This is a genomic window from Tenacibaculum aiptasiae, from assembly GCF_008806755.1.
In the GTDB taxonomy this organism is placed as follows: Bacteria; Bacteroidota; Bacteroidia; order Flavobacteriales; family Flavobacteriaceae; genus Polaribacter; species Polaribacter aiptasiae.
Genome location: NZ_WAAU01000024.1, coordinates 266,743 through 324,413, shown reverse-complemented (window position 1 = coordinate 324,413; position 57,671 = coordinate 266,743). Strand labels below are relative to the sequence as shown.

Genomic DNA, 57,671 nt, shown 5'->3' with positions numbered 1-57,671 from the left:
ATTTTTGAGTTTCGGAAAGCAGCATCCTTCCTAATTGACCGCCACCAAGAACGCCCAATTTAAAACCTGAAGAAAAATAATTTTTCAAGATAAATATTTTATTGTGTTGTTGTTAACGCAAAAATAAGAATCTTAATAATAGTACAAATAGAATTAACGAGATATTCTTAACTGTGTGCTGTTAATTTGTGTAACAAAATACATTAAAGCATTACAACCAGAGTTATCTATTGGGGCTCCACCCGCTAAGTAATTATATTTTTTATTATCACAAGGGCATTTAATATGAATACCATCAAATGTCATTAAAGAATTACAAGTAGCTTCTGGACATTGTCTGTCAAAAGCTCTATAACCAGTATTACCTGTTCTAAAAATATAAATATTTCTACCTTGTATTATGTTTTGTGAGCTTCCACTAGGAACTAATAGACCTTGAAATTCAGGTAGTGTTAAATCGATTATAGTATTTACAGTTACTCCATTAAAACAATTGTTTACAGGTGTATTATCACTACAGCCTAAGCTAATTAAAAGAATAAATAGATAAAATAATTTTTTCATTGTTTTTTAAATAGAGTTGTTTATGTAACGCTACGAATTTACAAATATTTTGTACATTTGTTATACAATCTCATTCCTATCGGTGTGAGATTTTTAAATTTATAAGTTATGAGTGGAGTATCATATTATACTGAAGAAGGATTAAAAAAATTAAAAGAAGAGCTAGCTCATTTAGAGCAAGTTGAAAGACCACGTGTGTCTCAAGAAATTGCAGATGCTCGTGATAAAGGTGATTTAAGTGAGAATGCAGAGTACCATGCAGCTAAGGAAGAACAATCTTTGTTAGAATTTAAGATAGCTAAATTAAAAAATGTAGTAGCAAGTGCACGTGTTATTGATGAGAGCCAATTAGATACCTCTAAAATATTGATACACTCTGTTGTTAAAATCAAAAATACAGCTAACGGTATGGAGTTCTCTTATACTTTAGTTGCCGATTCTGAAACTGACGTAAGAAACGGTAAGTTATCTGTAAATTCACCAATTGGTAAAGGATTATTAGGTAAAAAAGTAGGTGAAATAGCAGAGATTAAAGTACCTAATGGAATTATGAACTTTGAAATTATGGAGATTTCTCGTTAATCTTTTTAAAAATATTATTATCAATTAAAGTGTTGCTATTGCAGCACTTTTTTTATTTTTACAAGCATACAAAATATAAAATTATGGCTAGTATTTTTACAAAGATAGTATCAGGAGAAATTCCATCATATAAAATAGCAGAGGATGAAAATTATTTTGCTTTTTTAGATATCAATCCAAATGCTAAAGGACATACTTTAGTAATTCCTAAAAGAGAAGAAAATAAGTTGTTCGATTTATCTAAAGAAGAGTATGATGGATTGATGTCTTTTTCTTATCGAGTAGCAAAAGCGATTGAAAAAACAATACCATGTAAACGTGTTGGAATGAGTGTAATTGGTTTAGAAGTACCTCATGTACATGTGCATCTAATCCCATTAAATACGATGAGCGATATTCAGTTTATTGAAAAAGTAAAATTATCTAACGAAGAGTTTGTAGAGTTAGCAGCAGGTATTTCAAATAATTTTGAATAATTATAAAAGCTCATGAAAAAGTGAGTAAAAACTGATTTAATTTGGGGAGGAATAATGTTTATAATGATAAGCTTTATTTTTCCTTTTTTTACTAAAGAGTCAATAACAATAAAAAAGGTTTTAATATCATTACCTATATGGATACTAGTTGGAATTTTATATGGGTTATCTTAAAAGAAAAGAATAAATTACATTTTATTTAATTGAATTTCAAAAGTAGTACCTTTTCCTATTTCTGATTTTAGAACCGATATTTTCCCGTTATGGTAATCTTCTATAATTCGTTTAGAAAGAGATAACCCTAATCCCCAACCACGTTTTTTAGTTGTAAAACCTGGCTTGAATATTTGTTTAAATTGTGATTTTTGGATCCCTTTTCCCGAATCTGATACTATAATTTTCACAAATTTATTGGTGTCTTTTATTTCTAATGAAATACTACCTTTTCCTTGCATTGCATCGATAGCATTTTTTACTAAATTTTCTATAACCCAACCATACAATTCAGCATTTAACTGTGTTATAAGCTCATTTTTATTTGAAGAAAAAGTGAAATTAATTTGTTTAGAACTTCTTGAGCGTAAATAATTAAAAGCAGTTTCAGTTATTGAAATAATATTATGTGCTGTTAATTTTGGTAAAGAACCAATTTTAGAAAATCGATTAGCAATAGTACTTAAACGATCAACATCTTTTTCTATTTCTATAATATAATCTTCATCAACATTTTCTGTACGTAAAATAGCAATCCAACCTAATAAAGAAGATAAAGGCGTACCAATTTGATGAGCAGTTTCTTTGGCCATACCTGTCCAAAGTTTATTTTGTTCGGCTACCTTACTCGACTTATAAACCATGTAAATAATAGTTAAGAAAAGCCCTAAAATAAGAAGTAAAGCTAATGGATAGTATTTAAGCTTGTATAATAAATCTGAGTTTCTATAATAAAGATATTGTGTAAAGCCAAAGTATTCAATAACTATTGGGGCGTTTTGACTTTTCATTATAGTTAATTGCTTTTGTAAATACTTAGGGTTTTTAGATTTTATAGAATCTAAATTTCTATATAAATTGATGCTTCCATCTTTATTAACTAGAATAGTTGGGATGTCTTCAATAGTTTCGTAAACTTTGTTTATCAGATTTGTATTGTCATTCAAATCAGGATTAGAGGCAAGTTCTTTAATAGCAGTTGCATAAATTTCAATTTTACCTCGCTCTTCTTCTTTAAATTTTTGAAAGAAAATATAAGTGTTCCACAAAATAAATGAAACGATTAAAAGGGATATGACAATGGCAATCCGTTTAACCCAATAAGTATTCTTAAAAAAAGTCATTAGTCAAATATAAACTATTCTGTATAATAACTTAATTTGTAAAACCGTAGTATATTTACATTAAAAATAAAAAACAGCATGTTATCATTAGATCCTAAAGATTTACCTACAGGAAAATTACATAGTTATTTACTTGGCGCTATTGCCCCAAGACCAATTGCTTTTGCAAGTACAATTGATAAAGACGGAAATCCTAATTTATCACCATTTAGTTTTTTTAATGTTTTTGGAGCTAATCCACCTATGATGATTTTCTCTCCAGCTAGAAGTGTAAGAGGAAATAAAACAAAGCATACTTTAGATAATGTAGAAGAAACAAGAGAAGTGGTTATTAACGTAGTTAATTACGACATGGTACAACAAATGTCATTGAGTAGTACAATGTATCCAAAAGGAGTTAATGAGTTTGAAAAGGCAGGACTAACCATGTTAGCCTCTGATAAGGTAAAACCATTTCGTGTAGCAGAATCACCAGTACAGTTTGAATGCAAAGTAACCGATATTATTTATACAGGAACAGAAGGAGGAGCCGGAAATTTAATTGTTTGTGAAGTGGTTAAACTTCATGTAAATGAAAATGTAATAGCTGAAGATGGAAGTATAGATCAACATAAAATAGATTTAGTAGCAAGAGCAGGAGGTAGTTACTATTCAAGAGCAAGAGATGGTTTTTTTGAAATTCCTAAACCTATTTCAACATTAGGAATTGGGGTTGATCAAATTCCAGAAAAAATAAGAAATAGTACTGTTTTAACGGGGAATAATTTAGGGATGCTAGGGAATGTAGAGCAGTTACCAAACGAAGAAGCTGTTAATAACTTTGGTAAAGAACATCCAGAATATATTTCGCTTTCAATTGAAAAAAGACATACATTTGCACAAGATTATTTACAAAAAAATGATGTAGAAAGTGCGTGGAAGGTACTTTTAATTAAATAGATAAGAATATGGAAGTTATAGGGAAGATTAAATTAATTAACGAAACTCAAACATTTGGGGCTAGTGGGTTTAGAAAGAGAGAAATGGTTGTTACTACAGATGAGCAGTATCCACAAATGCTTTTAATTGAATTTGTACAGGATAAATGTGATGTTTTAAATAACTTTTCAGTTGGTCAAGATGTTAAAGTATCTATTAATTTAAGAGGTAGAGAGTGGATTAATCCAGAAGGAGTTGCTAAATATTTCAATTCTATTCAAGGATGGAGAATCGAAAACTTAGCACAATCTGCGCCTCAAGGTACACCTCCTGCAGGACAATTTGAACCAGCTCCAGATTTATCAGCTAACGAACCAGACGATTTACCTTTTTAATATAAAAAAGTTAAATAAGGTGTTATATACAAAAACCTATGAATGAAAATTCATAGGTTTTTTGTTTTATAAAATTAATTGTTTAATAATACTATAGATCTCGTTTTTCGAATAATTTTTTCATTGTTTTCTAAGTTTTTTAAACCTCTTGAAATTGCTTCTCTTGAAAAATTTAAATCTTCAGATATTTCTAAAAGAGGTATTTTAATCTCTACGCTTTTATATAACCTAGATTTTGTTTTTATATAGCTTAACAAGAGTTCTTCCAATGTTTGATTACTAATTTCTTGAGTTTTATTTATAATGTTCATGTAATGAAATTGGAAAGAAGTAATCATAAAATCTCTAAGCTCAATATAGGTGCTTGTCAGTTCTAAAAATAAATCATTTGGAATGTTTAAAATAGTGGTATCTTTTATAACAGTACTGCAAATTACATCTGAAGATATATTTGGAGTATTCGTATAATTCATAATTATAGGTTTACTACAATCTAAGTGATATAAAAGTATTTTTTTATCATTGTGTTTAACAGACATTTTAACGATTCCAGAAATTAAAATACAAACCCCTTGATCAAAACGATTACAGTCTTGTAATAAATACCCTTTTTCGTAGTGTAATATTGTTCCATAGTTTTTCAATAGGTCGATTACCTCTTTAGACAGTGGTAAATTTTTTAGCATAAATTTAGTTTGTTGATTGTCTAACCTAGGTAGTATCCTAGATTAATAGTTAGTTAGCATTTATTTGAAATAATTAAGGGGTAGTAGACTTTTAGAGGCTTGCAATTAAAACATACAAACCTCTGTTAAATAGTAATTTATTTTAAATGTAGGTTTATACAACTAATTGTATAGACCTAGGTTTTCCAATTATTTTATGTTGATTTTCTAAACGTTTTATAGCTCTAGAAATTGAAGCTTTCGGAGTTTTTAAGTCTGAAGAAATTTCAGCTCTAGATATACGAATGTCTTTTTGTTCGTAGATATTAGACTTATTTTTTAAGTAATAAAATAGCCTGTTTTCCAATGAATGTGTTAATAGGTTTTGAAGCCTGTAAACCATAGTACTAATGTTATGTTCACTAGAGTTAATAATAGCTTTTTTAAAAGATAAGCAATTACTTTCCCATTCTGAAACTTTATCATTTGGTACCCATAACAGAGTGCTATCTTCTATTGCAGTTATAGAAATAGGAGAAGCTTGATTTTCTGTCATATTCATTAACACTATAAGTGGATTGTTTTTTGGTGAAATGTGATATAATAGTAATGAGCTATCATCTTGATCTAAATGTGCTTTTAAAACACCTTTAATTATAATAGCACTATGATTGATAGGTACATCTTTTAATAAGATAGGATCGCCTGTGATATATTTCTTTTTTATAGCAGTAGATTGAATTAATCTAACTGTTGATTCTTTACAATTGATGAGGGACTTTAAAATCATTATAAATTATTTTACAATTAATTATTGCTTAAATCTATAAGCGGTTATTTAGTAGTAAATTATATTGTGTTCTTACAATATATTTTAAACAGTACGTAAAAAGAAAACCCTATATTCTCTTCATACTAAATACTTATAAGGCATAAGTATTACTTATAGTTTAGGAATAGAAAGGGCTTAGCAATAGTTTGCTTGTTTTATTTTGAAAAAAAGAAAGTAATTTTTTATTCATAAGTATTAATTTTTAGGGGATTAATATTCTAATAAAGACGAATTTAGTATAAAATGTTAAATAAATGTTAATTTTATATTAAAAAAACACTACCTGAATTGTTTAAGATTGAATTTGGTAACTCTTTTAGTTGAAATTACTAGTGAATATCTTATAAACAGATGCTTAATGTGATGTAAATCAATTTTTGATACAAGTCAAATCGTGACTTCTGTTAAATCAAATGGTTTTTGTTATCTCAATTTTGTGGACTTGAAATTAACTAAGTGTTAGTTAAAATTAATAACCATAAATAAAGATTAATGAAAAAAACAATTTTTTTGCTAGGTGCATTATTACTAGCTAGCTTCAATTTGAAAGCGCAAGGAAGTACACACATTATTTATTTCGATAAAGATGGAAGTCATCAAGGATCCGAAGGATTATTTATTAATGGAGGAGTAGGAGGTGGAACAATAACCACCTTTAGGTCGTTTACAACAGGTAATATTTCTGAGGTAAACTTTAAAGCTAATAGAGAGTTAAGAGCCAAAGGACGTTTTTATGCAGATGGCGATGCTTTTTTTGCAAGAGCAGCAAACTTTAATAGTGGTTTAAGTGCTTCAGGAAATAGTACGTTTTCAAGAATAGGTATTGGTGTTACTCCACAACAAGCAATACATGTAAAAAACCAAAACGTTAGAGTTGATAATGGTGAATATCAAAGTTGGGGAGCGTTAATATTCCACCCAGATGTAGATAATACAGGAGATGATATTATTTCTTTTAGAAATAGTGCCAACGGTGAGATGGCTAAGATTCATGATGGTGTCCTAACAACTAATAGAGGAGTTTTTAATAATAGTATTTCTGCTACAGAAGGTAATTTAGGTAGTGTTTCCTATACACAAAGTACAGGTAGACTTAGTTTGGGGCATGGTATTAATGGAAAAATAACATTCCTAAATGGAAGTAATAACGAAATGGCATTTCTACAAAATGGAGTTTTAACTTTAGATAGAGTAGTGTTAAATGTAGGTTCGTTTCCAGATTATGTTTTCTCAAAAAATTATGAGTTAATGCCTTTAAAGGAAGTTGCTGCTTATATTCAAGAAAACAAACATTTACCTAATATGCCATCGGAAGCTGAAGTAATAGCTAAAGGAATGGATATAAAACAAATTAATACTGTTTTAGTAGAAAAAGTAGAAGAGCTTACGTTGCATACAATTTCACAAGAAGAAAAAATAGATACACTTTTAAATGAATTGAAAGTAGTTGAAAAGAAATCAAAAGAGACTGAAAAAAAGATGCAAGCTCTTTTAGAAAGATTATCAAAAATTGAGCAACAATATAACTCAACCAAAAATTAGTTTCAGAATGATTAAAAAAATTACGCTAACAGGTTTGTTATTGTTTGGAATTAGTATTGCACAAGCTCAGCATGTAATTGGAACTGTTCGTGGAATAGATATAAAAGCAGATACTGACGCAGATCCAACATATTATGAAGGAATACGATTTTATGCAGCAAACAAAAAAATGGCTGCATTCTACCCAGGATATAATAGGTTTTATGTGCCTACTCATTTTTCTGATAGAGTAAACTTTAATGAGTCAGCAGTTTTTTACAAAAAGACTAATATTTATTCTGATTTTGAGGTGTCTGGCAATGGTAAATTTTCAAAAATAGGTATAGGTATAACTCCAACAGAAGGAATTCACATAAAAAATAAAAATGTGAGAGTAGATGGTGGAGAGTATCAGAGCTGGGGACCAATAATACTACATCCAGATGTAGATAATAATGGAGATGATATTATTTCTTTTAGAAACAGTGCTAATAGTGAAATGGCAAAGATTCACGATGGTGTTTTAACAATTAATACAGGAGTGTTTAATCAAAGAATTACATCTGATAATGTCCAGTTTCAACAAGGTACATTAGGAAGTGTTTCTTATAACCAAACTACAGGTCGACTTAATTTAGGGCATGGTACCAATGAAAAGATAAGTTTTATTAATGGTAGTAATAATGAAATGGCATCTTTAGAAAATGGAGTTTTAACTTTAGATAGAGTGGTATTAAATGTAGGATCGTTTCCAGATTATGTTTTTTCTAAAGATTATAAGTTAATGCCTTTGAAAGAAGTTGCTACTTATATAAAAGAAAATAAGCATTTACCAAATATGCCGTCTGAAGCTGAAGTACTTGCTAATGGAATGGATATAAAACAAGTAAACACAGTTTTAGTAGAAAAAGTTGAAGAACTTACATTACATACAATAGCTCAAGAAGAAAAAATAGAGAAGTTGTTAAAAGAATTGACAGCGATAAAAGAAGCTATAAAATCAACAAAAAATAAATAAAGAAAATGAGAAACAAATTTATTTTGTTTTTGTACCTATTCTTCATAGGTGCAGGGATAACTATTGCTCAAGATATAGAGTTATATAGGTTTACCAATACCAAATTGGTAGATGGAAATGAGATGGTTTTGTTCCATAATATTTCAAACAATTCTATAAGTTTAATCAAGAAATCAAGCTCTGACTTCAATAAAAAAGATGGTTATTTACAATCTTTTATTTTGAAAAGGTTAGAAAAAGGAAAGGTGTTAATTGCTTCAACAAAGCAGAAAAAATACTTTTTAAAATTTAATAATACTTCGAATGAAATAGTTTTTTCAACTATTGAAAATCCAGAACAACTAAATGAATATACATGGCAAATTCAATTTGCTGGAACAGGTAAGGTTTTAATTTCTCCTTTAAATAATCCTACCAAAGGACTAGTACAGATGGATAACAATACCATTGGAGTAAATGTGTTTAAAGATTCTGAAAATCAGTTGTTAGTTGGGAATAAAAAAGTAGGTGATCAATATCGATTCACCATAGAAAAATTAGCAAACGTACTTTAAAATAATAACGATGAAAAAAAATAAAATTTTAGGCTATTTAATCATAGCACTATTGCATTCTTTTTCTTTTGTACACGCTCAACAATCGTATGATTTAGCGGTACTGCAATTACAAAGTAAGGGAAAGTATAGTAGGATATTTAATCCACAAACAAACTTAAAAAGTTTGTTAGATAAAGGAATAAATAAAAAAGCAACCATTGAGTTTTGGGGAATGCATAATACAGCAAGTTCAGGGAATACTGAAGCTGTTAATTGGCAATTTTCAAATTTAGAAACAGGTACTAAAGAGTTTACTTTAAGTATAGAAGAAGATAAAGTTACTTTAAAAGTAGGCGATAATGAGCAGGTAGGAAATTTATTACTTAGTGATAAATTATTTAAAAATACATGGCATCATTATGCTATTACTTTAGATAAGGAGTTTAATGAATTAAGAGTATATATAGATGGTGATGAGTACTTCTTTAATAACCAACTTACTTTTGATGTATATGAATTATATTTTTCAAGTGATAAGAAAACCGATTTGTTTTTAGCAGAATATAGAGGTTGGTCGAATGTAAAGAGTAAAAATCAAATAAAAGATGAACAATATCGAACTTTTTATAAAGAAACTCAAAACTCATTATCAGAATTAAAAAATAATGGTTTAGAAATAGTTTATACCAATACTAACTATAAAAACGAAGATTATTTTGGAGGAAATGTTTTAACTTCTGTCTCTTGGGAAAATTTATTATATGAATATTTTCCAGATGATAACTTGGTGAAAGAAGCAGAATTTTCATCAAGTTTAAAAACAAATGCAATTGGAAGAATAGGATCAGATATAGCACACCCTATATTAAACTTGAATAAAATTATTGTTAGAGCAAGTGATGGAGATGGTATAGATAATCCATTGTTATCAGGTACAAACGGTATTTTAATAGAGTGGCAACATGTAAGAAATGTTGAGGCTTATGATGTAAAAAGAAGAAACTTAAGAGCTGGAACTACCAGTACAGTAGTACATTCATTAAAAGATACAGAAACAAGAAGTCCCTCAGAGTCTTTGTTTTTCGTTGATAGAGGAATTTTACCAAACGAAATATACGAATACACAGTTGAAGCTAAAAAAAATGGAGCAACAACATTATCGGGAAAAGATGTAGGATTTGTATTGCCAAATGGAAAAGTAAGTGGAATCATTGAAACTTCGTCAAATGTAGCTACCAAATATGCAAAAGTAGAAGCAATTGCTGATAGAAATATAAACCCAGGTGGAGCTTTAAAATTTGTACAAGGAAAAAAGCCGTTATTAATAAAAAATATCGATGCTTTTAGAAAAGCTAAAGGAGGGGCTACATTAGAATTTTGGTATAAAACTCCTACTGCATCGGAAGGAGAAAATAAGATTTTAAAAGTAGGGAATAGCGAGTTAGTTCTTCAGAGAAATAAAATAATAGTAAAAGTTAATGGTGCTAATTACTTGGAAGGAACAAGAACATCAGATGCAAATTGGCATCATTATGCATTTGTATTTAGTGCTTCTGGTGGAACGTTATATGAAGATGGAAATCCTATTGATAACGCTAGTACAGCTACTTTACTAAACTTGAACTTAAGTAGTGTAAATGCATTTTCTTTAAATGAAACAGTGAATGTAACGTATTATTTAGATGAGGTTCGTTTATGGGATAGACCAAGAACAGCATTAGAGATAAGTAAATATTCAAATCATATAATTGGAGGAGATGTAGAAGGTTTGTTTGCTTATTATCGTTTTGATTTTAACGATACACATAAAGCATTTAACTATTCACCAACAAGAAGAGGACAGTATATAGCAGAAACTGAAAGTGAGTTAGAACATTTAGCAGCAGAAGAGCAGCCACAAATAACATATGCTACATATACCAATGAAACTGGAAACTATGAGTTTAATACATTAAATACCGGGATTCAAGGTGTAACAAATAACGATAATAAGTTTGAATATACAGTAACACCATCAAAACCGAGATTTGAATTTTTACCAAAAAATAGATTGGTAGGTGTACCAAGAAGACTAAATGGTGCTGAGGTTACAGCTGTAAACTTTAATGATGTATCTAGTTTACCAGTAACTGGAGTTATTTCATATAAAGTAGGAGAAGAATTATATCCAGTAATTAGAGGAACTTCAATTGAGGTAGACGGTTCAGTAATTCAAAGTAGTGAAGATGCTAAAGTTACTACAGATAATACAGGAACTTATGCTATTAAAACAGCTCCTGGAAAACATATCATTACACCTAGCGCTAGATTATCATTAGCAAATGAAGAGCGTTTAAATGAAGGAAGTTTAGCTTTTGATGGAAAAACAGGATATGCTCGTTCTTCTAAATCTATTACGAATGAAGGAGAAAGTTTTGTTTGGTCAGGTTTCATCAGACCATTTTTAAGAACAAATACAGAAGAGGAAATTCCAGCAGTTCAAACAATTTTGCAATGGGGAACTTTAAGTTTAAAGTTAGTTAATAATACAACGTTAAAGGTGTATAAAGGAACTGAAGTAAAGTTATCGGAAACATTGCCAACAAATAGCCCGGGACAATTTTCTTTCTTCAGTATAAATTTCGACAAGGCAAAAGGAACAATGTCGCTGTATGTAAATAATAAGAGGAAGAACACAGCTTTAAGTAGTTTAGCTATAGCTGGTAACTTAGTAGTAGGAGCAGAAGAAAAAGCAGGTGAGTATGTTAATTTTTCAAAATCACATGTAGATTTATTAGAGTATAGAACTACAGCACTTGAAGAAGAGGATATTGTTAAGATAAGAGAAGGTAAACATCTTACAACAGAAAAATCTCAATTAACATTATTGTATAGCTTTGATCAAAAGTATGGAACTAAAGCAATTAATTTAGTTACTAGCGATTTAGAAAATAACTATTTACAGTTTGAAGGAGGATGTAAGTTTGATAATACTACGCATAAACAATATGTTAGAGAGGTTGAGTATACATATAAGGCTACCAATGAAAGCTTAAACCCTAAAGGAAATAGTTATGAAGTAGTTTTAGAAGAGCCTTTACAAAATGTGAATTTTGAAAATACTACGCGTCGTAGTTTTATAGGAAACATAGTAGTTCCATGTAATAATAGTGTGGGAGCTTGGACAGGAAAAATAGTCCGTACAGATATTGAGTCTCCAAAGTTTGAAAAAACAATTAGTGTAGCAAACTTTAATAATAATGCAACAGTATTTACAGTAAACGATTTATTACCTGGTCAATATAGAGTAGAGATTACCAATGTTGATAGTAATAGAAAATTGGATAGCCCTATTATAGATTTACGTAGAAGTAATGTAATTTATGATTTCGAATTTAGAAACCCTATAGAAATTGAAATAGAGTTATTTAAGTTTGATATGGCTGGTGTTAGAGATGTTGGTAATATGAGAGATTATGTTGGGGAACAAATCAATAGTACATGTGATGGAAGCTATACATTTAATTCTCATGATGGATTTAAAATGGATGTTAGCGTTTTTGAAAGATATGGAGCAAACAAATGTGTGGTTGAAGGAGCTGAGGTGACGCTTGGTGGAGATGCTATTTTATCAGATAGTAATTTATCAGGAACTACTTTAAGTAAGGGACTGTTAGAAATCATTACACAAGTATCATCGCCAAACTTTTTAGGAGATCATACAAGAAACTTTTTAATCTCAGCAAGCCATAATGGAAGAACTGCATCAGTAACTAAAAAAGCAATTATTTTAGGAGCTCGTCAAGGAAATTCAGATTTTACATTAGTAGAACCACAAGTAGGATTTGTATTACACGATCCTCCAGGAGATAACAGTTCTGCAACTTTAGCTAAAGGAGCTACCTATTCATATTCTTTTTCAGCAGAAAATGGAATTGGTTTAGAAATAGATAATTCAATTGGAGCTAAATTAAAATTTAAAAAACAAATTTTAACAGGAGTAGTAGCAGCGCCATTAGGAGTTGGAACTGTGGCAGGTTTTGTAAATCCAGCACTTCAAACAAGTAGTGATACTAAAGGACTAATAGGAGGAAAATTCGATTATGTAAGACATAGTGGTAATTCTGAAACAGTAACCCTAGAAAAATCCATTTCAACACCTTCAGATCCAACTTATGTAGGTGAAGATGCCGATGTATTTATAGGTACTTCTAAGGTAATTACATTTGGAACAGGACAAGTATTAAAGTTAAACGGATGTTCGCCAGTAGTAGAAAGCTCAAGTAAGGTAGCAAAACCATCTACAATTACACCATTTGCTTATACAAAACAAAGTTTAAATGACATTGTAATACCTAATTTATATCAATTAGCAATAGCTAAATATGATAAAAATAATAACATAGTAAGTCCACCTAAAGACAGAGATTATTTAGATTTAAAAGGAACTTTAGAAAAGTTATTAGCAAGCACTCCAAAAGATAGAGAAGATAAGGATATAGTTAATTATTTACATCAAATTTCTAGATGGAACGCTATTATTAAAAAGAATCATGATAAGCGAACGAAAGCATATTTTGATAGTGCACCAAACTTTAGTTCAACAACTAAAAAGCTTACTAACGATAATGATGTAGGACAAAGTGGAGCAGGATTAAATGCATCTGCATTAGATCAGCGTATTACTTTTGATGCATTAACAGAAATTAGTTATACATTATCTAGAGGAAAAACAAAAAGTACAGGGAATTCGTTTAGTGGAGGACCATACGTAGGAGTTAGTTTTTCAACAGATTTTACAGTTTTTGGAGTAGGGCTTACGTTAGAAAACCAGACAAAAGTTCATAACTTTAATAGTAGAACAGATACTGATGAAAACGGAAACAATAGAGTAGATAGTTTTACTTTAAATGATGATGATGCAGGAGATCATTTTGATGTATTAATAAGAAGAGATCCTGAATATGATACTCCAATGTTCTTAACAAATGGAGGAAGAAGTTCTTGTCCATTTGAATCAGGAACAGTACCTAGAGAAGGAGTAGAATTAATTGTAGATAAAGTAGTAGGTTATGGAACTGGTGATGAGTCAGTTTTATTTAACTTAACATTACGTAATACGCAAATTGCAAAAGATGCTACCAGAAAAACTTATATAGTAGGTATGGCTGGAGCTTCAAATCCATTAGGAGCCGTGGTGAATTTAAATGAGTCACCTATTTTTGAACCAACAACATCTTCAAAGTTTGTATTCGATTTAGATCCAAGTTCACCGACAGGAGTTAAGAATGAAATCAAAGCACAATTAAGAATTTCAAGAGGAACCGATGCCCCTTCTGAAATATCATATGAGAATATCAAAATACAAATGTATTCAGAATGTGAGCAAACAGGAGATAGATATCGTTCATATGGAGTTGACGAATATAACGAAGTAGGAGTAAAACCTTATGCAGAAATCTTAGTAACAGCTCATTTTACAGGAGCTTGTGTAGAGGAAATTACAGCAGATGCTCCACAAGACGATTGGATTGTAAATGGTTCTGATAAAAAGAAATTAGATTTTACATTTAGAATTCCAGAGTTAAAAGGAATGCCAGATGATAAAGATTTCTCAGTAGATTTAGAGTATACTATTAAAGGAAATAACACACCTAAAATTTTAAAGAAATTAAATCTACAGACTTTAAAAGCGCACTTGAACTCTAAAACAGATCAAGTAGAGTATAGTGCAGATGTATCTGCATTAACAAATGGAGAATACAACTTTAGAATTGTACCAGTGTGTGGTGATGGAGGATCAGATAACCCTAATAACAGAAAGAATCCTACACCATTTGTAAAAGGAAAGATTGCTAGAGATGCACCTCAGTTGGTATTGACAACACCAGACAATGGTGGGATTTTTACAACAGGAACTATTTCAGCAAAATTCTCAGCACCTATAAACCCAGCTACTGTAAACTTAAATTCATTAGCAATGAGAGGGATTTTAGGAGGTGTACCAAAACCATTAACTTCTGTTAAATTAGATAATGTTGCTGATTTAATAACAATTCCTCATAACGATAAATTTAACTTAGAGGATAAGTTAACAGTTGAGATGTGGGTAAATCCATCTAAGTATCCTTCAGGAACTAATATTCCAATTATTCAAAAAGGAGAAAACTATCATGTTTCATTAATGCCAGATGGTAAAATAATAACAAATGATGGTGTAAAATCTACTAGAGGAATTCAGCCATTTGAATGGACACATGTTGCTGTAGTATATGATAAAACTAATGGAAATGCTGTCATTTATTTTAATGGTGGAGAAGTTGGTTCAGGAAATATTTCAACTATAGGAAACGAAGCCAATACTGAGAATTTAGTAATTTCTCCTATGGTGTCATCAGATTCTTTTGTGGGGGCTTTAGATGAAATGAGACTGTGGCAATCGGCTAGAACACCATTACAAATAGCTAGTAATTTTAAAAATCAATTATTAGGTAATGAAGATACCTTGGAAGCATATTTTGTATTTAATAATAACACATTGGCAAAACAAGGAGTAGATGGAGAACCAGATGAAGCAATTCAAGATTTTACAGGAACGGCTAAAGGAACAACAGCTGTAGGAATTGATTTTGTTACTAATGAAGAGGCTGCACCATTAGATAAAACAAAAATGGTTGATGATATTCAGTTTACAACAACAATGTCTGAAAATAATACGATTATTAATTTTAATATGAAGATTTCAGATTTAGAGTTTGTAGAAGGAGCTAGATTAACGGTCTTTGTAAAAGATAAAAAATTAGAAGATCCATTAGGAAATAAAATAGATAAAACATCTTGGAGCTTTATTGTAAACAGAAGTAAATTAAAATGGAGTCATAACAATATTTCAATAAGTCAAAATCAAGGAGAAGCAACAACAATTGATTATGTAGATTTAATAAATGAAGAAGGAGGAGTAGATGTAGCTTATACTTTTGAAAATTTACCAGTTTGGTTTAGTGTAAACAAAGGAGCAAACCCTGATAAAGATGCTTTAAATATAATTAGAGCTACAGAAACAAATAGAGATTTGGAGTTTGAGGTTAAGAATTACCTAAATCCAGGAGTTCATACAGCAACAATCTATATTAAAACTAGTAATAGAAATACAGGTGTAAAATTAGGAGTTGAAAGCTTTAGGGTTGAGGTTACGGTTAAATGTCCAGAACCAACAGTTGAGGCTGGTTTTGAAAACAATTATCCATTCTCAATGAATATGAAAGGTAATTTAGTTATTAACTCAGAAAACTCTGTAGATATAAACGATGTTGTAAAAGCTTATGTAGGAAATCAAATAAGAGGATATGCAAAAGTAGGAGCAAATGGTTTGGTAGACTTAACAGTATTTGGAAATATTGGAGAAACAGCTGCTTTAAACTTTAAAGTATGGGATGCTTCAGAATGTACCGAGTATGAAGGTATTGTTGAGAACTATAGCTTTAATTCAAATGCTACAATAGGGTCAAATTCAGCTCCAGTAAAGTTTACAGTAGGAAATAAAGTTACTCGTAGAATACCAGTAGTATCAGGATATCAAGAGTTAAGTTTTAATTTAAAAGATAATCAAGCGTCTAATAAATTATCATTAACATCGATTAAAGGACTACCAGTTAATTCTCAAATTCTTGATTTATTAGAGAATAAAGTAGCGGTATTAGGAAGTAACAATATTTTTACTGGAGGATTAACAGAAATTGATGTAACAAAAGCTTATTTAGTAAATGTAGCACCTACACACGAAGATGTTAAATATATTGAAATAAGTGGGGTTCCAGTTAACTTAGATACTAACCTAACTATAAACGGTGGAAACACAAGAAATGCGATCCCATTTTATCCTAATGATTTACAGCGTACAGGATATGCATTACGATCATTTACATCAACAAATGTTAGTGAAGGAGATAGAATTGAAAGAAGAGGGTTGTTTGCAGAGTATTCAACTTCTGAAGGATGGAGAGGTAGTTTAACACACTTAACTCCTGGATTAGGTTATATCTTTAAATCGCAAAATGCTGGAGCAATTAATTACTCAGGTATTGTTAAGAGTGGAGCAGCAAGATCAATAGCTAGAAATTCAGAATCTAAAGTAGAAATAGTTGAAGAATTATCAAGTAAGTTAGAAGAAACGCCGTCATATAAAGACTTAGATCTTAAAATAGATATTAATAAGTATGCTAACTTTATGTATTTGAATGGTGTAATAACTGATGAAAATTTAGACGCATCAAAAGCACAAACTATTTTAGCATTTGTTAATGGTGAATTAAGAGGAGTTTCTAAATCGGAGTTTATTAATAACGAATATCATTATTATATTGGAGTTGGAAGTAATAACCAAGAGGAAGTTAGTTTCAAACTATATGATGGAGTTAATTTATTTGATTTAGATAATGTAGAAGAGTTTATTGTAGATAAAACGTTAGGAAATATGAATGTTCCTTATGAATTTACATTAAAATCTAGAGAAGATGTATTGAGTAACAATTATGAGTTATCATTATCTCAAAATGTACCAAATCCAATCGATTCCTATACTCAAATTAGTTTTAGTATTTCTAAAGATGGATATGTAGATCTTAGTTTATATAATTTATTAGGCCAAAAGTTACATACTTTTATAGCTGGAAAAGTAAAAGGTAATGTTAAACACCAAGTAAATTGGGATGGTCAAGTAAGAGGAAATAAACTTCAAACAGGTGTTTATGTTTATGAGTTAAGAGTAAATGGAAAAAGAGAGAAGCGTAAATTAATTGTTAAATAAATATTCCAAATTTTAATAAAAAGTAAAGGGGCTGTTAAGACAGCCCCTTTTTAATGCTTTTAAATGGAATTATCAATAGCTTATGTAAATAATTTTGCATTTTGCGGAAATCTGCATTTTTTATTGCGGAAATCCCGTTTTTTTATCTAAGTCATCAATATATATTTGTACCATCTTCGTCCAGTTTTTAACTGGAAGGGGAATTTAAGGGGAAAAATAAAACCTTCTGATTTTCAGAAGGTTTTTTATTGTTTTTATTTTTTCTTTTCGGGCATTGGACCTCTTAAATGAATGATTAAACCGTTTAAAAAGTTTCTCAAAATTTGATCTCCACATTCCATGTATTTTGGATGATCTTCACTTCTAAAAAAAGCTCCTAATTCACTTTTAGAAACTTTAAAGTCAACTAAAGCACAAATTTCTATAATATCAGTATCTCGTAGTTTATGAGCTACTCTCAATTTTTTAAAAACATCATTGTTAGATAATCCACCCATAATAGTAATATATATTAATTAGTTAACCATTTTAAAAATTGCCCACGCGTAAATGGCAAAACGCAAGAAACGGAATAAACCAAATAGTACTACGTTTCTAAAAGGATATTTAATCATACCAGCTGTTAAACAACTAATAGCAAAAGGTAAAGGTAATAATGCTCCAACAAGAATTAGAAATCCACCCCATTTACTAGTGTTTTTAAGGTTTTTAGCCATTTTAACTTCTAAATAAGTTCTAATAGACTCAATTTTTAAAGAAGCTCTACCAATAAAATAAGCAGTAAGACCTCCAAAATATGATAAAGTTGCTAAAATAGATAAGTTTAAAACTGGATTAGCAGTTTTCTTAGACCATGCTATAAAAATTTCTGGCGGAATTAATCCTAAGATTGTTTCAGATATAAAGAAGGTAACTAAAACACCAAGCCTAGAAAAAGTTTCGGTCATGGCTTGTAAACCATCATTAATATTATAAACGTATTTATTAAATAAATATATACCTACAACTGCCCCCACTATTGGCCAGAAAGCCTTTTTCAAACTTTCCCATATAAACATATAAAAACCTGTACGTTGGTAGTAGGTATGTAGTCTTTTAACGTGAGGTTTATTCTTTTTTTTCTTTCTTTTTTTCTCCACTTTCTTTCTACTTATTTTTCTAAAGTCATTTGGAAGGGGCAAAAATACAAGGTAATTACAGATAAATCAAAGAAATATTGTTAATTATAAATTAGCAATAGCAGCTTCAGCACAGCGTTCTCCATCCATGGCAGCTGAAATAATACCTCCAGCATAACCTCCACCTTCTCCACAAGGGAATAAACCAGCTATTTGCGGATGCTCTAAGTTATCTTTTCTAGGAATGTTTACAGGTGATGAGGTACGAGATTCAACCCCAATAATATTCGCTTCTTGTGTATAATATCCATGCATTTTTTTACCAAAGGCAGTAAAACCTTTTCGTAATCGACTTCCAATTAATTTTGGAAGTAATGAATGTATCGGAGAAGAGTTTAGTCCAGGTTGGTAGGATGTTTCATTTAAAGAGTGTGAAAATCTACCTTCAACAAAATCAGTTAAACGTTGTGCCGGTGCAACTTGAGTTCTACCACCTGCATTAAACGCTAATTTTTCTAAATCTTTTTGATATTGCAGTCCTTTAAGTACTCCAAACTTTTCATATTTAGGTAAGTCTTTATCAACGTTAATTTCAACAACAATTCCAGAATTTGCAAATTTGTTATTTCTTCGAGATGGCGACATTCCGTTTACAACAACTTCACCATTTGCAGTAGCTGCAGGAACAATAAAACCACCAGGGCACATACAGAAAGAATAAACCCCTCTGTTATTTACCTGATGAACTAAACTATATGCAGCAGCTGGTAATAATTCATCTCTTTGACCGGTACAGCTATATTGAATTTGATCAATAATTTCTTGCGGATGCTCCACACGAACTCCCATTGCAAATGATTTAGCTTTTAATAAAATGTCTTTTTTATGTAATAATTCATAAATATCTCTAGCTGAATGTCCAGTAGCTAATATTACTGAGTTTACAGTCATTTCAGTACCATTTTGTAACTGAATAGCTTGTAGTTTATTATTTTTAATAATAAAGTCGGTAACTCGAGAATCAAAATGAACTTCACCACCGTATTTTAAAATATTCTCACGTATGTTTTTTATAATTTTAGGAAGCTTGTTAGTTCCAATATGTGGGTGAGCATCAATCAAAATTTGTTCAGTAGCTCCATGGTACACTAAATTTTCAAATATTCTTCGAACATCACCACGTTTTAAACTACGTGTATATAATTTTCCATCAGAATAAGTCCCAGCTCCACCTTCACCAAAACAATAATTTGAATCTTCATTAACATCATGAAATTGATTAATAGCACGTAAATCTCTACGACGATCTTGTACATTTTTACCACGTTCTAAAACAATAGGTTTATAACCTAATTCAATACAACGAAGAGCAGCATACATTCCTGCAGGACCAAAACCAATGATATGAATTTCTTTTGCATTAGAAACATCTTTATAATCGAAAACATAATCAGGAGTTTCTGGTAAAGGTTCGTTAATATAAACAGCTACTTTATAATTGAAAATAACATCTTTTTTACGGGCGTCAATAGATTTTCTAAGAACTTTTATTGCTGTGATGGAAGCAATATTAATTTCTAACTTTTTAGAAGCTTTCTTTTTTAAGATATCTTCCTTTCTTTCTTCTATTAAATTAACTCGTAGTTGAAGTTCTTTTACCATGCTGCAAAGCTAGGTAAATTTTGATTTACTCGCTAAAAGAGAAATGAAATACTCATAAGTGGAAATTATTATAGAATAAGAGCATCCTGAAGTCATAAAATATGCCTTCATAAAGTTTGCTTGATTTGTTTATTTTAGCAAAACAAACTTAGTTTTATGAAGATTACTCAGGTTATCGAAAACGTATTTAAAAAATACTTACCATCTCCTTTTACCATTGCTGTTCTATTAACTTTAGTCACATTAATTTTAGCCTTAATATTTACCAAACCTATTGATGTTTCTGTAGGGAATTATTCTTTAGAAGTTTTAAAATATTGGGAAAAAGGAGTTTGGAATAATAATCTATTGGTTTTTGCTTACCAAATGATGTTAATATTAGTATTAGGACATGTACTAGTATTAAGTAAACCTGTGAGTAATTTAATTTTAAGAGTAACGCAATATTGTACCAATACAGCAAATAGTGCGGCTATTGTTAGTTGTACGACGATGTTAGTTGCTTTTTTTAATTGGGGCTTAGGTTTAATTTTTGGAGCGCTTTTAGCTCGTAAAGTAGCCGAACATGCTCAAAAGAATAATATTAAGTTAAATTACCCAATTATAGGTGCTGCTGGTTATGTAGGTTTAATGGTATGGCATGGAGGAATTTCAGGATCTGCACCTATAAAAATTAATGAAAGCGGACACATTAAAGGTATTATGAATTCGATATCATCAGAAAGTGTTTTAGCCCAAATACCTGATATTATAGATTATTCTCAAACTGTATTTAGCTGGTGGAATTTGCTTATTTTTTTAATCGTATTACTAGCGGTTTCTAGTACTTTTTATTTCTTAGGAAAAAAAGCAGCACCAACTAAAATAGATTTACCAGAGTATAAAATGGATGTTGATGAAAAAGCAATAACAAAAGCAGAAAAATTAGATACATCTAAAGTATTAGCTTATGTGTTTGGAATTTTGATTTTAATAGCATTTTCATATCGATATTTTGATGAAATTAAAGCATTAAAAATAACACCAAATCTAATTAACTTATTTATGTTAGGGTTAGGAATTATGTTGCATGGAAGCTTAAAAAAGTTTAGCAAAGCAGTAGGAGAATCAATCAGTGATGTATCAGGGATATTAATTCAATTTCCTCTTTATTTTGGGATCATGGGAATTATGAAAAGTACTGGAATGGTAGCTTTAATTTCTAGTTTCTTTGTGTCTATTTCAACAGCAACGACTTTGCCTATTTTTACTTTTTTTAGTTCGGGATTGGTAAACATTTTTGTGCCTAGTGGAGGGGGACAATGGGTAGTACAAGGTCCTATAGTAGTAGAGAGTGCATTACAATTAGGTGTTCCTTTACCTAAAGCAATTATGGCCTTAGCTTATGGCGATCAAATAACAAATATGTTACAGCCGTTTTGGGCACTACCATTATTAGGAATTACTAAGTTAAAAGCAAAAGAAATATTACCCTATACATTAATAGCTATGGTAGTTGGTAGTATTGTTTATTTATTAGGATTATTATTGTTTTAGTATGATTTGGCTTTCCGATAAAATAGAATTTCCACCATATGAGTTAGCTACAGAAGACGGGCTTTTAGCTATAGGTGGCGATTTGTCTGTAGAACGTTTGGTTTATGCATATCAAAACGGAATATTCCCTTGGTATAATGAAGGGGAACCTATTATTTGGTATTCACCATGGCAACGAATGGTATTATTTCCAGAAAATGTCAAAGTATCAAAATCGATGAAACAGGTTTTGAGAAAAGAAAATTATACAATTACTGAAAATAAAGCATTTAAAGATGTAATTTTTAATTGCAGAAATATTGATAGAAAAGATCAATTTGGAACTTGGATAACTAATGAAATGGAACATGCTTATATAAACTTACATAAAAAAGGCCATGCAAAATCTATAGAAGTTTGGGTAAACGATGAGTTGGTTGCAGGCTTGTATGGAATTGATTTAAACAATGGAGTTTTTTGTGGTGAAAGTATGTTTAGTAAAGTGAGCAATATGAGTAAAGTAGCATTTATTCATTTAGCTCAAAATTGTGGATATAAATTAATAGACTGTCAAGTATACAATGAGCACCTAGCTAGTTTAGGTGCTCATGAAATAGAAAGAGAAGACTTTCTAAAATATTTAAAATAAATAAATTATATTTTTAAGAAGGAATAACTGAAGGGAAAAACTTACCAATTATTAGTCCGATTATTCCTCCAATAATCGAAAGTATAATAACTAATAAAACTAGAACAAGAATAAATCTAAGTAGTTTTAAAAATGACCTCCAAAAATTATGTTTAAATAGTTTATGAAAAACATAAAGGTAATATACGATTGTTAAGAAAAAGCTAGCCGAAAAAACAATTGGGTGAATAAGCATTGCTAAAAAGAAAGTAATAATAGAAATAAACATCATTGTTCCTTGTATGTATGCGTTCATTACTATATGCTCACCATAATTATAAGGTTTAGGATAAGTAAGTTTACTCATTAATGCATAAAAAGGAAGGAATAAAAAAGTCATTATATTAAAATTATTCAAAACAAATCCAACCCAACCATTCATAAATTGAATTTGTTTTTTAGCTATCTGTTGTTGGGCTTTAATTCTCCTTAGCTCTTTTTCTGATAGATTTTTAATATTTGAAAGATCTTTATTAGCAGTCTCTTTAATTTCCTTTACTTGAGATTCGTTAAGACTCCCTTGCATCCTTATATAGTCTTCAGAGAAAAAATTATAAATGATTAAAGACAAAGCAGCCCCCACAGCTAAATAAGCAAAAGGATTTACATATCTACGCCTTACACCATTCATGTATTCATTCAAGACTTCATGAGGAGCTTGAAGTGTTTTTTTCAAAGTTTTAAAAAACAAACTATCAAAACCTAATACAGCAAATAATTCAACCATTAAAAAGCGGAAAGTAATTCTGTCTTTAATTACTTTCGCTCCACAGTTATCACAAAAGTGATCGTTTACATCTAAAACTTCATTACAGTTTTTACAATTCATAGTTATTCTTTAAGAACAGTTAAACTAATAGAAGAATCGGTAAATACCGTATGTGTTTGTGTTTTAAAGTCTTTCTCGTCAGCCTTGTAAATATTGTCTACATATGTTTGAGGGTTTAAGTCAATTAAAGGAAACCAAGTACTTTGAATTTGAATTTGCACTTTATGCCCTTTCTTAAACGTGTGAAATACATCTTGTAATTTAATATTTACAGAAGTCTTTTTATTAGGAATGAAAGGTTCTGGCTTTTCAAAGCTATTTCTAAAACGACCACGCATTACTTCACTACGTACCATCATATGATAGTTGCTTAGTTTTAAATGTGTTTGCATTTCTTTATTGTCGTTTTTTAAATCATGAGGATGCACATCAATAACTTTAACAATCCAATCGGCAGCAGAACCAGTAGTAGCTACTTTTAATTTAGCTAAAATATCACCAGCTAATGTAAAATCATCAGTTAATACATCGGTTTCAAAAACTAATACATCTGGTCTTCTAGCAGCGAAACGCTGGTCGTCTGTCATATATTTACGAGGTGTAAATACAGTTTTAATATCTTCTGAATAAGGAACAGGACGTTTGATGTCACTAACAAAATTAATTTTTTCTACCCCATTTTGTGTAGAAGTCAATTCTTGATTTTCTGATAAATAAAAAGTCTCTTTTTGAGTGTTTTTTGGTGGCCAAACATCGTATGATTTCCATTCTTTCTTACCTGTGTCAAAAACATAAGCTTCAGGTAGACCACTGTTTTTAGAACCATCACCTTTTAAGAAATGATTGAAAAATTTAGTTTCTACATTTTTTTGAAATTTCAAGGAAATAGAATCCCCAAAATAGTAGTTTCCTACTTTATTAGCTACTTTGTTTCTAGACCATCCTCCATGATCCCAAGGACCAAATACAAGAGTATTGTAATTATTAGGTTGGTATTTTTCTATGTTTTTATAAGTTTCTAATGGACCATATAAATCTTCAGCATCAAACCAACCACCAACAACCATTGTTGCTACTGTTGAAGGAACTTTGTTTAAGTGTTGAATAATTCCTTTACTTTTCCATATAGAATCGTAGTTTGGATGATTTACAATTTCTTTCCAAAAGAAATCATCGATATTATTTTCACTACCAGGAGACTTTGTGTCTAACTTATCATATTGAAAATAACTATTTAAGTTTTTTAAAGGCCCTTTATCTAAGAAAAATTGATATTGATCTTGCGTTTTCATATCAGCAAAAGAGTACCAAGCAGAGTCCGTTGGTTGATCTTTATAAGTTCCAAATAATGGGATTACTTTAAAATAGCTTAATAAGAAAGCACCATTATGATGAAAATCATCAAAAAAGAAATCACCAATACAAGCTTGAGGAGATGCTGCTTTTAAAGCTGGGTGTGCATCAATAGTAGATACAGTAGAGTAGTGCCCAGGGTAAGAAATTCCCCAAGTACCAACTTTTCCATTATTGTGTGCTACATTTTTTACCAACCAGTCTATAGTATCATAAGTATCAGTAGTTTCATCGGCTTGTTTTTCTGTTTTGTTAGGAATATAAGCACGCATATTATCATAAACTCCATCACTCATCCAACGACCGCGGACATCTTGATAAACAATAATATTACCTTCTTTCATTAAGTTTAAGTTAGGGCCAATTTTGTTTTTAAATTGATCTTCTCCATATGGTCTACAACTGTAAGGTGTACGTTGTAATAATATTGGATATGTTTTACTAGTGTCTTTAGGAGAATAGATAGTTGTATGTAACTTTATCCCATCTCGCATGGTAATACGTACTTCTTTTTTTGTGTAATTGTCTTTTACAAAAGAATCATTTTTTGAAGTTTTAGGTTTGTTAGGCGTTGTTTTTTTAGTACAACTTAATGAAGTAAGTAAAATAGCTAAAAATAGCTTTAAGTAAAGTTTCATAACGATATTTGGTTGTTTAGGAGGTAAATATAAAAAACTGATGCGGTTTAACTATGAATATTTAATATTTTAGCTTTAAAATATATTTTATGAGAGTTTTAGTTTTAAGTATTTCTATTTTAATGTTATTAGGATGTACTAATACAGTAGCCAAAAAAACAACAAAAGAAGTAGTCACAAAAAAAGTCTTTCCTGAAATAAAGCCAGATCGATATAATGTTGCTTTTTTAATTATGGATGGAACTTTTAATACAGAATTGACAGCTCCGTTTGATATTTTTCAACATACTATTTTTAGAAAAGGAATTAAACCGATGAATGTTTTTACTGTGGCTGATACAGATAAGCCTATTACAACATTTGAGGGTATGCGAATATTACCTGATTTTAACTATCTAAAAGATAGTTTGCCTAAAATAGATATTTTGGTTGTTCCTAGTGCTGAACATCATTTAGATACCGATTTAGAAAATGAAGCATTAATTAATTTTGTAAAAAAAGTAGATAAAGAAGCTCAGTTTGTTACTTCTCATTGCGATGGAGCTTTTGTATTGGCTAAAGCTGGAGTTTTAAATGGAAAAGTATCAACAACATTTCCATCTGATATTGAGAAAATGCGTGCTATGTTTCCTAATTTAGATATAATGAGTGAAGTATTATTTGTTCATGATGGAAAATACATTACTTCGGCTGGGGGTGCAAAATCTTTTGAAGCTGCTTTGTATTTATGTGAATATTTATATGGAAAAGAAATTGCGAAGTCTTTAGCAGGAGGGTTAGTTATTGATTGGGATGTTGATAAAGTTCCACATATAATATTGAACGATTAAATAAAAAAAAGGAGAGCAATTAGCTCTCCTTTTTTACTCAGCTGTATAATTCATTGTGCCAGTTAAAGTTTTAAATTTTCCTTTTTTCATTTTAGAACGGACTTTTTTCATACTTTTTTGAATTGTCTTTTCCATTTTTTCTCGTTGCTTGTTCAATTCTTCATCACTAAACTTTTTGGCATCTTTCTTTGCTAGTAATTTGTTTATTCTCTTTATCTGTTTTTTACTGTTAAAATCTACAATTTTAAATTTAGCACCAGCAGAGAATGCTCCCATTACTGCATTGGTTTCAACCAAATAAATTTTATTAGGTTCTAAAGTTGCTTCTAAAACATCAATATTTTCCGCTTTAATCCAAAAATAAGTTTTACCAGGATCACATTCATATCTTATGTAGTTTCTACCTTTGAATCGACCTAAGTATTCTCCATTGTTAAAGTATCTAATATTCATTAAAGCTCCTAAAGAGGTTGTTCTTAAGAAATAAATTACAGATTTGCCTTCTTGAGGAGGTGTAATTTTATCACTTTTTATTTGAGAGTAAGAGTAAAGGGAAGTAATTAATGCAATTAAAAGCAATATGTTTTTTTTCATGGTTATGTAGGTTGGTTTTTTCAAATATAGAAAAATAAAAAAAGCTGCCAATTGGCAGCTTTTAGTTTGTAAGTTGTTTGGTTATTAGTTTTTTAACCAAGCATTTCTTAAAGTTACTTTAGCATTGTTTGCTGGTAACTCTTCTAACACTAAGCTAGAACTTTCGTAAGTTGGCTGTACAAAGTCTCCTTCTAATTTCACTATTTTACCATCTCTAGAAACTTCTAAAGCTATTTTATCTCCAGCTTTCCATTGCATTGTTTGTCCTATTACTGGGCGAATATTTGCTAATGATACTTTTTCTCCGTTTACAGCTTCTAATATATCTCCTGCTTTTACTCCTAAAGCAGTTAATGCAGAGTTAGTTCTTGGAGTGAAAAATATTTTTTTGTCCTTATTTACTGAAATAAAAGGTTGTCCTTTAGCATCAATAAAGTACGCAGAGTTCATAGTTTTTGTAGCTTCTTTTACACCTACTTTATCTAAATATTTAGTATAATCGATAGGAGTAGCTCCTTCTACGTGATTTGCAAAGAATGCACCAACTTTTGGATTTGTCATTTTTACAATCTCAGCAATAATTTCATCATCTTTAAAAGGTTTGTGTTGTCCGTATTTGTTAGATAAATCTCTCATTAAGTCACGTAAACCATATTTACCATCAGTTTCTTCACGTAAAATAATATCTAAACACATTCCAATTAATGCTCCTTTCATGTATACATTAGAGTAGTTCGCAGCATATTCTTTATCTAAAATATTTTTACTCATTTTAGTAAAAGACATATCATCTTTAAAACGCTTAGAAGTAGCAATTTTACCTTGCATTTTAGAAATAAACTCTTGTGGTGTAATTAATCCTTGATTTACTTGGAATAAATTTGCAAAGTATTCTGTAATACCTTCATACATCCATAAGTGTTTAGACATATTAGGCTCGTTAAAGTTGAAATTATGAATTTCTTCTGAGTGTACAGATAATGGAGATACAATATGGAAGAATTCATGAGAAATAGTTCCATTAATCATACCATCTGCTAATTGTTCTTTAGAGTAAGTTTCAGGGTATACAACAGTAGTTGAAGAAAGGTGTTCTAAAGCTCCAAAACTACTCCAGTTATAAACTTTAGGGTCAAATAAGTATAATAAAATATTATATTCTTTAGTTGTTTTAAACCCTTTTAAAAAGTTACTTTGTGCTTGCACCATTTTCTTTAAATCTGCTTCCATATCTTTTGCGGAATGCACATTGTTAGGAGAATAAACAGCTAAAGTAACGTCAATACCATCTACATTAAAACTAATTGAGTTTAACGGAGCATACATAATTGGGTTGTCTGATATTTCATCATATCTAGAAGCAACAAAAACATCCTTAGTATTATCTTCTTTAGTAGTGTTTTTATTAATTAAAGAAGAAGTTTCATATAAGTTTGATGGATGTACAACAGTAATTTGGTAAGGAGTTTCTTTTTTCCCTTTGAAATATCCAACAAAACCAGGAAGGTTTATGAAAAAGTTTTTATCTTTTTCAATATTAGTTCCAGCCATTACGTAAATTCCATGCTTTAATTCAGAATCGAAAGTGTCATCTACCCAATAAGATAGCTTATCCATTTTGGTAGCATTATCAATTTGCCATGAATTTTGATCTAATTGTTTTACCGTTAATTCATTTCCATCATAATCAAATGCCTTGAAATTTGTAGCAAATTGTCCATAGTTACTCATGGCATACGTTCCAGGAACTATAGCTGGAATTTGATATACAACGGTTGATTCTTTTATTTTTTGTGGATTTATTTCTACTTTAACTCTATCATCTACTACATTGGTAATGTCAATTGTAGTTTCTATTAAAGGCTTACTTTCTGCAAGCTTTTTTGTTGACGAACAGCTAGCTAACAGTGCTAACGAAGCTATTCCTAATATGATTTTTTTCATGATTGTATTTTGTTATAGTTGATAAGTATCTACAAAAGACGTTATGTTACAGTTTTTGTTACTTATTTAACATCTTTTTATGATATGTAATATCGATTAAAACATCGTACCTTTGCAACGGCATGAGAATTAGACGAGTTTCAGATTGGTTACCTACTACAAATAAGGAGGTTAAGTTAAGAGGATGGGAAGAATTAGATGTAATTCTTTTTAGTGGAGATGCATATGTAGATCATCCATCATTTGGTCCTGCAGTAATTGGACGTATATTAGAGAGTTACGGGTTAAAGGTAGCAATTGTACCACAACCTAGTGTACACGATAATTTACAAGATTTTGAAAAACTAGGAGTTCCTAGATTATTTTTCGCGGTTACTGGAGGATGTATGGATCCAATGGTTAGTAATTATACCGCTAGTAAACGTAGAAGAGATAAAGATGCGTATACTCCAAATGGAGATAAAGGTTTTAGACCTGATTATGCTACCTCAGTATATTCTAAAATTTTAAAAGAAAAGTTTCCTGATGTACCTGTATTGATTGGAGGTATAGAAGCTTCGTTACGTCGTGTAACTCATTATGACTACTGGTCTGATAAATTATTACCAACTATTTTAGAAACTTCTAAGGCAGATATGTTGGTGTATGGAATGGGGGAGCAGCCTTTGCGTGAAATAGTAGAGCTATTACAAAAAGGAGTACCGTTTTCTAGTTTAAGAACTATTAAACAAACAGCAGTTCTTATTGAAGAAGGAGAGAAAATACCAAAAAACAAGAATTGGAAAGATGTAGAAATAAATTCTCATGAACTTTGTTTGAAAGATAAAAAGGCATATGCTTCTAACTTTAAAGTAATAGAGCAGGAGTCTAATAAATTATATGCACGTCGTATTTTTCAACAAGTTGGAGATAAAAAGCTGATGATTAATCCGCCATTTCCAACAATGACTGAAGAAGAAATAGATGCTTCTTTCGATTTGCCATTTACTCGTTTACCACATCCAAAGTATAATAAACGTGGACCTATTCCTGCGTTTGAAATGATTAAGTTTTCTATAAACATTCACCGAGGATGTTTTGGGGGATGTAGTTTTTGTACGATCTCTGCACATCAAGGAAAGTTTATAGCAAGTAGAAGTCAAGAATCTGTATTAAAAGAAGTAGATGCAGTTACTAAGATGGATGATTTTAAAGGTTATCTATCTGATATTGGTGGACCTTCTGCAAACATGTATAAAATGAAGGGTAAAGTACAGTCTATTTGCGACAAGTGTGTGGCACCTTCTTGTATTTCGCCGGTTATATGTAGTAATTTAGATACTTCACATAAACCATTAACAAAATTATATCAGGCGGTAGATGCGCATCCAAAAGTAAAAAAATCATTTATAGGAAGTGGTATTCGACATGATATGTTAGTGCCTGAGTTTAATAAAAATGCAGATCCGAAAGAGTTAGATGCTTATACGGAAGAGGTAATGACGAATCATGTTTCCGGACGTTTAAAAGTAGCTCCTGAACATACTTCCGATCCTGTTTTAAAATTAATGCGTAAACCATCATTTAAATATTTTCATTTATTTAAAAATAGGTTCGATCGTATTAACATAAAGAAGCGATTAAAACTTCAACTAATACCTTATTTCATATCTAGTCACCCTGCATGTGAAGCTGAAGATATGGCAAATTTAGCTGCAGAAACCAAAGATATGGGATTTCAGTTAGAGCAAGTTCAAGGGTTTACTCCAACTCCTATGACAGTTGCGACGGTAATTTATTATAGCGGATATCATCCATATACTTTAAAAGAAGTAAAAACTCCTAAAACAAAAAAGGAGAAAGAAGATCAACACAAGTTTTTCTTTTGGTATAAAAAAGAAAATCGTAAGTGGATTAAAGATACTTTAACGAAGGTTGGACGTAATGATTTATTAAAAAAATTATTACCAGAGGATACTTCTTGGAGAAAAAATAAAGCTGGTAAAACTAGAAATACCTTTGATGATGCTGTTACAACTTTTAATCCTAAATCTAGAAATTCTAGGAATAAATCAAGAGGAAATAAAGGTAAAGGCTTTAAAAAGAAAAGAAGGTAAATTATTGATATTATAGATTTTTATAACAAGCTTTAAACAACTATATTTAGAGCAAATTTGTTATGAAAATGCGATATATTTTACTTTCATTACTATTAGTTTTTAATGTTACTTTTAGTCAAGATAAAAATAAAACTGATTCCAACCCCTGGGTTTTAGAACAACTTTTAAGCCAAGGACTTTCAGCTCAGAAAGAAGGTAAGCATGAAAGAGCTATTAAAGATTTTAGTATTGCTTTAAAAATACCTGAACTTAAAAATATTTACACTGAGGAGTATGCCAATTTTTTAGAAGGATATGCTGTAAGTAGTTTAGCTTTAGGGAAAACAAAAGGACTTTTAAAAAAGTATGAAGAAGTTTTAAGGGTTAGAGAAAAGTTGAATAATGCTAGAGGGTTAAGTTTTATACATCTAAATATCAGTGATTATTATCAGAAAACAAATAATTATAGTTTAGCTGATAAACATGCAAAGAAAGCCTTTGATTATGCTGTTGATTTAGAGGATAAGAGTGTTAAGTTTAAAATTATAGAAAAGGTTTTAAATTTAAACTCAAATAAAGGATCTAAAGAGTATTTAAAAAAATATATCAATTTAAAGGATGAGTTGGTAGAAGAAAAAGCTGAAATTACCAATAAAGCAGATAGATATAACCATTTAAGTACTAAAAAAGATAAAGAAATTTCTCTTTTAAAAACTGAAAAAATAAATCTTCAAAATGAAGTTTCAAGTCAAGAAAATATTAGTTTAAAACTTGGGTTCTTAAGTTTATTTATATTAATAGTTGGAATTATATGTTTGGTTATCCAACAAAGGAAAAAGAATAATATAGTTTTAGCTAATGATGAAAAAACTAAGTTATCTCATGAGCTTCATAATACTCTATCAAACAAATTATTTAAAGCTCGAGAAAGTTTAAGTTCAATGCATGTACATGTTGAAACTAAAGAGTTGAATAAATATTCATTTTATATAAGGGAGCTTGAAAATATAGAAAAAGAAATTAAAAATTTTTCTCATAAAATTGAGTGAATAATGTATAAAAAAAGGTTGGAATATTTTCCAACCTTTTTTAATGTTATATAGTTGCTAATTCATTTGTGAAGTTTTGTACTCTTTCTCTAATGTTACTTAACTTTTCATCAATAATTAATTCTCCATCTCTAAAAACTTCCCTTAATTCTCCTTGTTGTTCTTCTTCCCAAGTTACTTGATCATATAATTTGTATTCTCCGTCTTCTAAAGTTATTTTTAATAAACCTTTGGCAGATTTTTTAGTACCATCATCAGTAATTGGGTCTTTAAAAATTTCTCTACCTATTCCGTCAACTTCCCCGTAAGTAGCTTTCATTGCAAATCCAAAAGTATCTCTAGTATTGTATTGGTATGTAAAAGAACCAATTCCTAATACTACGTTGGTAGAAGCAAAGCCTTTTTGTTTTAAACGTTCACAAATTTGTGTAGCTCTTTCAATAGTTATACTGTCACCGTAAATAGCTCCAATATGGCTGTCTAACTCTTTATATCCTTTTTCGTTAGTTATACCACCAAAAGTTTCCCAAAGTAGTTCTATCACGCCTTTTTGTTCTTTTTTAGTTTTTCCATTCGGATTTCCACAGATAATATCAACAGGATTTCCACTATCTGGTCTTATAACTACTTTTCCATCACGAGCAAGTACCTCTTCTTTTAAGTTTGGTAAATATTCAGTAAGAACTTTCCATAGGTCCCAAGTGTCAGAAACTATTGAAACAATTCCATTTGGATATACATCAGTAATTAATCGTTTAAAGGTTTCTTGTTCTCCATCATTTGTTCCCATACACATTACAGAGTGTTCTGTAGCAGCAACGGTACCTCCAATTAATTCTTCGTCAGCATTAGCATTGTAATAAGTTTCTAAGAAGTCTATAGCAGGAATGGTATCGGTTCCAGTAAAACTAAGTAAATGACCAGCTGCACTTAATTCAGCAGCTTCTAACCCAGCCATACCTCTCATAGAAAAATCATGACCTTGCCAGTCTACAAATTCAGGAGTTGAAGAAGTTTCCAGTGCATATTGATCTAAAATTTTTCTGTATTGTTTGGCAATTGTTGCAGAGTTGCATGGTAACCAGACTGTAGTAGATAAAAGTGTTTCAAAATAATTGGTTAGCCAAAAAAAGTCTGGTAAAGTATTGTACATGGTAAACATTGGTACTCTTATTGGTACTTCTGTACCTTCAGGTAATGCTTTTATAACCATTGGGATGTAGCCTAAATCGTGCAGGTTTTCAATATGTTTAATACCTACTTGGTTTTCTCCTAAATAGTTATTGATGCGTCTGCTATATTGTTTACAAACTTCTTCTTTAGGCTTATTGAAAAAATTTGTTTGAAAGTCTTGAAGAATATATTTTTTGATGAAGTATTGTAGTCCAAAGAAAACTACTTTTTCAATTCCATTGATTCTACTTTTTCGAGGTGTCCAGTTTGAATATACTAGTGTTGTTTGATTAGGATATTGCCTTCTGTGATCTACTTTATAACCGTCTGTATATAATAATGGATTCATAGTAAATAATTTAATTTGCGTCAAAATTACGCAAATTAAATTAAACTAACAAATTTCCTCAATTATTCTTAAGGAGCATAATTGATAAGGATAGAGTCTTCTCCTTTAATGCGAATATTATTTTTTGTTAATACTTCAATGCTATAGTACCATATAATTTCAAAATCGTTATTGTTTATCGAGATTGGTAGTGATTTTTCAGGGAATTCAGATTGATAGGTTAGAACGTTTCTTGGTGTAATTTTATGTTTAGTCCCTTTGAAGAAAACTCGGGTTGCTGTAGATCTACTACTACCATTATTGTAAGTAACTTTTTCTTTACCGATTAATTGGCAGTTAATTTCTTTTATGATATTAGATCTTTTTTCTAGCTTTAAATTTGCTTCGTAAGAGTTTTCATTTAAGCTATTTAAGCTGTAATTTATTAAACCAACTTTTTGCGAAGGCCCAATTTTATAATAGTAAACCCCTATGAAGAGTAAGGCATAGAGAGCTAAAAAGGTATAGATAACCTCTATTTTTTCTATATTACTGTAAAAAAATATGCTAAGAATTACAGAAGCAATTAATCCAACTAACAGAATATTACGTGCTCTTTTAATACCGGCTTTAATATTTCCATTGCTTTTTTCAAATAGATAGTTTGTGTTACCTTTTATTAAAGTAACTGGAGTTTCATTATAGAAATCAGGACTAAAAAGTCCTTTTAAATAACCACCAATTTTGAAATCAGACAATTTTTCATCTCTCAAGAGTTTTTCACTTTCTTTTTTAATATCAACTTTAGTTTTTATTAAAATACTTTGAGTTACGTTGTGTCCATTGAAAGAAACATTGTATGCAGGGTTAAACATGAATTTAAAGGAAATAGTTTGTCCTCTAGTAATTCTTTTAAATTCATCAATAGTATTATTTTCTATAATAATTTCATCAGTTTCTCCTTTACCTTGATGTTTTAGAGCTAATTGAATTTGTATGTTTTCTAATTCTAAATCTATAGGACTATTATTCCTAACTAAAATGTCTCCGTTAATATTTTCATTTGCGTGAAACTGTTCTTTGTCAAATGATACTTTTATATCTACAAAGTTTTTATAACTCATATAATTTTTTGTTTGGATTCAAGAAAAAATTATACAAACACAATTGAATAGCACGTATATTATTACCATAATCTTTTATCAAACTTTCGAGATATTCATGTTTAATTTTTGGCAATTTATTTTGAGAATCTAAAGAGGCTAATTCAATTCTGTATTGTACAATTTTTTTTAAAAATTCGATATCAATTTCTAGTTTACTAAAATTTACTTTTTCATATAATTTACTTTTCGAAAAATAAGGAATTTTATGAGAGTAATGTGAACTAATAATTAGTTTATTTTGATTCTTAAGTAATTGTAATTTGTTTTGAATGGAAAGAAGTTGAAAGGAATCTATAATTAAAATACCTGGTACTGCGTTAACGTATTGGTGTTTTTTCTTTTTTAATTTAACAAAAGTAGCATTAGGTAAGTAGTTAGAGTAAAGAGATTGTAAAAGAGTTGATTTACCTCTTCCTTTTTTACCATAAAACTCAACAAAACAAGAATCACTAGATTTTATTTTTTTGGTTAATCTTTCTAGATTAATTCTTTCTAAAGTAACTTGTAATAATTCTTGGTCATTAAGATAAGAAAAGGGATTGTATTTTAAATTTAGTTTAGAGTAATGGTCAATTTCAAGCATAAATAACTAAAATATTTAAAAAGTTAATTGCTCTCTAACTTCCATTAAAACATAACCTAATAAATTTTCTCCTTGCCAGTTGTTTGGGTTTGTAATATTAGAATTATCAGCTGCCATGCCAACACCCCATACAGGATCTACTGGACTTGCTTCTACAATAATTCGATCTTTTGTGTTAAGCAAGTACTCTTTTAAATGTTCGTTTTGTGAAAATTTGGCATAATTTGCTTTATAAACGATATCAAATTTATGCTCATTCCATTGTACAGGTGAAAAATTTTTAACTTTTCTTCCCAGTTTTTTTACTTCATGTGGATGTTTAGCTATAAGTATCTGTTGTAGAGTTTCATTGTCTTTGAATAAACGTGCTTTTCCTGCCATCATATAATGTTCAGCAGTAGGGTAGGTGATATTATCTATTTCAAAAGAAGCTTTCCACCACTGACTAAAACAACTTTTTCCAATACTTCCATCTTTATTAGGCTGATGTCCCCAAAAGAATAAGAATTTTAAAGTTTCGTTGTTATTAAAACGTTCAATTATTTTTTCGTTGGTATATTTCATAGTGTTTTTGTTTTAAGATTTATTTCTTCCAATTTCATCAGGGTATAAATCTTTTACGGGTTGACTTTGCCAAAATTCTTTGGTGTGAATATCCATAATTGTTAGAGAACCAGTAAATGCAGCACCTGTATCTAAATTCCATATGTTAATAGCATTTATTGGAAGTGTACTACTATAACGAGTTGTAGGTGTATGTCCAATGAATATTTCGTTGTAATGTTTTAACCTATTTGGATATAACTCTGAATTTTTTTCTATTCTTTTATCCATGGTGATTGCCATTTCCCATAATGTTCTATCAAAATAATAGTTCATTTTGAAGGTCTCTTTTTCTATACCATGCATAGAAGTAAATCCAGCATGAACAAATAATCTGTTTTTAGTATCTATATAATACGGAAGCATTTGCTGAAAAAAGGTTACATGTTTTTGTTTTTCTTCTTCTGAAAAATGCAAATAACTTTCTTTAGTTTCATTACCTCCGTGCATTTCCCAAACTGCTTCACCTTTTCCTGTTCTTAACCAATCTTCACACCATAAATCGTGATTTCCTTTTACAAATACACATTGATGCGTTTTTGATAGTTCTATTAAAAATTCAATTACCTGAGCAGATTCACTCCAGCCATCAACATAATCTCCTAAGAAAATTAAAGTATCTTTTGTAGTTACATTGGCTTTAACTAGTACTTGTTGCAAAGCTTTTAATCCCCCATGAATATCTCCTATTGCAAGTGTTCTCATTAGTTTTAATTTTTAAACTGAATAAAATGTGAGGGTACATTGTCTGTTAACCAAACACCATTATCAGAAAGATAAAATTTATAACCTTTCTGATACATTTCATCAGTATTAATGGTTAAAATTATAGGTTTTCCTCTTCTACTTGCAACTTTTATGGCTGTTTCTTTATCTAGGCTTAAATGAACATGCTGTCTGTTCATTTTTTGTAAACCAATTTCTTTTATAGATGAAATGAATTTAGCTACAGTTCCATGATATAAAAATGGAGGAGGAGTTTGTGTTTTGGTAAAAACTTCAACATTTTTAATTGAATGCCCCTGACTAGCTCTTATTTTAGTTTTGTCGTCATTAAAAGAAAAACGTTTTTTATCATTTGTCATAACAACATAATCTAAATCTTCCTTTGTAAATGAAGTTCCTGATTTTTTTGATTTAATAAGAAGTTCATCAACTAATGCCCAGCCATTTTTATCTAATGTTAAACCTATTTTTTCTGGTTTATGTCTTAATAATAAGCTTAAAAATTTACTAATTCTTTTAGTTTCTTTTTCATTCATGATTGTTTAACTTTCATAACCATACTTTTTTGCAAATTGTTCACTTAGCTTATAGATATCTTCTTTTCTAGATAAACAATTAATCCAGTCTTCTGGAATATTATTTAAACCATAATACATACCAGCTATTGCTCCTACTACGGTTGCTGTTGTGTCTGTGTCATCTCCTAAATTAACTGCTTTTAAAACAGCGTCACTATAATTTGTACTATTTAATAAACACCATATAGAAGCTTCTAAAGTATCTATAACATATCCGCCAGAGTTTATTTCTTCCTCGGTTAACTCTTTTATATTATTGTTCAGTACTCTTTTGAAAACATCAATTTCCTTTTGAGAACATATGGGATTGTTTTTTAGAAATGTGTTTATTTTTTCTTTAGTGTTTTTGTATGCTGTTGTCAATTCATTTTTATTTAAAAGTTCAATGAAAAACTCTAAATAAATAAAGCAACTAATTATTGATCGTATATGTGCATGAGTTGTTTGTGATACTTCTTTTATTATATCAAATCTTTTTTCTAAGGGAAAGCCCTTAATATAAAAAGCAAGTGGACTAATTCGCATTAGTGAACCATTACCGTTATCATATTCTGTATTTCCCCCACATAAGCTTGGAGGTGTGCCTCTTAAATATGCTTGTATAGCTTTTCTTGTTGTGTGACCAATATCGAAAACAAAGCCATGTGGAGTCCAAATTTTTTCATGATACCATAAAGCGGATTTTTTAGCAATATCATTAATGTCATATTTTTTACATAAACTTTCAGCCAGACAAAAAGTAAGAGAGCTATCGTCTGACCAAGTACCTTTGGGTTGATGATGACTTCCATAAGACATCATATCTGTTACTGGACTTTCTTTTAAAACTTTCCTACTTTTAAATTCAACTGGTACTCCTAGTGCATCAGCCACAGCCAATCCAATAAATGTTGATTGAATAATGTTATTTTTCATAGTTATTCATTTCAAGCATTAATCTTTGGTTTACCTCATTATCATATGATAAATAAGGTTTCTCTGTAGGGACAATCAATTTATCTAAATCATTGTTTAAAACATGCTGGTATTGTTCTTTTACAAAATCAGAAATGTCTTCAATTTCTATAATATCCTCAGTAGCATATTGAATAATTTCTTCATTTCTAATACCAAGTTGTATAGCTCTTCGTTCTAGCTTATTACCATAAGGATCGTGATCGGGATCCCACTGTAATCTTATTGAAGAATTTTTTACCTCTTCTTGCCATTTGTCCCAATTTTCGTATAAGTTTTCTTTAAAGCTAGAATATACAGCTTTACTTAAATAGCGTTCAAAAGCTTCTCGTTTTAAATGTATTGCTAGTACTACTTCTTGTCCTTCTTTAGTTCCCCAACCATTACGATACATCATCCATAAAAAATTGGGTTTTATCCAAGTCATTCTTGTGTATTTAAAAGGGCCTCCGAAGTATTGGTTTTTCATAGCAAAATTCCCAATGGCTGGTCGATACGATTGATAAACAATCACTTTTTCATCATCATATTGTGCCATAATATGATGTCCTTCATGAGGCCACTTTTTTAATTGTTCTTTATATAGCTCTTTTTTTAGTTTCATTTTCTATTTTTTTAATTAACTCTTTAGTAATAGAGTTATTTGTTTCTGTAAATTTTTCACCAATAAATACATTTGTTATTTTAATTTTATCAATAAGAGCATTATTAAAATTTTCTAATTGTTCAACAGGTACCCATAATTCGTTATGAATTTTGCCTCCAACATTTTCGATTTTATATTTATTGAATTCTTCTTTTTTAATTTTAAACTCTGTAACAAAACCAAGATAGTTTCCAAATTCATCTGTAGTATTCCATTTAGAAGCAATTTCACTAGCATATTCTTCATTCAATACTGGATAAAATATAGGTTGCCAATCTAATCTTGGAGGGAAAGCTGTAAAATTACTTTCAGCAATTAAAAGCAGTTCTTTTTCACCAATGGGTCTATATAATGTAACAGTTTCCATAGCTTAATTTCTTAATATCTCTTTCAGTTTAATTTGTTCACAATTTTTATGTGCAATAGTTTTAAAACTATCAGTTGTATATATTTTGGTAAATACTTTTTCTAAATCTTCAAATCCTCTGCTGAAAATTCCATGACTTACCGCTAAATATAAGTTTCCTGCATTTTTAGCCTTTAGCTCTTGTGCCAATCCTAAAAAGGTTCCGCCTCCATCGCAAATATCATCTACTACTAAACAATCTTTACCTTTTAAGTCTTCTGCATATACTTTGAAACCTGTTAATTCTCCTGTTCTAACATTTCTGCTTTTTGACCCTTCTATAACTTCATACTTCTGTAAATGAGCAGCTACTTTATAAATTTTCTTTAAAGCTCCACCATCAGGTGATATTAATAATAAATCATCTGGGAGTTGCTGCGTTATTTGTCTAATAAAAGCATGATTGTCTATTACTTTACAATTGTTTAATACTGCTGGTGCCACCTCTGAATGTGGATCGAATATAGTTACGGATTCATAGTTTTGTGTATTGATAATATCAGCATATACTTTTACAGATAAAGGTTCGCCAGTTTGCATTAATCTATCCTGCCTTGCTGCTGGAAAATAGGGAAGTAGTACTTTAATTTTTTTTATATCCATATTTTTTAGCGCATTGGTAGCTAATAATAGTATACCTAAATCATTAAATGATTGAATACGATGTGTTATAGTTACTTCCGAAACAGCTTTTAAATCCGTAATGATTTTAATATGCGGTTCTCCTCCCGAGAAAGTAAAATAATTGTACTCTATAGTATTTGTAGTTCCGTATGGAGAAAAATGTTTGTCTAAATTTAAAATCATATTGCGTATTTTTGACGCAAATATAAAAAACATTTATAGTTGTAAAAAAGTTTTTGTGTTTTTTTTACGCAAACTTTATTTCGAAATGGAAACCACTTTTTTGTAGCTCTTTATATTTTTGAGCATTGAACTTAAAAAGCTTGGCAGGTCTACCGCTAGAAGGTTGGTGAATTTTATCGGTTTCTGTTAAAATACCAAAGCTTAAAATCTTTTTTCTGAAGTTTCTACGGTCTATTTTTCTATTTAAAATAGTTTGATACAAATGCTCTAGATCTGAAAAAGGGAATTCTTTCTTTAATAACTCAAAACCTATGGGTTGGTAGTTTATTTTACTTTGCAATCGTTTTAAAGCAATGCTTAGAATTTTATCATGATCAAAAGCTAGTTCAGGTAATTCATTTATAGAAAACCATTGTACTTCATCAGCATCAGTATCGGCACTAATTTTAAAGTTATTCGGCCTAACCAAAGCAAAGTAGGTTACTGATACAACTCTATTTCTTGGATCTCTTCCAGGTGTGCCAAAAGTGTATAATTGTTCTAGGTAATCAATAGTAACTCCAGTTTCTTCTTGCAACTCTCTTTGAACTGCATCTTCTAGTGATTCGTTTTCTAAAACTAAACCTCCAGGAAGTGCCCAGCTACCTTTATAGGGATTAACGCCTCTTTTGATTAATAATACTGAAAGTTCTTTTTGTTCGTAACCAAAAACAACAGCATCTACAGCAACTTTGATATTTTGTGGAATCTTCATTTAGTGTTGTATTTACACAAAACTACAAAAACTTTGTGTAAATGCTGATAAACATTTAAGTGAAGAGTAGTATATGTTTAACTAGATTTCTCTCGACTTTTTAGCCATCTTTTTATGTGCTGAGATAATTCTTCCCAAGGCATTTCTTCAATGTCTTCTTTGCTAAGTTCATATTCTTTAGCGATAAAATAAAAATCACCATTAAACTCGTTGTAAATACGCCATATTTTATTAGCACTATCTATATGTGTACCTTTTATTTTACGAATCCAATTTCTAAATTTTCGAATAGCAACTTCGGGTGAATTTTTATGAATTTCTATATCGTTACCTGATAAATCTGAAATAGCTCTTTGATATCGATAACGCTCTTTATCGAGTATTAATAGAAACTTATCCTTCATTTTTTCTTCTCCAAATTCTTTACATCCAATATCCATACCTAGCTCAAAAGGCATATTAAATCTGGCTAGTTGATTTTTTTTGGTAGATTCCATTCGTGATAAATCATGAATACTATACTTTGATGAAGCTATTAACTTTTGAATACCAGATATTCGAGATTCTGCTGAGTTAGTAGTTTCAGAGAGAAGAGGAGAGAGGTCTAAATATACAGCACAGAAAACTAAGGCTTTTAACAGCGGTTTATACTCGTTGTCAAAAGGACAATTTATGAAAAGGTTATTTTCAAAAGCCATAAAAATTATCCAGCAAATTGAACTTTATCTACAGAACCATCAGTTTTATGTACAACCAATGCTTCAGCTTCTTGAAGATTTATAATTTTTTTGCCTTGTAGTATGGCACTTCTACGTGTAGTATGTTGAGAAATGATTTTTTCAGTACGTTCTTTAAAAACAACCCACTTTCCACTACGATGCATTACATGCAACTTGGTGCCAGAAGAACCAGCTGCTTCAAATTTAGGGCCTAAATCTTGTTTTTTATTATGTGACTTCTCATTTATCATCATATTCAAATATACAATTTAATAAGATGAATTGCAATTTTATTATTGAGGAGGAATACTAGTCGGCATTGTCCTCAAGCCTCAATTCTTTCCACTTGTAATTGCCTTTATTCATGATGGCTTGGTATTCCTTATGAATCTCATTTATCATCTCAGGATTATTTTTATCATCTTCACTTAAAAGCCTCAATTTTAGTAAAAGTGCTTTCAAATTATTTTTTGAATCACCATAATAAACCCATAATTGTTTATGATTGTAAAAGCCATCCCATGCAGCAAGTACAGTACTAAATGCACTGAAAAATAGTGTAACAACTTTTAATGTAGAACTCCATTCTTTAGGAATGTCTCCTCCAATGGCAACTAGAAAGGTAACCAATGCTGAAGATATTGAAATACCAATGTAAATTCTGAATGATTTTTTTTTGTTTTGAATGCTTGAATTTGAGGTTTTATCTATCATTTTTGAAATTTCTTCTTGCAAAATTTCAAACTTGCTTAGAGGAGTTTTATTCATAGTTGGTTGTATCTTTTTTCAAACATATTTAAAAAAAGAAAAACCACAAAATAAAATAACTAATGACAGATTTTACAATCCTCTTTGTCTTGAATTTCACCTACTAATTTTCCGTCTTCATTTAATACAAAACCACAACAATCCATAAAGCCTTTTGCTATTAATTTACGAGCTCGTTGTATTTGCGATTTGGTTGTTGGTAAACTTTGTTTCAAAGTGTCTGCTACTTCTTGTTGTTTTAAACCTTTTATATCTGATAGAAATAAAGGGTCTCTATATTTTTTAGGTAAACTTTTTAAAATACCTTGTAAGCAATCTTTCTCGGTATGGGTGTTTTCTTCTATTTCGGTTTCAGTTTCAAAATTGGCTAACTCAAATGTTTGATTAGTGCTCTTAAAATAATCCATCATAGAATTTCTAGCAATTGTAAAAATCCAAGGTTTTAACTTTGTTAAATCTTTTAAAGTGTGCAATTTGGTATGGACTTTAATAAAAGTATCTTGTAAAAGATCGTCTGTAACTGTAGTGTCTTTTACTTTACTTAGGATGAAAAACTTTACATCTTCGGCATATTTTGTCCAAACTTGATTTGTAGTCATACTATAAATTTACGAAAAATGTTATTACGAAGTTTAATATGATTTTTAAACTTCGTAATAACAGTTACTATTGTTGTTTAGCAGTTGCAGTTATTACATGTGCAATCTACGCATGTGCAGTTTGCACAACTTCCTGTTTTACATCCTTCGCAATTACAAGTACACTGATTTTTATATTTCATAATTATTGTTTTTTAATTTCATATAGTAGACTTTTAATTGTTTAAAAAGATGCATTTATGATGAAAAATATTTTTGTAATTCTTTTCTAATAGGAATAGGTTTTATTGGAGAAATATTTGTGCCTCCAGTATTTCCTTTTGGTACCCAGATATTTGTAAAGAAAATTGATGCAATAATCCGAGTAAACTGTCCTAATATTTCCTTTAAATTTTTGGTTTTAATTCCAAAAATTAACATTTTATAATGCGATAAAGTATGACGGAATAAATGCTTTTGTCCCAATATATGAGCATTTTCTAAATGATAAAAAGACACTTTAAAACTTTTGTTTTTAAGTGCCTTTTTAGATAATGTTAATTGACGATAAAATTCTTGTCTTCGTTGTGTTTTAGTCATGATTTTTAACAATTAGACTAAATTTCATGAAAAAAGATGCAATTAATGAACTTTTATTAGGTTGATGTCAAATATTAAAACAGATCCAGCTGGAATACCTTTTCTAGGAGTTGAACCGTAAGCTAGTCTTGCTGGAATTAATAAGATTCCTTTTCCGCCTTCTTTAAAATATGTAATACCTTCTGTCCAACCTTGTATAACTTGTTGTAAGTTGAATGTTCCACCAGATAACTTTTCATCAAAAGTTTTTCCGTCTAAAAAGTAACCTTTGTATCCAACAGTAACTGTTGAATTTGTTGTAGGATTAGCACCAGTTCCTTCTTCGTTTATAACATAGTATAGTCCAGAGTTACTTTTCTTAGCTGTTAGGTTATTATCAGCGATATACTTGATTATATCAGCTTCGTTTTTAGCATCGTAGTTAATTGAATCATCACTACTGCATGAAATAAATAATGTAATTAATAATAAATAAAAATAAGTTTTCATAAATGTTGTTGAATTTAAATTAGTTTACCTTTTCCCCGTTTACGTATGTAGCAATAACTTTTGTATTTGGTATTTTACTTCCGTCTACAGTCATAATATCGTTTTCTAGAATGATAAAATCCGCTACTTTTCCTACTTCAATACTTCCTTTTTCTTCTTCTTCAAAATTTGCATAAGCATTCCATATGGTCATTCCTTTTAAAGCATCTTTTCTAGACAATGCGTTATTCATTTGGTATCCTTTTTCTGGATATCCTTTTAAATCTTTTCGAATGGTTGCTGCATAATAAGTATATAATGGACTTACATGTTCTATAGGGAAATCTGTTCCTAATGCAACTTTTCCGTACTCTTTTAATAAATCATTATATGCATAAGCACCTTTTATCCTTTCAGCTCCTACACGATCTTCAGCCCAGTACATATCACTAGTCGCATGTGTTGGCTGTATAGATGGTAATACGTTTTTAAAGAAATGAAAATCCTTTAAGTCTACTATTTGTGCATGTTCTATTCGCCAGCGACGATCTTGTTTATTTTTTAAAACATTATCATATGTTTTTAGCATTACATAATTAGCAGAATCACCAATAGCATGAGTATTCATTTGATATTCTGAAGCAGCAATTCGCTTTGCTAAATCTTGTAAATCGTTATAAGAATTTACTAATGCTCCAAAATGCCCTTTTTTATCTGAATATTCATCTTTTAAAGTAGCTCCTCTTGATCCTAAAGCTCCATCTGAATATACTTTTACTGAACGAACATTTAAACGATCTGTTTTTACAACTCCTTTGTTTAAGTAATAGTCTAGATTTTCTTTATTGTTAGAAATCATAGCGTAAATACGCATTTTTAAATCTCCTGTTTGTTGTAAACTATCAATTAATTCAATTACTTGTTTGTCTAATCCAGCATCATCAACAGTTGTTAATCCTAAGTCAAAACAAATTTTTTGGGCATCTTTTAATGCTTGAATTTGTTCTTTTTTTGAAGGTTGCGGAACTTTAATAAAGTTCATGGCGTTATCAATTAAAACACCAGTTAGCTTTCCATCTTTTTGTAAGAATTCTCCTCCTTCTACTTTTGTGTTAGTAGTAATTCCTGCTAAGTCAATTGCAGCTTGATTAACCAACATTGCATGTCCGTCAATTCTACGAATGGCTACTGGAATTTTTGGGAAAAGGTGATCTAACTTTTCTTTGGTAGGAAATTCTTTTACTTCCCAATCATTTTGATCCCAACCACGTCCAGTAATAAATGAAGAGTTTTTTTCTTTTTGAAATTTAACTAACTTTTGAAGTACTTCACTATAACTTTTAGTACCTACTAAGTTTACTTTTTGTTGTTGTAAACCTAATCCGTAAAAATGACAATGTGCATCGATAAACCCTGGATATACAGGTTTGTTATTTGCGTCTATAGTTTGTAAAGTAGCATATTTCTCTTGAATTTCTTTGTTGTTTCCTACTGCAATAAATTTACCATCTTTTATAGCGAAGCTCTCAGCTTTATCAAAATTAGTGTTTACTGTATATGTATTAGCATTGATAACTATTACATCTGCTTTTTCTTGTTTTTTACAAGAGAATAAAATTCCTGTTAAAACTAGGGGGAATAGTATTTTTTTCATTTAGTTAGACGATGTTTGTAATAAATTTTTTCTCGAACAAATCATAATATGCGCGAGAATCGTTCTTTTTATTTTGTTCAGCTTTCTGAGTTAAGTAATTGAATAAAAGGTTAAACAGAAAAATCAAAATAACTGTAATAATTAAGTTTATAAATGCTTTTTTAGCAGTTAAAGATTTCTTTTTATACTCGACTTTGTGCTTTGCTTTTGTCTCAAAATATTGATTGTTCAGCTTTTTATTCATCTAAATAATTAAGGTTTCAAAGTCTCGTTATTGTATAAGTATTTATCCATTAAATATACGATACTAGTCATAGAAGCACTTCCTAATTCTAATTCACGCTTATTTACTTTATCGAAAGTATCAGTAGCTGCATGGTGATAATCAAAGTAACGTTGAGAGTCTGGTCTGTAACCAACTAAAGTTACATGGTCATCTTTTAAAGGTCCAATATCAGCACCACTACCCCCTTGAGTTAAATCATGTAGACCGTATGGTGCTAATAATTTTTTCCAACTTTGTAATAACTTTCTATTCTTTTCATTGGCATCTATTGAAAAACCTCTTGGTGTATGACCACCTGCATCAGATTCTAATGCTCCAATATGTATTTCGTTATTTTGTTTTGCTAAGCGTGCATATTCTGTAGCTCCTCTTAAACCATTTTCTTCATTCATAAAGAATACAATACGAATAGTGTTTTTTGGTTTGATGTTGTTCTTTTTTAATAAATAAGCAACTTCTAATGATTGTACAACTCCAGTACCATCATCATGAGCGCCTTCTCCTAAATCCCATGAGTCTAAGTGACCTCCAATTACCATAATTTTATCAGGGTTTTCGCTTCCTTTTATTTCTCCAACTACATTATGTGAAGGAGCGTCTGGTAATGTTTTACAACTTTGTTTAAAATAGAATTTAATATTTGGGTTTTCTTTTAAGTGCTTACTTAAGTTTTCTGCTGCTCTTGAACTAATAGCTGCTGCTGGAATATATTCTGATTCAGGAATATCTCCATAGCCCATAGAACCTGTGTGTGGATAGTCATCAATTCCATTTGTCATTGAACGAACTATAACTCCTTTTGCTCCAAATTTACCAACAATTGAAGCTCCTCCATAACGTTGTCCAACACAACCTCCATAAGCTTTAAATGTTTGTATATGAGTATTGTCGAAAGCTCCATTAAAGAATACGATTTTACCTTTAGCTTTGTCTCCTAATTTTTTAGCTTCTTCAGTACTTTTTACTTCAATAACTTCAGCAGTTATTCCGTTGTTAGGGGTTGCTATAGATCCTCCTAAAGCACAAATAGGCACATTTATTTCTTGTCCGTTAAAAGTGTAATTTGCTACTTCTTTTTCGCCACGTACCCAATGAGGAACCATAACTGGTTGTAGCCATACAGAGTCTAAACCAACATCTTTCATTAATTGTTCACTCCAAACAACCGATTTAGCAGCTCCTTCTGAACCAGATAATCTGCTTCCGATATTTTGAGTTAAATCACGTAGCCATTCATATGATTTACCTTCTGTTAGTGCAGTATTGAATATGTGTTTAATTTGTGCTGAGTCTATTTTTTCTTCAGCAGTTAAACCTTTTGAGATTACTATTTTTTCTTTTTTTTCTGTTTTGCAAGCAATTACAAATAGCCCAGAAATTAATAGGAGAGTTAGTTTTTTCATTTATGACACTTTTTTAAGTGCCATAAATGTAAGTTTTATATTTTAAAATATTAAAAAATTGAATCAAACTTCCAAGTTGCACCTCCCATTACTTGGAAACCTTGTACATTAAAGTTGTTGAATCTTTGATAGCTGTTATTTAATACGTTATTAAGGTTTAGGAAAACTGAAAAAGAGTCACTGAAATTATATCCTCCATTAAAGTTTACATCGAAATAACTTTTTAAATTAATTGTATTAAATGTTTGTGCTGGTAATACGTCGAACAATTTTCCTTTTCGTTCTCCAACAAAATAAAGATTTGCTCCAGCATACCATTTTTCTGTTTTATAAGTTCCAAAGATTTCTCCTTGTATTTTAGGGGCGTTCCAAGCTTCTAACTGATTCGTTAAAGTAAATGAGTTGAATTGCCCATTGAATCCTACAGTTAAATTTTTAAAGCCATTGTAAGCTACTTCACCAAAGAAGTTCAGAAGTTTTATGTCGTCATAAACAGTAGTGAAAGAGTTTCCATACTCATATCCTAAAAAACTAAAGGCGTTGCTTCCTGCAGTATTACTTCCATTTGATTTTGACTGATTCAATGAAAAGAATGGATTGTTCTCTATATTTGAATAACTAGCTTTGAAGTTGTAACTAAATTGTGCGTCTAGTTTTCCTTTAATACCTCCAAAAACTGAATATTTTGTATTTTTTAATAATAAGTTTTGTGTTGGTGATACGTAAGGGTTTTGCTCTACAATGGATTGATATGAAGTTATATCAACATCACCACCAGCCCCAACAAATACATTTGCAAAATCTTTTACAATAGGGTAGGATAGCTCAACATCTGGATAAATTAAAAAATTGTTCTTGCTGTTTTCTAAATCCATTGCAAAATAACTTTTGGCTCCAATTTTAATAGCTAGATTTTGTACGTTGAATTTGTATGTAGGGTGTGCGCCAACAACAAAGAAACTATGTTTTAATTCGTTTTGAGAGTCGTATGTTTTGTCAAATTTAGTACCTAAATAACTTATAGTAGTATTTAAACTTAAGTCATTTAAGTCACGATGAATTATTTCACTTAGACGAAATTCAAAAAGTGCATTTCCGTTTATAAAGAATTCATTGCTACTCAAAGCATCTGAGAAATAGGTAATAGAACCATTTGCTTCTTTAAAATCAGTGTCGTCAAACTTAATAGTTCCAAAAACCTTAAAGTTGTTGTAAGCCTGTTCTTCTTCTATAGCACTAATAGTAGCATCTGTAAAAGTAATGTTGCGAGGCAAACCATACCAATTGTATTTATTTCGTTCTGCTTTTACACCTGCTTTCCAGTTAAAGAAACGTTCTTGTTGTGCATAAAATAAATTAAGACTAGCATTATAAAAAGTACTACTCAATCTTGTGTTTTCAACTGGGTCAGCTGACAATAAAAATTTAATATGTGCTCCGTATTCACTATTGAATCGTTCATTGCGTCTAACATATGCTTCAAGGTAAGGCGCAATTTTATTAGCCAAACCTATAGAGAAATAGTTTGGATATAATCTTTCTCGTTTGCCTAAGTTTATTTTTTTCATAGTTCCACTTTTTGGTATAAAAGTAGAAGCTACCGGTACAGAAAATATTTGGTATTTTAACTCTTTCTTTTGAGTTTCTTTAGTATGCTTAATTATTGGCTTTTGCTTTATTTTAAAAGCATCAGTAATTTTAGGGACATAAGAAGTAACTACATTAACTACTTCCGTTTTTATTATGGTGTCTTTAGCTTTTTCGGTTGCTTTTTTCTCTTGCGCATTTGCAATTAATGTTACAAATAAAACAAGGAAACCTATGTGCTTTTTCATTAATCTAATCATTGAACTTTCTTTTGTTGTTAACAAATTTTAGTTTTGGGTAGTTACAGATTCGTTTGTTTTTGCTTCTTTATTCTTTATGTTGCTAAGCTCATTTTTAGCTTCTTCCAACACATCTTTATATTGTGTAAAGTTTTTGATGATGTTTTCTAAAATGTAAGTAGCCTGGTAAGCATCTTTTAACGCATAATAGTTTTTTGCCATTATAATATAGCTTTTTACTCCCCAATACTTATAAGAAGAGTAGTTGGCTATTAAATCTTGTACAGCTTTATTGGAAGCTTCATAATCTTTATGATCATTTAAAAAGAAGGCATTATAGTATAAGCTTTCTGCTTTTAATGCACCTGTTGCCTTTTTACTAATTTCAAGGAAGAACTCTTCTGCAGTTAGGTAATCGTTAGTTTTGAATGCTGAACGAGCTATGATTACTTTAGCATCTTCAATAATATTTGCGTCTACTTTACCGTTACTTAATACTTTTTCAGCGTAGTTTATAGCGTTGTTATAATCTTCCTTTTTATAATGTCCTTTCATCAAATTACTTTGCGCAAAAATGATGTTTTGAGGGTAATTTGCTTCTTTTTCTAGTTGCTCTAAAACTAACATTCCATTATCCCAGTTTTCATCCTCTAAATAGATTTTAGCAAGTTTTGTTAAAGATTCTTCTGTATACTCGCTTTTATCCTGACTTATTACATAAGTATAGTGAGGAACTGCATTTTTAAACTGATTGATGTTGTTGTAGGATTGGGCAAGATAGAAGTGTGTTTTTAAAGCATGTGCTCCATTTGGAAATGCTTCAAGATATTTGTTAAATCCTTCTATTGCTTTTGCGCTATTATTTTCTAAGAATTTATTTTCAGCAGATTGGAAAGTAGCATTGTCTAATTCTGCGTTACTAACATTTACAAATTTTACATTTTTAACCCAAGCGGCATATTCATCAACTTTACCTATGTCAATGTATACATTTTTAACATTCGTAACGGCTTGTTTTGCCTCTTTTGAATTTGGGTGTTTTGCTACAATTTCTTTGTATTTTTCTAATGCTTTTTTGTTGTCATTATTGTTATAAAATAATAGTCCTTGCCTTAGAAGTACATTAGGAACATAGCTACTTTTAGCGTGTTTTGATAATAGTTTGTTGTATGTGTTCTGAGCTTCTGTTGAATTATTAGCTGTTGTATAAGTTGTAGCTAACTGAAACATTGCATCATCTTGTAATTGAGAGTCTGGATAGCTATTGATTAAAGTTTTTAAGTTTTCAATTTTAGAATCACTTTTACCCATAAATCCATTACTCATAGCAATTTGATATTGCGCATAATCAGAACCAACACCTCCTTCTTGAACTACTTTATTGTATGATTCAATAGCTTCTGGGTATTTCTTAGAAGCATAATAAGAATCTCCTAAACGATTTGAGGCATCGTCATTTAAATCGTTGTCATCTAATTTTATATCTATAAATTGTTGAAAGTGCTTGGCAGAATTTTCATAATCTTTCAACTTAAAATAAGTATATGCAATATTGTAATCTAACTTTTTAATTTCTTCTATTTCTTTATTGGTAACTAATAAAAAACTAGTTAAAGCTTCTTTATAGTTTCCTAATAAGTATTCTGTTTCTGCTAACCAAAAAGTTCCTTTGTTGCTTACAATAGCGTTTTCAGCTAAAGTAGCTTTTGAAAAATATGGTTTAGCTTCTTTTAATTTACTTTCATTAAATAATTGAATACCTCTGTATAAAGATACTTCATTGGCAAGATTTTGATTTTCTGGTGATTTAGACTCGTTTAAATAATCTAAAGCTCCTTGGTAATCTTGTTGATGTAAATAAGAAGTAATTAATAAATTGTTTATTTCACTTGTATTAGGAGAGTTAGGGTATTTTGCTATAAAACCTTTTAAAACATCAGGAACGTTTTCATAAGGATTCCCTTGCTCGTAACTTAATTTCGCATAGTTGAATAAAGAGCTTTCAGTAATTTTTAAATCAAAATCCATTTCGCTAGCATTTCTAAATGCGTTTAAAGCTTCAGGCTTTTTTTGTAATTCTAAATAACATTCACCTAAATGATAATATGCGTTTTGAGCAACTTTGTTATTACCACCTATAATCTTATTAAAGTTACTAATTGCCTTTTCGTAGTCTTTTTGCTTATAATAAGCATATCCTAAATAGTAATAATCTGTATTTGTCCATTTTCCCTTCTTTCCTTTATAAGCTTTTAAATATGGGATTGCTTGGTCGTATTTTTTTAAATTAAAATAACTTTCTCCCATGATTTTAGAAATTTGAGAAATCTCTTTTTTGTCTTTAGTACTTTCTAGAAGTTTTTTTCCAATTTGTACTGACTTGTCAAAACGTCCAGCTTTAAAACTAATATCTAAGATATAGTAGTTGGCTTTAGCCTGATAAGTAGCATCATTTGCTAATTGACTTAGGTTGTCTTCCGCTTCGCCGAAGTTTTCTTGTTTGTAAGCAACGTATCCATAGTAATAACGAGCATCGTTACCATAGATAGGGTTTCCTAACAAGGTTTTAAAACGAGATTTAGCATCTTTCAAATAATTAGAGGCCAAAAGGGCATATCCCATTTTGTAGTTTAACTCATCTCGCTCAGGTTGTGTTAAAAGCTTTTCATTTACTTTTTGATACCATTTTAAAGCATGTGCAGCTTTTCTATTTGCGAAATAATAATTACCCACATTTAAAAAAGCTTTTTCCTTTTTATTGTTATAGGGATAATTTTTTACAAATTCTAATACTTTTTCATCAGCATCGTCTTGTATTAATTTAATTGCACACATAGCATCATAATAATCTGCGTCAGCTTTGCGATTTTTATGTTGGTCTGAATTTTTGGATACTTCAACAAATAAATCTTGAGCCGCAGCATAAGCCTTATTGTTATAAAACTTTAATGCTTTATGGAAGTTGGAAGCAACGTCGGTGTTAATAGCTGATTCTTGGGCTATTAATGATGTTGAAAAGGCTAATAAAAATAATAAATAGTAGCTCTTATTAGAACAAATAAATCTCATATTTTTCAGTTATCTAAGTAGTATAACGTTTGTTTTTTGTTTTTGTTGGAAGACTTTTTATCAAAAGTAATAAATGTTATATAATTACGTAATAAAATTTTAGATTTGTAGAAACATAACGATATATGGAAAGACCCGTTTTACACCTTGAAAATGCAGATATTTATCAACAAGATAGTTTAGTTTTGTCTAAAGTTAACTTTACTTTAAATAAAGGTGACTTTTATTACTTAATTGGTAAAACTGGAAGTGGTAAAAGTAGTTTGTTAAAAACTCTGTATGGAGATTTGCGTTTGCAACGTGGTTTAGGAGATATTGTTGGTTTTGATTTAAAGAAAATTAAGGAAAAGGATATTCCTTTTTTAAGAAGGAAGCTAGGTATCGTTTTTCAAGATTTTAAATTATTAAACGATAGGAATGTTTTTGAAAATTTAGAATTTGTCTTAAAAGCTACTGGTTGGAAAAACAAAGCCGATATGAAAGATAAAATTTATGAGGTTTTGGATAAAGTAGGGATGAAAGAAAAGTACTATAAAAAAACTTTTGAACTTTCAGGAGGAGAACAACAGCGTGTTGCGATAGCTAGAGCTTTATTAAATAATCCAGAATTGATTTTAGCAGATGAGCCTACAGGGAATTTAGACCCTAAAACTTCTCTAGAGGTGATGGAGCTATTGAATGAAATTCATAAAAGTGGGAAAACAATTTTAATGGCTACTCACGATTATCAACTGATTGTGAAGTTTAAGCAAAAAACAGTTAAGTGTGAAGGTGGAGAATTATTTGAAGTAGTGCAACAATCTGTCTAAAAAAAAATAAACCCACTTCACAATGGAATGAAGTGGGAAAATTGCTATGAAAAACTATGAAAAAGAAACACTGCTGATGTTTCTCTTACTATAAAGACGTATAGAATTTAAATTTCTTACAACTATAGTTAGATTTTAACATATTTTTATAAAGATAAACCCCTGAATAAGTTCATTATTCAGGGGTTTGTTATTTGTTTTGAAGCTAATTTTAGATGTCTAAAGCAGCATTGTTATTTTTAACGGCCTCTGCAGATGCTGTTAAATGTGCTTTTTCTTCTTCGCTTAAGTTAATGTTAACGATTTTTTCAATACCGTTAGCTCCTAGTACAACAGGTACACCAATACATAAATCTGATAAACCGTATTCTCCATCTAATAAAGCAGAACAAGGGAATATTTTCTTAGTATCACAAGCAATTGCTTGAACCATACCTGATACAGCAGCACCTGGTGCATACCAAGCTGAAGTTCCTAATAAACCAGTTAAAGTTGCTCCACCTACTTTTGTATCTTGTTTTACTTGCTCTAAACGTTCTTCTGATAAAAATTCAGAAACAGGAACAGAGTTACGAGTAGCTAAACGAGTTAAAGGAACCATTCCTTTATCTGAGTGACCACCTATAACCATACCATCAACATCAGAAATAGGGGCTTCTAAAGCTTCTGCTAAACGATATTTGAAACGTGCAGAATCTAAAGCACCACCCATACCAATAATTCTGTTTTTAGGTAATCCAGTAGTTTTGTGAACTAAGTAAGTCATAGTATCCATTGGGTTAGATACTACAATGATAATTGTATTTGGAGAGTGCTCAATTAAACTAGCAGAAACTGTTTTTACAATTCCAGCGTTAATTCCTAGTAACTCGTCGCGAGACATACCTGGCTTACGAGCAATTCCAGAAGTGATAACACATACATCAGACCCAGCAGTTTTACTATAATCTCCTGTTGTTCCTGTGATTTTAGTGTCAAAACCGTTTAAAGAAGCAGTTTGCATTAAGTCCATAGCTTTACCCTCAGCAAAACCTTCTTTAATGTCAACTAATACAACTTCAGATGCGAAGTTTTTAATAGCAATGTACTCTGCACAACTTGCACCTACAGCACCTGCTCCTACAACTGTTACTTTCATTTTATTTATATTTTAATTGTGATGATTAATTTAAGATGCACAAAAATAGCGATTTGCCTAAGGATATAAAAAGAAAAGCCCATCGAAATTTCAATGGGCTTTAAAATGATTAGTTATAGCTAAATATTTTTAAATCTTTTCCTTTTGAAAAATAAATCTTTTTAGCGGGTTTATCTATTTTGTATTTAGGTTTATCTATGCCAAATTCATAAGTTTCAATTGTGTTACCAGAGTCTTTATTTACTTGAACTAGAACTTTTTTGCCATCTTTGTTAGCATAGAAGAAAGCATTGTTTTTGGTGCCCTTAAAAGCATTGTAACGGTCACCGTCCCACAATAGTTCACCTACTTCAGAAATCATTGTTCCTTGGTTGAATTGAGATTTACCTTTGTTTATGTGTTTTACACCACGATTCATAGTGTTTTGTTTACCAACAAATGCTCCAGATCCAACAAGTGCTGACCCATATGTAGCGTTAGCTAGTCCAAGTCCTTGCATTCCAAAACCAGTAAAGCCTAATGCATAAGAACCAAAATTCTTTAAATGTCTAAGTCCTTCTCCAGGTTGTTTAAAATATTCTTTTTTTATTGTATTTCCTTCAAAATCGGTAATTACATATTCCCAGTTACTGTTGATGAAGTATCCTTTATCTCTTATTTCAACTGAGGTTATTTTACTAGCATCATTAAAATCAATCTTTTTTACTTGATCTTTTCCAAGGCCTTTATCAGGGTTTAAAATGTATAATTTTTTTCCGCTCAATAAAATTAAAGAATTATTTTTTTCATGATGAGTTAGTTTATCACTTTTTTCATCTAATTTAATCTTGTATATTCTTTTTTCTTTTCCTTTTTCAAAATATTCAATTCTATTTGGAGTCACAAAAATAGTTCCTTTGTCATAAGAAAATGTAGTGAACTCTTCTTCATCATCTACATCGAAATCTACATTTTTGATTACTCTTTGAGGTTTTTTCCATATTTTTTTCCCGTTGTTGTCTACTAAATGCTTTTTGTTTTTGTAATAAACGATATAACCTTCATTAGTTTTTTCAACACCTTTTACTTTTTTTCTTTTAAATTCTTTTTTCCAAGCTTCTTTACCTGTATGATAATCGTATAATTTAGCTCCGTCTTCATGAATTAAGAAAAGTTTTCCATCTTCAAATTGGTAGTCTACAAAACCTTCGTCAAGTTTAATAGCTTTTTTCCATACTTCTTTACCGGTATTAACGTCAAAGGCAATTAATTCTTTACCAATAACTTTTTTTCCTAATAAAGAAAGTCCCATAGTAAATCCTGCTTTTATAGCTCCTCCGATTAATGAGCTGCTTTTGTTTTCTACAGCAATTAAAGATTTATTATCTTCTGTAAAGAATAATTTTCCTGCATCATACTTTTCTGAAACAATAATAGCCCCGTCTTCTTTGTTTACTAGGAATACTGTTTTTCCTGCAGAAAAAGCTATTCGATTATCGTTTTGTACAAAATTACTGATAGATGCTCCTCCTGATAATAAACTACCTAGTTTTTTATTAGTTTTAATAGCGTTCTCCCAAAGAATGTTGTCGTTTTCTATACTAACTAAGAAAAGTTTTGCGGCAGTTTTATCAGTTTTTGCAAAAAATAAAATAGCGTTTTTACCAAATACAAATTTGTTAGAAAATATACCTTTATAATCATTGGTTTTATCATCTATAATTTTATGGCCGGTTTTAATATTGAAAATTGTTTGACCAAATTTACCAAAAGGTGATAGGGCTATTTCTCTAAATGAAGATTCAGAAGTTTGTCCAAGAGCATTAAGGCTTTTAACAAAACCAGTTTCTTTAAATTCCCATATTTTTTGCCCAGTTTCACCATTAACTCCATACACGCCACCATCTGTTGTTGCTACGGGTATTCCTGTTAAATTGTGTAGGTAAACATTACTAATTTTGCTATCTAATGTAAGCGTATGGTCTGGCTCTTTTTGAGAATGTCCTAAAAAAGAGGTTAGGAATAATAAAATAAGTAATCTTGTTTTCATAATCTTTTTAATATTGATAATTTCTTTTTAATAATTGAGTTTCGAAAATAAAAAAAAGAACCTCACTCGTTAGAGTAAAGTTCTTTTTTTATTAAGATTTTTTTAACAAATAAGAGTTTATCTAAAACTGAAAGCTATTCCGGCATTAACAGTGTTGTAATCTTGTAAAGAATAACTACCAAAAAGCTTAAAAAATCCTAAACTAATTCTTGCACCTATAGTTGTGTTAAAACTACTTGATTTAAATTCTAAACTAGGTGGAGTTAAGGCTACTTGCTCTGTTCCACCAGCATGGTTAAATGTACCAGTGTATGTACCAACCATTCTTAAATCTGCATTACCGGTGTTGTATCCTATACCTCCAAATACATTAATTATTGGGAAGTTTAAAGAAGCGATTGCTTGAAAAGAAAAAGCTGATAAACCAAATTCTCCAGCACCGTTTTGAACTGTTAAAGCTCCGGTAGTTTGACTTCCAAAACCGTATTTTACATCTAAATTAGTATAAGCAGCTAATAAAGAAACATGTAATGGTAATTTGTCTAAAGGTCCAAACCAGCTGGTTATTTCTTTCTTAAGCCCTATACCAAACATATTTATTTTTCCTCCATCATCACCAAATTTTGTTTCAGGAAAGAAACGAGCCATAACTTCAAATTTGTATGGTAATCCTAAACCTACTTGTACAGCGTAGGTTGGTATTGCCTTTATTGGAAAATCACTTATTATTCCACCTGGTAATTCAAAATCTGCAGTAACAACTTGTGGTGTTCCTCCAATATCTATAGTTCTACTAACTGTAAATGTAGTAGGAGTGTCTGGGCCTGCAAAAGTAGAGGCAGTTGTGGATGTTGAAGTAATTGAAGATCCAGGACCTAAGGCTTGTTGGATATTAAAAGTTTCTTTTTCAGACCCAATAAAACTACCATTTAATCCGATAGTAATATCAAAACCAAATTTTTTATGAACTTTTGCGGTGTGGTACCATCCTGAATTCATACTATTTATTGAACCTTCTATGCCTGGGTTGAAATATGCTTGAATAAGATTTCCTGCATCTTTTGTGTTACCTAAAATAGCTTGCTCAAAACCATCTTGAGCTTTTGTACTAAAAACTAAGCTGAAAATTGTTAAAAGGGATAAAGTAATTTTTTTCATGTTACTAAGTTGTTAATTAGGTGACAAATGTATAAAAAAGAGAATACTGTTATTAGTAAAATAAAAAACTCAACCAAAATGGTTGAGTTTTTTATTTATAGTGTTCCAAAAAAACTAAGCATCAATATTAGCGTACTTGGCATTTTTTTCAATAAAATCTCTACGAGGAGGAACTTCGTCACCCATTAACATAGAGAATACTCTGTCGGCTTCAGCAGCGTTATCAACAACAACTTGACGTAGTGTTCTAAACTCTGGGTTCATTGTAGTGTCCCATAATTGTTCAGCGTTCATCTCTCCAAGACCTTTATAACGTTGGATATTAACACCTCCACCCATTTTCTGAGCGATTAAATCACGTTGATTGTCATCCCATGCGTACTCACGTTTTTGTCCTTTTTTAACTAAGTATAAAGGAGGAGTAGCAATGTAAATGTAACCTTGTTCTACCATATCTCTCATATATCGGAAGAAGAAGGTTAAGATTAAGGTAGCGATATGAGATCCGTCGACATCGGCATCACACATAATAACTACTTTGTGGTAACGTAACTTAGATAGGTTCAAAGCTCTAG

General features: G+C 30.3%; 51 protein-coding genes (2 of these 51 only partly in view). 14 read left to right on the top strand and 37 right to left on the bottom strand.

What is annotated here, in order from left to right:
- Together F7018_RS13170 and F7018_RS13165 are read right to left on the bottom strand one after the other, a co-directional pair.
- Positions 1 to 88, bottom strand: partial view of a 5-(carboxyamino)imidazole ribonucleotide synthase gene (locus tag F7018_RS13170; RefSeq protein WP_150900528.1) — the 5' portion only. It extends 1,070 nt beyond the left edge of the window; the window shows 88 of its 1,158 coding nt (coding positions 1-88); its start codon is at positions 86 to 88; its stop codon lies off the left edge, out of view.
- A 65-nt stretch (positions 89 to 153) separates the two neighbouring features.
- Positions 154 to 564: a Rieske (2Fe-2S) protein gene (locus F7018_RS13165; RefSeq protein WP_150900527.1), complete on the bottom strand. Its 411-nt coding sequence runs from the start codon at positions 562 to 564 to the stop codon at positions 154 to 156.
- A gap of 108 nt (positions 565 to 672) precedes the next feature.
- On the opposite strand from F7018_RS13165, the gene greA reads away from it, so the two are divergent.
- Together greA and F7018_RS13155 are read left to right on the top strand one after the other, a co-directional pair.
- Positions 673 to 1,146, top strand: coding sequence for a transcription elongation factor GreA (greA, locus tag F7018_RS13160; RefSeq protein WP_150900526.1), 474 nt, complete (start codon positions 673 to 675; stop codon positions 1,144 to 1,146).
- An 83-nt stretch (positions 1,147 to 1,229) separates the two neighbouring features.
- On the top strand, positions 1,230 to 1,622 hold the full coding sequence (locus F7018_RS13155) for an HIT family protein (RefSeq protein WP_150900525.1): 393 nt from the start codon (positions 1,230 to 1,232) through the stop codon (positions 1,620 to 1,622).
- A gap of 188 nt (positions 1,623 to 1,810) precedes the next feature.
- Here the strand turns inward: F7018_RS13155 and F7018_RS13150 are convergent, their stop codons facing one another.
- Complete coding sequence (locus F7018_RS13150; protein ID WP_150900524.1) at positions 1,811 to 2,959, bottom strand: sensor histidine kinase; 1,149 nt, start codon at positions 2,957 to 2,959, stop codon at positions 1,811 to 1,813.
- 78 nt (positions 2,960 to 3,037) lie between these two features.
- On the opposite strand from F7018_RS13150, the gene F7018_RS13145 reads away from it, so the two are divergent.
- Together F7018_RS13145 and F7018_RS13140 are read left to right on the top strand one after the other, a co-directional pair.
- Positions 3,038 to 3,898 (top strand): flavin reductase family protein, encoded by an 861-nt coding sequence (locus F7018_RS13145; RefSeq protein ID WP_150900523.1) that lies wholly within the window; start codon positions 3,038 to 3,040, stop codon positions 3,896 to 3,898.
- 8 nt (positions 3,899 to 3,906) lie between these two features.
- Positions 3,907 to 4,272 (top strand): DUF3127 domain-containing protein, encoded by a 366-nt coding sequence (locus F7018_RS13140; protein WP_150900522.1) that lies wholly within the window; start codon positions 3,907 to 3,909, stop codon positions 4,270 to 4,272.
- Between the two features lie 74 nt (positions 4,273 to 4,346).
- On the opposite strand, the gene F7018_RS13135 is transcribed toward F7018_RS13140, so the two are convergent.
- A complete protein-coding gene (locus tag F7018_RS13135) occupies positions 4,347 to 4,958 on the bottom strand; it encodes a Crp/Fnr family transcriptional regulator (protein WP_150900521.1) in 612 nt (203 codons plus the stop codon).
- A 154-nt stretch (positions 4,959 to 5,112) separates the two neighbouring features.
- The gene (locus F7018_RS13130) at positions 5,113 to 5,727 is read right to left on the bottom strand and encodes a Crp/Fnr family transcriptional regulator (protein ID WP_150900520.1); all 615 of its coding nucleotides are present in this window, start codon (positions 5,725 to 5,727) and stop codon (positions 5,113 to 5,115) included.
- Positions 5,728 to 6,261: 534 nt separating this feature from the next.
- Between F7018_RS13130 and F7018_RS13125 the strand changes: the two genes are divergently transcribed.
- From F7018_RS13125 to F7018_RS13110, 4 genes are read left to right on the top strand one after another with little or no spacing between them, the layout of a single operon-like run.
- Positions 6,262 to 7,311, top strand: coding sequence for a hypothetical protein (locus F7018_RS13125; protein WP_150900519.1), 1,050 nt, complete (start codon positions 6,262 to 6,264; stop codon positions 7,309 to 7,311).
- A gap of 7 nt (positions 7,312 to 7,318) precedes the next feature.
- Entirely contained in the window at positions 7,319 to 8,308 is a 990-nt protein-coding gene (locus F7018_RS13120; protein ID WP_150900518.1) for a hypothetical protein, read from the top strand.
- A gap of 5 nt (positions 8,309 to 8,313) precedes the next feature.
- Positions 8,314 to 8,862, top strand: coding sequence for a hypothetical protein (locus F7018_RS13115; protein WP_150900517.1), 549 nt, complete (start codon positions 8,314 to 8,316; stop codon positions 8,860 to 8,862).
- Positions 8,863 to 8,872: 10 nt separating this feature from the next.
- Positions 8,873 to 17,629 carry a LamG-like jellyroll fold domain-containing protein gene (locus F7018_RS13110; RefSeq protein WP_150900516.1) on the top strand — a complete coding sequence of 2,919 codons (8,757 nt, stop codon included), beginning with the start codon at positions 8,873 to 8,875 and terminating at the stop codon, positions 17,627 to 17,629.
- A gap of 254 nt (positions 17,630 to 17,883) precedes the next feature.
- Here F7018_RS13110 and F7018_RS13105 read toward each other — a convergent pair whose 3' ends face one another.
- From F7018_RS13105 to F7018_RS13095, 3 genes are all read right to left on the bottom strand, one after another.
- Entirely contained in the window at positions 17,884 to 18,126 is a 243-nt protein-coding gene (locus F7018_RS13105; RefSeq protein WP_150900515.1) for a DUF1456 family protein, read from the bottom strand.
- Between the two features lie 18 nt (positions 18,127 to 18,144).
- On the bottom strand, positions 18,145 to 18,768 hold the full coding sequence (locus F7018_RS13100) for a YqaA family protein (protein ID WP_150900514.1): 624 nt from the start codon (positions 18,766 to 18,768) through the stop codon (positions 18,145 to 18,147).
- Positions 18,769 to 18,852: 84 nt separating this feature from the next.
- The gene (locus tag F7018_RS13095; RefSeq protein ID WP_150900513.1) at positions 18,853 to 20,409 is read right to left on the bottom strand and encodes an NAD(P)/FAD-dependent oxidoreductase; all 1,557 of its coding nucleotides are present in this window, start codon (positions 20,407 to 20,409) and stop codon (positions 18,853 to 18,855) included.
- Between the two features lie 156 nt (positions 20,410 to 20,565).
- Here F7018_RS13095 and F7018_RS13090 point away from each other — a divergent pair, with 156 nt between their 5' ends.
- Both F7018_RS13090 and aat read left to right on the top strand, forming a co-directional pair.
- A complete protein-coding gene (locus F7018_RS13090) occupies positions 20,566 to 21,945 on the top strand; it encodes a short-chain fatty acid transporter (RefSeq protein WP_150900512.1) in 1,380 nt (459 codons plus the stop codon).
- Position 21,946: 1 nt separating this feature from the next.
- On the top strand, positions 21,947 to 22,573 hold the full coding sequence (gene aat / locus F7018_RS13085; protein WP_150900511.1) for a leucyl/phenylalanyl-tRNA--protein transferase: 627 nt from the start codon (positions 21,947 to 21,949) through the stop codon (positions 22,571 to 22,573).
- Between the two features lie 13 nt (positions 22,574 to 22,586).
- Here the strand turns inward: aat and F7018_RS13080 are convergent, their stop codons facing one another.
- Together F7018_RS13080 and F7018_RS13075 are read right to left on the bottom strand one after the other, a co-directional pair.
- Positions 22,587 to 23,441 (bottom strand): DUF3667 domain-containing protein, encoded by an 855-nt coding sequence (locus tag F7018_RS13080; RefSeq protein WP_150900510.1) that lies wholly within the window; start codon positions 23,439 to 23,441, stop codon positions 22,587 to 22,589.
- 2 nt (positions 23,442 to 23,443) lie between these two features.
- Positions 23,444 to 25,372 (bottom strand): CocE/NonD family hydrolase, encoded by a 1,929-nt coding sequence (locus tag F7018_RS13075; protein ID WP_150900509.1) that lies wholly within the window; start codon positions 25,370 to 25,372, stop codon positions 23,444 to 23,446.
- Positions 25,373 to 25,461: 89 nt separating this feature from the next.
- Between F7018_RS13075 and F7018_RS13070 the strand changes: the two genes are divergently transcribed.
- On the top strand, positions 25,462 to 26,202 hold the full coding sequence (locus F7018_RS13070; RefSeq protein WP_150900508.1) for a DJ-1/PfpI family protein: 741 nt from the start codon (positions 25,462 to 25,464) through the stop codon (positions 26,200 to 26,202).
- 33 nt (positions 26,203 to 26,235) lie between these two features.
- Here the strand turns inward: F7018_RS13070 and F7018_RS13065 are convergent, their stop codons facing one another.
- Both F7018_RS13065 and F7018_RS13060 read right to left on the bottom strand, forming a co-directional pair.
- The gene (locus tag F7018_RS13065) at positions 26,236 to 26,796 is read right to left on the bottom strand and encodes a hypothetical protein (protein ID WP_150900507.1); all 561 of its coding nucleotides are present in this window, start codon (positions 26,794 to 26,796) and stop codon (positions 26,236 to 26,238) included.
- An 84-nt stretch (positions 26,797 to 26,880) separates the two neighbouring features.
- Positions 26,881 to 28,740 (bottom strand): M61 family metallopeptidase, encoded by a 1,860-nt coding sequence (locus tag F7018_RS13060; protein ID WP_150900506.1) that lies wholly within the window; start codon positions 28,738 to 28,740, stop codon positions 26,881 to 26,883.
- Positions 28,741 to 28,862: 122 nt separating this feature from the next.
- Here F7018_RS13060 and F7018_RS13055 point away from each other — a divergent pair, with 122 nt between their 5' ends.
- Both F7018_RS13055 and F7018_RS13050 read left to right on the top strand, forming a co-directional pair.
- Positions 28,863 to 30,836, top strand: coding sequence for a YgiQ family radical SAM protein (locus F7018_RS13055; protein WP_150900505.1), 1,974 nt, complete (start codon positions 28,863 to 28,865; stop codon positions 30,834 to 30,836).
- Positions 30,837 to 30,904: 68 nt separating this feature from the next.
- Entirely contained in the window at positions 30,905 to 31,867 is a 963-nt protein-coding gene (locus F7018_RS13050) for a tetratricopeptide repeat protein (RefSeq protein WP_217701379.1), read from the top strand.
- Positions 31,868 to 31,913: 46 nt separating this feature from the next.
- Here the strand turns inward: F7018_RS13050 and F7018_RS13045 are convergent, their stop codons facing one another.
- The 21 genes from F7018_RS13045 to F7018_RS12945 form a co-directional block, all read right to left on the bottom strand.
- Positions 31,914 to 33,389, bottom strand: a complete 1,476-nt coding sequence (locus F7018_RS13045; RefSeq protein ID WP_150900503.1) for a nicotinate phosphoribosyltransferase — start codon at positions 33,387 to 33,389, stop codon at positions 31,914 to 31,916.
- 68 nt (positions 33,390 to 33,457) lie between these two features.
- Positions 33,458 to 34,492, bottom strand: a complete 1,035-nt coding sequence (locus tag F7018_RS13040) for a hypothetical protein (RefSeq protein ID WP_150900502.1) — start codon at positions 34,490 to 34,492, stop codon at positions 33,458 to 33,460.
- Positions 34,482 to 35,117, bottom strand: coding sequence for a hypothetical protein (locus tag F7018_RS13035; RefSeq protein ID WP_150900501.1), 636 nt, complete (start codon positions 35,115 to 35,117; stop codon positions 34,482 to 34,484). The genes F7018_RS13040 and F7018_RS13035 overlap by 11 nt, the downstream gene beginning before the upstream one ends.
- Before the next feature lie 15 nt (positions 35,118 to 35,132).
- A complete protein-coding gene (locus tag F7018_RS13030) occupies positions 35,133 to 35,681 on the bottom strand; it encodes an NADAR family protein (protein ID WP_150900500.1) in 549 nt (182 codons plus the stop codon).
- A gap of 12 nt (positions 35,682 to 35,693) precedes the next feature.
- Entirely contained in the window at positions 35,694 to 36,425 is a 732-nt protein-coding gene (locus F7018_RS13025) for a metallophosphoesterase family protein (protein ID WP_150900499.1), read from the bottom strand.
- Between the two features lie 5 nt (positions 36,426 to 36,430).
- Complete coding sequence (locus tag F7018_RS13020; protein ID WP_150900498.1) at positions 36,431 to 36,982, bottom strand: RNA 2'-phosphotransferase; 552 nt, start codon at positions 36,980 to 36,982, stop codon at positions 36,431 to 36,433.
- 6 nt (positions 36,983 to 36,988) lie between these two features.
- Positions 36,989 to 37,939, bottom strand: coding sequence for an ADP-ribosylglycohydrolase family protein (locus F7018_RS13015; RefSeq protein ID WP_150900497.1), 951 nt, complete (start codon positions 37,937 to 37,939; stop codon positions 36,989 to 36,991).
- Positions 37,929 to 38,582, bottom strand: a complete 654-nt coding sequence (locus tag F7018_RS13010; RefSeq protein ID WP_150900496.1) for a DUF4291 domain-containing protein — start codon at positions 38,580 to 38,582, stop codon at positions 37,929 to 37,931. The genes F7018_RS13015 and F7018_RS13010 overlap by 11 nt, the downstream gene beginning before the upstream one ends.
- Entirely contained in the window at positions 38,557 to 38,991 is a 435-nt protein-coding gene (locus tag F7018_RS13005) for an ADP-ribosylation/crystallin J1 (protein ID WP_150900495.1), read from the bottom strand. Before F7018_RS13005 ends, F7018_RS13010 begins: the two co-directional genes overlap by 26 nt.
- A 3-nt stretch (positions 38,992 to 38,994) precedes the next feature.
- The gene (gene prs, locus F7018_RS13000) at positions 38,995 to 39,837 is read right to left on the bottom strand and encodes a ribose-phosphate diphosphokinase (RefSeq protein ID WP_150900494.1); all 843 of its coding nucleotides are present in this window, start codon (positions 39,835 to 39,837) and stop codon (positions 38,995 to 38,997) included.
- 64 nt (positions 39,838 to 39,901) lie between these two features.
- Entirely contained in the window at positions 39,902 to 40,591 is a 690-nt protein-coding gene (locus F7018_RS12995) for an NUDIX domain-containing protein (protein ID WP_150900493.1), read from the bottom strand.
- 77 nt (positions 40,592 to 40,668) lie between these two features.
- On the bottom strand, positions 40,669 to 41,289 hold the full coding sequence (locus F7018_RS12990) for a hypothetical protein (protein WP_150900492.1): 621 nt from the start codon (positions 41,287 to 41,289) through the stop codon (positions 40,669 to 40,671).
- A gap of 5 nt (positions 41,290 to 41,294) precedes the next feature.
- On the bottom strand, positions 41,295 to 41,564 hold the full coding sequence (locus tag F7018_RS12985; RefSeq protein WP_150900491.1) for a DUF2188 domain-containing protein: 270 nt from the start codon (positions 41,562 to 41,564) through the stop codon (positions 41,295 to 41,297).
- 55 nt (positions 41,565 to 41,619) lie between these two features.
- A complete protein-coding gene (locus tag F7018_RS12980) occupies positions 41,620 to 42,078 on the bottom strand; it encodes an SLATT domain-containing protein (RefSeq protein ID WP_150900490.1) in 459 nt (152 codons plus the stop codon).
- A gap of 59 nt (positions 42,079 to 42,137) precedes the next feature.
- Entirely contained in the window at positions 42,138 to 42,677 is a 540-nt protein-coding gene (locus tag F7018_RS12975) for a sigma-70 family RNA polymerase sigma factor (RefSeq protein WP_150900489.1), read from the bottom strand.
- 237 nt (positions 42,678 to 42,914) lie between these two features.
- Entirely contained in the window at positions 42,915 to 43,256 is a 342-nt protein-coding gene (locus tag F7018_RS12970) for a DUF3703 domain-containing protein (RefSeq protein ID WP_150900488.1), read from the bottom strand.
- Positions 43,257 to 43,298: 42 nt separating this feature from the next.
- On the bottom strand, positions 43,299 to 43,745 hold the full coding sequence (locus tag F7018_RS12965; protein WP_150900487.1) for an FKBP-type peptidyl-prolyl cis-trans isomerase: 447 nt from the start codon (positions 43,743 to 43,745) through the stop codon (positions 43,299 to 43,301).
- Between the two features lie 19 nt (positions 43,746 to 43,764).
- Entirely contained in the window at positions 43,765 to 45,378 is a 1,614-nt protein-coding gene (locus F7018_RS12960; RefSeq protein WP_150900486.1) for an amidohydrolase, read from the bottom strand.
- Between the two features lie 252 nt (positions 45,379 to 45,630).
- Positions 45,631 to 47,067, bottom strand: a complete 1,437-nt coding sequence (locus F7018_RS12955; protein ID WP_150900485.1) for a M20/M25/M40 family metallo-hydrolase — start codon at positions 47,065 to 47,067, stop codon at positions 45,631 to 45,633.
- 50 nt (positions 47,068 to 47,117) lie between these two features.
- Positions 47,118 to 48,902, bottom strand: coding sequence for a hypothetical protein (locus F7018_RS12950; RefSeq protein WP_150900484.1), 1,785 nt, complete (start codon positions 48,900 to 48,902; stop codon positions 47,118 to 47,120).
- A 39-nt stretch (positions 48,903 to 48,941) separates the two neighbouring features.
- A complete protein-coding gene (locus tag F7018_RS12945; protein ID WP_150900483.1) occupies positions 48,942 to 51,962 on the bottom strand; it encodes a tetratricopeptide repeat protein in 3,021 nt (1,006 codons plus the stop codon).
- Positions 51,963 to 52,087: 125 nt separating this feature from the next.
- On the opposite strand from F7018_RS12945, the gene F7018_RS12940 reads away from it, so the two are divergent.
- Positions 52,088 to 52,771 carry a cell division ATP-binding protein FtsE gene (locus F7018_RS12940; RefSeq protein ID WP_150900482.1) on the top strand — a complete coding sequence of 228 codons (684 nt, stop codon included), beginning with the start codon at positions 52,088 to 52,090 and terminating at the stop codon, positions 52,769 to 52,771.
- Between the two features lie 211 nt (positions 52,772 to 52,982).
- Here F7018_RS12940 and mdh read toward each other — a convergent pair whose 3' ends face one another.
- The 4 genes from mdh to gyrB form a co-directional block, all read right to left on the bottom strand.
- Entirely contained in the window at positions 52,983 to 53,909 is a 927-nt protein-coding gene (gene mdh, locus F7018_RS12935; protein ID WP_150900481.1) for a malate dehydrogenase, read from the bottom strand.
- Positions 53,910 to 54,018: 109 nt separating this feature from the next.
- Positions 54,019 to 55,938 carry an outer membrane protein assembly factor BamB family protein gene (locus F7018_RS12930; protein ID WP_150900480.1) on the bottom strand — a complete coding sequence of 640 codons (1,920 nt, stop codon included), beginning with the start codon at positions 55,936 to 55,938 and terminating at the stop codon, positions 54,019 to 54,021.
- 117 nt (positions 55,939 to 56,055) lie between these two features.
- Complete coding sequence (locus tag F7018_RS12925; RefSeq protein WP_150900479.1) at positions 56,056 to 57,096, bottom strand: DUF6588 family protein; 1,041 nt, start codon at positions 57,094 to 57,096, stop codon at positions 56,056 to 56,058.
- A 114-nt stretch (positions 57,097 to 57,210) separates the two neighbouring features.
- A protein-coding gene (gene gyrB, locus F7018_RS12920; protein WP_150900478.1) for a DNA topoisomerase (ATP-hydrolyzing) subunit B crosses the window boundary here: on the bottom strand, positions 57,211 to 57,671 show its 3' portion. It continues 1,477 nt past the right edge of the window; 461 of the gene's 1,938 nt are visible here — the last part of the coding sequence; its start codon lies beyond the right edge, outside the window; the stop codon is at positions 57,211 to 57,213.

What these genes read in the sequence shown, in the direction of transcription:
- F7018_RS12955 (WP_150900485.1), bottom strand. Translation starts at nt 47,067, where the DNA reads ATGAAAAAACTAACTCTCCTATTAATTTCTGGGCTATTTGTAATTGCT.
- F7018_RS13060 (WP_150900506.1), bottom strand. Translation starts at nt 28,740, where the DNA reads ATGAAAAAAATCATATTAGGAATAGCTTCGTTAGCACTGTTAGCTAGC.
- F7018_RS13050 (WP_217701379.1), top strand. Translation starts at nt 30,905, where the DNA reads ATGCGATATATTTTACTTTCATTACTATTAGTTTTTAATGTTACTTTT.
- F7018_RS13030 (WP_150900500.1), bottom strand. Translation starts at nt 35,681, where the DNA reads ATGAAATATACCAACGAAAAAATAATTGAACGTTTTAATAACAACGAA.
- F7018_RS12970 (WP_150900488.1), bottom strand. Translation starts at nt 43,256, where the DNA reads ATGACTAAAACACAACGAAGACAAGAATTTTATCGTCAATTAACATTA.
- F7018_RS12975 (WP_150900489.1), bottom strand. Translation starts at nt 42,677, where the DNA reads ATGACTACAAATCAAGTTTGGACAAAATATGCCGAAGATGTAAAGTTT.
- F7018_RS12950 (WP_150900484.1), bottom strand. Translation starts at nt 48,902, where the DNA reads ATGAAAAAGCACATAGGTTTCCTTGTTTTATTTGTAACATTAATTGCA.
- F7018_RS13045 (WP_150900503.1), bottom strand. Translation starts at nt 33,389, where the DNA reads ATGAATCCATTATTATATACAGACGGTTATAAAGTAGATCACAGAAGG.
- F7018_RS13105 (WP_150900515.1), bottom strand. Translation starts at nt 18,126, where the DNA reads ATGGGTGGATTATCTAACAATGATGTTTTTAAAAAATTGAGAGTAGCT.
- F7018_RS13165 (WP_150900527.1), bottom strand. Translation starts at nt 564, where the DNA reads ATGAAAAAATTATTTTATCTATTTATTCTTTTAATTAGCTTAGGCTGT.
- F7018_RS12980 (WP_150900490.1), bottom strand. Translation starts at nt 42,078, where the DNA reads ATGAATAAAACTCCTCTAAGCAAGTTTGAAATTTTGCAAGAAGAAATT.
- F7018_RS13015 (WP_150900497.1), bottom strand. Translation starts at nt 37,939, where the DNA reads ATGAAAAATAACATTATTCAATCAACATTTATTGGATTGGCTGTGGCT.
- F7018_RS13155 (WP_150900525.1), top strand. Translation starts at nt 1,230, where the DNA reads ATGGCTAGTATTTTTACAAAGATAGTATCAGGAGAAATTCCATCATAT.
- F7018_RS12945 (WP_150900483.1), bottom strand. Translation starts at nt 51,962, where the DNA reads ATGAGATTTATTTGTTCTAATAAGAGCTACTATTTATTATTTTTATTA.
- F7018_RS12925 (WP_150900479.1), bottom strand. Translation starts at nt 57,096, where the DNA reads ATGAAAAAAATTACTTTATCCCTTTTAACAATTTTCAGCTTAGTTTTT.
- F7018_RS12995 (WP_150900493.1), bottom strand. Translation starts at nt 40,591, where the DNA reads ATGAAGATTCCACAAAATATCAAAGTTGCTGTAGATGCTGTTGTTTTT.
- F7018_RS13035 (WP_150900501.1), bottom strand. Translation starts at nt 35,117, where the DNA reads ATGCTTGAAATTGACCATTACTCTAAACTAAATTTAAAATACAATCCC.
- F7018_RS13115 (WP_150900517.1), top strand. Translation starts at nt 8,314, where the DNA reads ATGAGAAACAAATTTATTTTGTTTTTGTACCTATTCTTCATAGGTGCA.
- F7018_RS12990 (WP_150900492.1), bottom strand. Translation starts at nt 41,289, where the DNA reads ATGGCTTTTGAAAATAACCTTTTCATAAATTGTCCTTTTGACAACGAG.
- F7018_RS13005 (WP_150900495.1), bottom strand. Translation starts at nt 38,991, where the DNA reads ATGGAAACTGTTACATTATATAGACCCATTGGTGAAAAAGAACTGCTT.
- F7018_RS12930 (WP_150900480.1), bottom strand. Translation starts at nt 55,938, where the DNA reads ATGAAAACAAGATTACTTATTTTATTATTCCTAACCTCTTTTTTAGGA.
- F7018_RS13125 (WP_150900519.1), top strand. Translation starts at nt 6,262, where the DNA reads ATGAAAAAAACAATTTTTTTGCTAGGTGCATTATTACTAGCTAGCTTC.
- F7018_RS13130 (WP_150900520.1), bottom strand. Translation starts at nt 5,727, where the DNA reads ATGATTTTAAAGTCCCTCATCAATTGTAAAGAATCAACAGTTAGATTA.
- F7018_RS13070 (WP_150900508.1), top strand. Translation starts at nt 25,462, where the DNA reads ATGAGAGTTTTAGTTTTAAGTATTTCTATTTTAATGTTATTAGGATGT.
- F7018_RS13010 (WP_150900496.1), bottom strand. Translation starts at nt 38,582, where the DNA reads ATGAAACTAAAAAAAGAGCTATATAAAGAACAATTAAAAAAGTGGCCT.
- F7018_RS13075 (WP_150900509.1), bottom strand. Translation starts at nt 25,372, where the DNA reads ATGAAACTTTACTTAAAGCTATTTTTAGCTATTTTACTTACTTCATTA.
- prs (WP_150900494.1), bottom strand. Translation starts at nt 39,837, where the DNA reads ATGATTTTAAATTTAGACAAACATTTTTCTCCATACGGAACTACAAAT.
- F7018_RS12940 (WP_150900482.1), top strand. Translation starts at nt 52,088, where the DNA reads ATGGAAAGACCCGTTTTACACCTTGAAAATGCAGATATTTATCAACAA.
- F7018_RS12985 (WP_150900491.1), bottom strand. Translation starts at nt 41,564, where the DNA reads ATGATGATAAATGAGAAGTCACATAATAAAAAACAAGATTTAGGCCCT.
- F7018_RS13150 (WP_150900524.1), bottom strand. Translation starts at nt 2,959, where the DNA reads ATGACTTTTTTTAAGAATACTTATTGGGTTAAACGGATTGCCATTGTC.
- mdh (WP_150900481.1), bottom strand. Translation starts at nt 53,909, where the DNA reads ATGAAAGTAACAGTTGTAGGAGCAGGTGCTGTAGGTGCAAGTTGTGCA.
- F7018_RS13080 (WP_150900510.1), bottom strand. Translation starts at nt 23,441, where the DNA reads ATGAATTGTAAAAACTGTAATGAAGTTTTAGATGTAAACGATCACTTT.
- F7018_RS13090 (WP_150900512.1), top strand. Translation starts at nt 20,566, where the DNA reads ATGAAGATTACTCAGGTTATCGAAAACGTATTTAAAAAATACTTACCA.
- F7018_RS12960 (WP_150900486.1), bottom strand. Translation starts at nt 45,378, where the DNA reads ATGAAAAAAATACTATTCCCCCTAGTTTTAACAGGAATTTTATTCTCT.
- F7018_RS12965 (WP_150900487.1), bottom strand. Translation starts at nt 43,745, where the DNA reads ATGAAAACTTATTTTTATTTATTATTAATTACATTATTTATTTCATGC.
- F7018_RS13120 (WP_150900518.1), top strand. Translation starts at nt 7,319, where the DNA reads ATGATTAAAAAAATTACGCTAACAGGTTTGTTATTGTTTGGAATTAGT.
- F7018_RS13020 (WP_150900498.1), bottom strand. Translation starts at nt 36,982, where the DNA reads ATGAATGAAAAAGAAACTAAAAGAATTAGTAAATTTTTAAGCTTATTA.
- F7018_RS13135 (WP_150900521.1), bottom strand. Translation starts at nt 4,958, where the DNA reads ATGCTAAAAAATTTACCACTGTCTAAAGAGGTAATCGACCTATTGAAA.
- aat (WP_150900511.1), top strand. Translation starts at nt 21,947, where the DNA reads ATGATTTGGCTTTCCGATAAAATAGAATTTCCACCATATGAGTTAGCT.
- F7018_RS13145 (WP_150900523.1), top strand. Translation starts at nt 3,038, where the DNA reads ATGTTATCATTAGATCCTAAAGATTTACCTACAGGAAAATTACATAGT.
- F7018_RS13110 (WP_150900516.1), top strand. Translation starts at nt 8,873, where the DNA reads ATGAAAAAAAATAAAATTTTAGGCTATTTAATCATAGCACTATTGCAT.
- F7018_RS13025 (WP_150900499.1), bottom strand. Translation starts at nt 36,425, where the DNA reads ATGAGAACACTTGCAATAGGAGATATTCATGGGGGATTAAAAGCTTTG.
- F7018_RS13065 (WP_150900507.1), bottom strand. Translation starts at nt 26,796, where the DNA reads ATGAAAAAAAACATATTGCTTTTAATTGCATTAATTACTTCCCTTTAC.
- F7018_RS13095 (WP_150900513.1), bottom strand. Translation starts at nt 20,409, where the DNA reads ATGGTAAAAGAACTTCAACTACGAGTTAATTTAATAGAAGAAAGAAAG.
- F7018_RS13055 (WP_150900505.1), top strand. Translation starts at nt 28,863, where the DNA reads ATGAGAATTAGACGAGTTTCAGATTGGTTACCTACTACAAATAAGGAG.
- greA (WP_150900526.1), top strand. Translation starts at nt 673, where the DNA reads ATGAGTGGAGTATCATATTATACTGAAGAAGGATTAAAAAAATTAAAA.
- F7018_RS13040 (WP_150900502.1), bottom strand. Translation starts at nt 34,492, where the DNA reads ATGAGTTATAAAAACTTTGTAGATATAAAAGTATCATTTGACAAAGAA.
- F7018_RS13140 (WP_150900522.1), top strand. Translation starts at nt 3,907, where the DNA reads ATGGAAGTTATAGGGAAGATTAAATTAATTAACGAAACTCAAACATTT.